Annotated in this window: 59 protein-coding genes, 1 tRNA gene and 1 riboswitch (1 of these 61 only partly in view); of the genes, 24 read left to right on the plus strand and 36 right to left on the minus strand. The window is 46.3% G+C overall.

All coding sequences use genetic code 11. The annotated features are described in order from the left end of the window. Positions 1-271: 271 nt before the first annotated feature. The 4 genes from pssA to rluD form a co-directional block, all read right to left on the minus strand. Positions 272-1,099, minus strand: a complete 828-nt coding sequence (gene pssA / locus ACN0TF_RS12715) for a CDP-diacylglycerol--serine O-phosphatidyltransferase (RefSeq protein ID WP_011234431.1) — start codon at positions 1,097-1,099, stop codon at positions 272-274. An 88-nt stretch (positions 1,100-1,187) separates the two neighbouring features. Beyond that, a complete protein-coding gene (gene clpB / locus ACN0TF_RS12720) occupies positions 1,188-3,761 on the minus strand; it encodes an ATP-dependent chaperone ClpB (protein ID WP_417442233.1) in 2,574 nt (857 codons plus the stop codon). 72 nt (positions 3,762-3,833) lie between these two features. Then, positions 3,834-4,550, minus strand: coding sequence for a peptidoglycan editing factor PgeF (pgeF, locus tag ACN0TF_RS12725; protein WP_417442234.1), 717 nt, complete (start codon positions 4,548-4,550; stop codon positions 3,834-3,836). After that, positions 4,528-5,496 (minus strand): 23S rRNA pseudouridine(1911/1915/1917) synthase RluD, encoded by a 969-nt coding sequence (gene rluD / locus ACN0TF_RS12730; protein WP_417442235.1) that lies wholly within the window; start codon positions 5,494-5,496, stop codon positions 4,528-4,530. Before rluD ends, pgeF begins: the two co-directional genes overlap by 23 nt. A gap of 111 nt (positions 5,497-5,607) precedes the next feature. Here rluD and ACN0TF_RS12735 point away from each other — a divergent pair, with 111 nt between their 5' ends. Then, complete coding sequence (locus ACN0TF_RS12735) at positions 5,608-6,378, plus strand: outer membrane protein assembly factor BamD (RefSeq protein WP_417442236.1); 771 nt, start codon at positions 5,608-5,610, stop codon at positions 6,376-6,378. Positions 6,379-6,404: 26 nt separating this feature from the next. Here the strand turns inward: ACN0TF_RS12735 and glnB are convergent, their stop codons facing one another. From glnB to ACN0TF_RS12845, 22 genes are all read right to left on the minus strand, one after another. Next, positions 6,405-6,743 (minus strand): nitrogen regulatory protein P-II, encoded by a 339-nt coding sequence (glnB, locus tag ACN0TF_RS12740; RefSeq protein WP_011234436.1) that lies wholly within the window; start codon positions 6,741-6,743, stop codon positions 6,405-6,407. An 11-nt stretch (positions 6,744-6,754) separates the two neighbouring features. After that, positions 6,755-8,386: an NAD+ synthase gene (locus tag ACN0TF_RS12745; protein WP_417442237.1), complete on the minus strand. Its 1,632-nt coding sequence runs from the start codon at positions 8,384-8,386 to the stop codon at positions 6,755-6,757. 115 nt (positions 8,387-8,501) lie between these two features. Further along, a complete protein-coding gene (gene flhB / locus ACN0TF_RS12750) occupies positions 8,502-9,629 on the minus strand; it encodes a flagellar biosynthesis protein FlhB (RefSeq protein WP_417442238.1) in 1,128 nt (375 codons plus the stop codon). A gap of 30 nt (positions 9,630-9,659) precedes the next feature. Then, positions 9,660-10,445 carry a flagellar biosynthetic protein FliR gene (fliR, locus tag ACN0TF_RS12755; protein ID WP_011234439.1) on the minus strand — a complete coding sequence of 262 codons (786 nt, stop codon included), beginning with the start codon at positions 10,443-10,445 and terminating at the stop codon, positions 9,660-9,662. Continuing rightward, positions 10,445-10,714: a flagellar biosynthesis protein FliQ gene (gene fliQ / locus ACN0TF_RS12760; protein ID WP_011234440.1), complete on the minus strand. Its 270-nt coding sequence runs from the start codon at positions 10,712-10,714 to the stop codon at positions 10,445-10,447. Before fliQ ends, fliR begins: the two co-directional genes overlap by 1 nt. A gap of 8 nt (positions 10,715-10,722) precedes the next feature. After that, positions 10,723-11,469: a flagellar type III secretion system pore protein FliP gene (gene fliP / locus ACN0TF_RS12765; protein WP_011234441.1), complete on the minus strand. Its 747-nt coding sequence runs from the start codon at positions 11,467-11,469 to the stop codon at positions 10,723-10,725. After that, on the minus strand, positions 11,466-11,816 hold the full coding sequence (gene fliO, locus ACN0TF_RS12770) for a flagellar biosynthetic protein FliO (RefSeq protein WP_417442239.1): 351 nt from the start codon (positions 11,814-11,816) through the stop codon (positions 11,466-11,468). The genes fliP and fliO overlap by 4 nt, the downstream gene beginning before the upstream one ends. Beyond that, entirely contained in the window at positions 11,791-12,246 is a 456-nt protein-coding gene (fliN, locus tag ACN0TF_RS12775; protein ID WP_417442240.1) for a flagellar motor switch protein FliN, read from the minus strand. Before fliN ends, fliO begins: the two co-directional genes overlap by 26 nt. 31 nt (positions 12,247-12,277) lie before the next feature. After that, positions 12,278-13,342, minus strand: a complete 1,065-nt coding sequence (gene fliM / locus ACN0TF_RS12780) for a flagellar motor switch protein FliM (protein ID WP_016341320.1) — start codon at positions 13,340-13,342, stop codon at positions 12,278-12,280. Positions 13,343-13,358: 16 nt separating this feature from the next. Continuing rightward, positions 13,359-13,901, minus strand: coding sequence for a flagellar basal body-associated protein FliL (gene fliL / locus ACN0TF_RS12785; protein ID WP_417442241.1), 543 nt, complete (start codon positions 13,899-13,901; stop codon positions 13,359-13,361). A gap of 68 nt (positions 13,902-13,969) precedes the next feature. Continuing rightward, positions 13,970-15,712, minus strand: coding sequence for a flagellar hook-length control protein FliK (locus ACN0TF_RS12790; RefSeq protein WP_417442242.1), 1,743 nt, complete (start codon positions 15,710-15,712; stop codon positions 13,970-13,972). Between the two features lie 124 nt (positions 15,713-15,836). Then, entirely contained in the window at positions 15,837-16,280 is a 444-nt protein-coding gene (fliJ, locus tag ACN0TF_RS12795) for a flagellar export protein FliJ (protein WP_417442243.1), read from the minus strand. A gap of 3 nt (positions 16,281-16,283) precedes the next feature. Beyond that, complete coding sequence (fliI, locus tag ACN0TF_RS12800; RefSeq protein ID WP_417442244.1) at positions 16,284-17,633, minus strand: flagellar protein export ATPase FliI; 1,350 nt, start codon at positions 17,631-17,633, stop codon at positions 16,284-16,286. Positions 17,634-17,636: 3 nt separating this feature from the next. Then, positions 17,637-18,386: a flagellar assembly protein FliH gene (fliH, locus tag ACN0TF_RS12805; protein ID WP_417442245.1), complete on the minus strand. Its 750-nt coding sequence runs from the start codon at positions 18,384-18,386 to the stop codon at positions 17,637-17,639. A 14-nt stretch (positions 18,387-18,400) separates the two neighbouring features. After that, entirely contained in the window at positions 18,401-19,447 is a 1,047-nt protein-coding gene (fliG, locus tag ACN0TF_RS12810) for a flagellar motor switch protein FliG (protein ID WP_011234450.1), read from the minus strand. Further along, entirely contained in the window at positions 19,440-21,131 is a 1,692-nt protein-coding gene (fliF, locus tag ACN0TF_RS12815) for a flagellar basal-body MS-ring/collar protein FliF (protein ID WP_417442269.1), read from the minus strand. The genes fliG and fliF overlap by 8 nt, the downstream gene beginning before the upstream one ends. Positions 21,132-21,178: 47 nt before the next feature. Beyond that, the gene (gene fliE / locus ACN0TF_RS12820) at positions 21,179-21,511 is read right to left on the minus strand and encodes a flagellar hook-basal body complex protein FliE (protein ID WP_342487952.1); all 333 of its coding nucleotides are present in this window, start codon (positions 21,509-21,511) and stop codon (positions 21,179-21,181) included. Between the two features lie 147 nt (positions 21,512-21,658). Beyond that, entirely contained in the window at positions 21,659-23,020 is a 1,362-nt protein-coding gene (locus ACN0TF_RS12825; RefSeq protein WP_417442246.1) for a sigma-54-dependent transcriptional regulator, read from the minus strand. Beyond that, a complete protein-coding gene (locus ACN0TF_RS12830) occupies positions 23,013-24,020 on the minus strand; it encodes a sensor histidine kinase (RefSeq protein ID WP_417442247.1) in 1,008 nt (335 codons plus the stop codon). The genes ACN0TF_RS12825 and ACN0TF_RS12830 overlap by 8 nt, the downstream gene beginning before the upstream one ends. 120 nt (positions 24,021-24,140) lie before the next feature. After that, positions 24,141-25,577 (minus strand): sigma-54 dependent transcriptional regulator, encoded by a 1,437-nt coding sequence (locus ACN0TF_RS12835; protein ID WP_417442248.1) that lies wholly within the window; start codon positions 25,575-25,577, stop codon positions 24,141-24,143. A gap of 21 nt (positions 25,578-25,598) precedes the next feature. Further along, on the minus strand, positions 25,599-26,126 hold the full coding sequence (locus ACN0TF_RS12840; protein WP_417442249.1) for a DUF1285 domain-containing protein: 528 nt from the start codon (positions 26,124-26,126) through the stop codon (positions 25,599-25,601). A 10-nt stretch (positions 26,127-26,136) separates the two neighbouring features. Next, a complete protein-coding gene (locus ACN0TF_RS12845) occupies positions 26,137-26,760 on the minus strand; it encodes a LuxR C-terminal-related transcriptional regulator (RefSeq protein WP_034818127.1) in 624 nt (207 codons plus the stop codon). Between the two features lie 201 nt (positions 26,761-26,961). On the opposite strand from ACN0TF_RS12845, the gene ACN0TF_RS12850 reads away from it, so the two are divergent. Genes ACN0TF_RS12850 through pdxH form a run of 3 tightly spaced genes read left to right on the plus strand, consistent with a single transcriptional unit; the run spans position 26,962 to position 30,848 of the window. Next, positions 26,962-28,614 (plus strand): amidohydrolase, encoded by a 1,653-nt coding sequence (locus ACN0TF_RS12850; RefSeq protein ID WP_417442250.1) that lies wholly within the window; start codon positions 26,962-26,964, stop codon positions 28,612-28,614. 15 nt (positions 28,615-28,629) lie between these two features. After that, complete coding sequence (locus ACN0TF_RS12855) at positions 28,630-30,192, plus strand: DUF3369 domain-containing protein (protein WP_417442251.1); 1,563 nt, start codon at positions 28,630-28,632, stop codon at positions 30,190-30,192. A gap of 17 nt (positions 30,193-30,209) precedes the next feature. Beyond that, positions 30,210-30,848 (plus strand): pyridoxamine 5'-phosphate oxidase, encoded by a 639-nt coding sequence (pdxH, locus tag ACN0TF_RS12860; RefSeq protein ID WP_417442252.1) that lies wholly within the window; start codon positions 30,210-30,212, stop codon positions 30,846-30,848. On the opposite strand, the gene ACN0TF_RS12865 is transcribed toward pdxH, so the two are convergent. Beyond that, a complete protein-coding gene (locus ACN0TF_RS12865) occupies positions 30,829-31,899 on the minus strand; it encodes an Ldh family oxidoreductase (RefSeq protein ID WP_417442253.1) in 1,071 nt (356 codons plus the stop codon). The two genes, pdxH and ACN0TF_RS12865, sit on opposite strands and share 20 nt — an antisense overlap. Before the next feature lie 71 nt (positions 31,900-31,970). On the opposite strand from ACN0TF_RS12865, the gene ACN0TF_RS12870 reads away from it, so the two are divergent. The 5 genes from ACN0TF_RS12870 (at position 31,971) to ACN0TF_RS12890 (ending at position 37,436) form a co-directional block, all read left to right on the plus strand. Further along, positions 31,971-33,005, plus strand: coding sequence for an ATP-dependent 6-phosphofructokinase (locus ACN0TF_RS12870; RefSeq protein ID WP_417442254.1), 1,035 nt, complete (start codon positions 31,971-31,973; stop codon positions 33,003-33,005). 18 nt (positions 33,006-33,023) lie between these two features. Beyond that, complete coding sequence (gene speB, locus ACN0TF_RS12875; protein WP_417442255.1) at positions 33,024-33,950, plus strand: agmatinase; 927 nt, start codon at positions 33,024-33,026, stop codon at positions 33,948-33,950. 1 nt (position 33,951) lies between these two features. Beyond that, positions 33,952-35,862 carry a biosynthetic arginine decarboxylase gene (gene speA, locus ACN0TF_RS12880; protein ID WP_417442256.1) on the plus strand — a complete coding sequence of 637 codons (1,911 nt, stop codon included), beginning with the start codon at positions 33,952-33,954 and terminating at the stop codon, positions 35,860-35,862. A gap of 103 nt (positions 35,863-35,965) precedes the next feature. Further along, positions 35,966-36,041: transfer RNA gene (locus ACN0TF_RS12885), tRNA-Phe, on the plus strand. A gap of 165 nt (positions 36,042-36,206) precedes the next feature. After that, positions 36,207-37,436, plus strand: a complete 1,230-nt coding sequence (locus tag ACN0TF_RS12890) for an integrase domain-containing protein (protein WP_322407127.1) — start codon at positions 36,207-36,209, stop codon at positions 37,434-37,436. Between the two features lie 46 nt (positions 37,437-37,482). On the opposite strand, the gene ACN0TF_RS12895 is transcribed toward ACN0TF_RS12890, so the two are convergent. Further along, complete coding sequence (locus ACN0TF_RS12895) at positions 37,483-38,727, minus strand: hypothetical protein (protein ID WP_322407126.1); 1,245 nt, start codon at positions 38,725-38,727, stop codon at positions 37,483-37,485. 153 nt (positions 38,728-38,880) lie between these two features. Between ACN0TF_RS12895 and ACN0TF_RS12900 the strand changes: the two genes are divergently transcribed. The 3 genes from ACN0TF_RS12900 to ACN0TF_RS12910 all read left to right on the plus strand — a co-directional run bounded on the left by ACN0TF_RS12900 (position 38,881) and on the right by ACN0TF_RS12910 (position 41,743). Beyond that, positions 38,881-39,108 (plus strand): helix-turn-helix transcriptional regulator, encoded by a 228-nt coding sequence (locus ACN0TF_RS12900; RefSeq protein WP_322407125.1) that lies wholly within the window; start codon positions 38,881-38,883, stop codon positions 39,106-39,108. Further along, entirely contained in the window at positions 39,098-40,588 is a 1,491-nt protein-coding gene (locus tag ACN0TF_RS12905; protein ID WP_322407124.1) for a YfjI family protein, read from the plus strand. Before ACN0TF_RS12900 ends, ACN0TF_RS12905 begins: the two co-directional genes overlap by 11 nt. A gap of 483 nt (positions 40,589-41,071) precedes the next feature. Further along, positions 41,072-41,743, plus strand: a complete 672-nt coding sequence (locus ACN0TF_RS12910; protein ID WP_322407123.1) for a YagK/YfjJ domain-containing protein — start codon at positions 41,072-41,074, stop codon at positions 41,741-41,743. An 88-nt stretch (positions 41,744-41,831) separates the two neighbouring features. Here ACN0TF_RS12910 and radC read toward each other — a convergent pair whose 3' ends face one another. Next, positions 41,832-42,305 (minus strand): RadC family protein, encoded by a 474-nt coding sequence (gene radC / locus ACN0TF_RS12915; RefSeq protein ID WP_286682648.1) that lies wholly within the window; start codon positions 42,303-42,305, stop codon positions 41,832-41,834. Between the two features lie 128 nt (positions 42,306-42,433). Here radC and ACN0TF_RS12920 point away from each other — a divergent pair, with 128 nt between their 5' ends. The 5 genes from ACN0TF_RS12920 (at position 42,434) to ACN0TF_RS12940 (ending at position 45,063) form a co-directional block, all read left to right on the plus strand. After that, on the plus strand, positions 42,434-42,640 hold the full coding sequence (locus ACN0TF_RS12920) for an AlpA family transcriptional regulator (RefSeq protein WP_322407122.1): 207 nt from the start codon (positions 42,434-42,436) through the stop codon (positions 42,638-42,640). A gap of 44 nt (positions 42,641-42,684) precedes the next feature. Then, positions 42,685-43,194 carry a hypothetical protein gene (locus ACN0TF_RS12925; RefSeq protein ID WP_417442257.1) on the plus strand — a complete coding sequence of 170 codons (510 nt, stop codon included), beginning with the start codon at positions 42,685-42,687 and terminating at the stop codon, positions 43,192-43,194. A 119-nt stretch (positions 43,195-43,313) separates the two neighbouring features. After that, positions 43,314-43,475, plus strand: coding sequence for a hypothetical protein (locus ACN0TF_RS12930; RefSeq protein WP_322407120.1), 162 nt, complete (start codon positions 43,314-43,316; stop codon positions 43,473-43,475). 872 nt (positions 43,476-44,347) lie between these two features. Further along, entirely contained in the window at positions 44,348-44,659 is a 312-nt protein-coding gene (locus ACN0TF_RS12935) for a hypothetical protein (RefSeq protein ID WP_322407119.1), read from the plus strand. Beyond that, positions 44,659-45,063 carry a protein-export chaperone SecB gene (locus ACN0TF_RS12940; protein WP_322407118.1) on the plus strand — a complete coding sequence of 135 codons (405 nt, stop codon included), beginning with the start codon at positions 44,659-44,661 and terminating at the stop codon, positions 45,061-45,063. The genes ACN0TF_RS12935 and ACN0TF_RS12940 overlap by 1 nt, the downstream gene beginning before the upstream one ends. A gap of 70 nt (positions 45,064-45,133) precedes the next feature. Here ACN0TF_RS12940 and ACN0TF_RS12945 read toward each other — a convergent pair whose 3' ends face one another. The 6 genes from ACN0TF_RS12945 to ACN0TF_RS12970 all read right to left on the minus strand — a co-directional run bounded on the left by ACN0TF_RS12945 (position 45,134) and on the right by ACN0TF_RS12970 (position 50,898). Then, positions 45,134-45,466, minus strand: coding sequence for a LytTR family DNA-binding domain-containing protein (locus ACN0TF_RS12945; protein ID WP_322407117.1), 333 nt, complete (start codon positions 45,464-45,466; stop codon positions 45,134-45,136). Between the two features lie 11 nt (positions 45,467-45,477). Next, positions 45,478-45,855, minus strand: a complete 378-nt coding sequence (locus tag ACN0TF_RS12950) for a hypothetical protein (RefSeq protein ID WP_034821469.1) — start codon at positions 45,853-45,855, stop codon at positions 45,478-45,480. A 115-nt stretch (positions 45,856-45,970) separates the two neighbouring features. Next, positions 45,971-47,188, minus strand: coding sequence for a hypothetical protein (locus ACN0TF_RS12955; RefSeq protein ID WP_322407116.1), 1,218 nt, complete (start codon positions 47,186-47,188; stop codon positions 45,971-45,973). A gap of 116 nt (positions 47,189-47,304) precedes the next feature. Next, positions 47,305-47,865: a tyrosine-type recombinase/integrase gene (locus tag ACN0TF_RS12960; RefSeq protein WP_414019068.1), complete on the minus strand. Its 561-nt coding sequence runs from the start codon at positions 47,863-47,865 to the stop codon at positions 47,305-47,307. A 475-nt stretch (positions 47,866-48,340) separates the two neighbouring features. After that, a complete protein-coding gene (locus tag ACN0TF_RS12965) occupies positions 48,341-48,841 on the minus strand; it encodes a cytochrome b/b6 domain-containing protein (protein WP_110014385.1) in 501 nt (166 codons plus the stop codon). A gap of 80 nt (positions 48,842-48,921) precedes the next feature. Continuing rightward, complete coding sequence (locus ACN0TF_RS12970; RefSeq protein WP_317498263.1) at positions 48,922-50,898, minus strand: LTA synthase family protein; 1,977 nt, start codon at positions 50,896-50,898, stop codon at positions 48,922-48,924. Between the two features lie 109 nt (positions 50,899-51,007). On the opposite strand from ACN0TF_RS12970, the gene ACN0TF_RS12975 reads away from it, so the two are divergent. From ACN0TF_RS12975 to ACN0TF_RS12995, 5 genes are read left to right on the plus strand one after another with little or no spacing between them, the layout of a single operon-like run. Beyond that, complete coding sequence (locus tag ACN0TF_RS12975; RefSeq protein ID WP_110014387.1) at positions 51,008-51,370, plus strand: diacylglycerol kinase; 363 nt, start codon at positions 51,008-51,010, stop codon at positions 51,368-51,370. Further along, on the plus strand, positions 51,358-52,053 hold the full coding sequence (locus ACN0TF_RS12980; protein WP_110014388.1) for a phosphatase PAP2 family protein: 696 nt from the start codon (positions 51,358-51,360) through the stop codon (positions 52,051-52,053). Before ACN0TF_RS12975 ends, ACN0TF_RS12980 begins: the two co-directional genes overlap by 13 nt. Next, positions 52,034-53,617 (plus strand): phosphoethanolamine transferase, encoded by a 1,584-nt coding sequence (locus ACN0TF_RS12985; protein WP_110014389.1) that lies wholly within the window; start codon positions 52,034-52,036, stop codon positions 53,615-53,617. The genes ACN0TF_RS12980 and ACN0TF_RS12985 overlap by 20 nt, the downstream gene beginning before the upstream one ends. Beyond that, complete coding sequence (locus ACN0TF_RS12990) at positions 53,598-54,263, plus strand: response regulator transcription factor (protein ID WP_110014390.1); 666 nt, start codon at positions 53,598-53,600, stop codon at positions 54,261-54,263. The genes ACN0TF_RS12985 and ACN0TF_RS12990 overlap by 20 nt, the downstream gene beginning before the upstream one ends. Beyond that, complete coding sequence (locus ACN0TF_RS12995; protein WP_417442259.1) at positions 54,260-55,645, plus strand: ATP-binding protein; 1,386 nt, start codon at positions 54,260-54,262, stop codon at positions 55,643-55,645. Before ACN0TF_RS12990 ends, ACN0TF_RS12995 begins: the two co-directional genes overlap by 4 nt. A gap of 38 nt (positions 55,646-55,683) precedes the next feature. Here ACN0TF_RS12995 and ACN0TF_RS13000 read toward each other — a convergent pair whose 3' ends face one another. Continuing rightward, entirely contained in the window at positions 55,684-56,241 is a 558-nt protein-coding gene (locus ACN0TF_RS13000) for a manganese efflux pump MntP family protein (RefSeq protein ID WP_414019070.1), read from the minus strand. 38 nt (positions 56,242-56,279) lie between these two features. Further along, a riboswitch (yybP-ykoY riboswitch) is annotated at positions 56,280-56,417 on the minus strand. 125 nt (positions 56,418-56,542) lie between these two features. On the opposite strand from ACN0TF_RS13000, the gene ACN0TF_RS13005 reads away from it, so the two are divergent. Both ACN0TF_RS13005 and ACN0TF_RS13010 read left to right on the plus strand, forming a co-directional pair. Beyond that, entirely contained in the window at positions 56,543-56,884 is a 342-nt protein-coding gene (locus tag ACN0TF_RS13005; RefSeq protein WP_414019071.1) for a hypothetical protein, read from the plus strand. 72 nt (positions 56,885-56,956) lie between these two features. Beyond that, a protein-coding gene (locus tag ACN0TF_RS13010; RefSeq protein WP_414019072.1) for a TolC family protein crosses the window boundary here: on the plus strand, positions 56,957-57,000 show its 5' portion. Its footprint extends 1,186 nt past the window's final position; the window shows 44 of its 1,230 coding nt (coding positions 1-44); the start codon lies at positions 56,957-56,959; its stop codon lies beyond the right edge, outside the window.

The raw sequence follows: 57,000 nt of genomic DNA on the forward strand, positions 1-57,000 counted from the left end.
ACAGTTTGCTTGGCTTGATATAATTGTTAAAGAGCGTTGCTTCTTTCGAAGCAGGGAGGCGTATTCTACACGTCCCTTTCGTTTCGTCAACCCATTTTTTCTAGCTTTCTCAGCCCGGTTGAAACAAAACGCCGTTGTCAGAATTTGTTGCAAATACGCTTTGCAGATAACTCATGACAACGGCGGCGAATTATAGTGATCTCTGAGTGCCTTGCAAGATCTTTTTAGAACCTTTTTGATCGTTTGCTCAGAACTTCACCAATTTGCTAGTTTAATCTTCTTTCTCCGCTTTTTCTGCTTCTTTTTTAGTCTCTTTATTGTCATTAAAGTCTGCGTCATCTTCGTCATCGTCACCAACAACATGACCCAACTTCAACTTCTTCACATTCTTGATGGTCAATACCGGACCCGATAAGGCATATAAAAAGAATATGGAAAACAGAACTAAAGATGGTTGAGTCGCAACAATAACGAAAACCAAAACAATAACGAGAATAACAAGGAATGAAACTTTGCCTTTCCAGTCTACGTCTTTAAAAGAGTGGTAACGGAAATTCGTAACCATTAGCAGGCCGGCACAAATAGTAATAACAGCAGCAAAGCCACCCATGTCACTACCTTCGACACCGTACTCAGCCCCCACCCAAACTAAGCCTGCAACAATAGCTGCGGCACTGGGTATTGCCAGACCCTGAAAGAAGTTTTTATCGGAGGAGCCAAGGTTAGTATTAAACCGCGCTAGTCGTAATGCGCCACCAGCCACAAAAATAAAGGCCGCTAACCAACCAATTTTTCCGAGATCAGCCAAGGCGTAGTTATACATGACCAAAGCAGGCGCCATACCAAAGGATACAATATCGGCCATACTGTCGAACTCAGCACCGAAGTCGCTCTCCGTATTGGTCATTCTTGCAACCCGGCCGTCCAGCCCATCAAAAACCATTGCAATAAAAATTGCGACTGCCGCTTCAATAAAGCGATCGTTCATTGACGCGACTATGGCATAAAAGCCTGAAAACAAGCCTGCAGTCGTAAACAAGTTTGGCAGTAAATAGATACCGCGGCTCTTACCATTGGTATTTGAGCTGTCATTACTCATGTATAAAACACTCTTTAGTCACTAAATAGAAAGTAGTCAGGTTATCACATTAGGACTTCGAACAGGAAATGCCCGAAGCCCTATGTGGTTATTGCGTGATCACTAACCGCTCATTTTCAACACTTACTTTGATCGGTTTAGCAGGCTCAAGTTCCCCTGACAAGATTTTTTGCGCTAAAGGATTCTCCAGCTCGTGCTGAATAGCACGTTTCAGAGGCCGCGCGCCAAATACCGGATCGAATCCCGTTCTTGCCAGATGAGATAAAGCCTCATCATCCAATTCCAATTGATACTCTTTGTCTTCCAGACGTTTATAAAGAAGCTGCAACTGAAATTCAGCGATAGACCGTATTTCACTCTCACCAAGGGGATGAAAGACAACCGTTTCGTCCACACGGTTAATGAACTCAGGACGGAAGTGATGCGCCAGCACTTCCATAACTTCGGCCTTCATCTGCTCATAAGTATGCTCTTTAGCATGTTCCTGAATTAAATCAGAACCCAGGTTAGAGGTCATAATAATAACGGTATTTTTGAAATCGACCGTACGTCCCTGACCATCAGTTAAACGGCCATCGTCTAATACCTGCAACAAGATATTAAAGACATCCGGATGAGCCTTCTCAATTTCATCAAGCAAAATCACTGAGTACGGTTTACGCCGCACAGCCTCGGTTAAGTAGCCACCTTCTTCGTAACCAACATAGCCAGGAGGCGCACCAACCAGACGGGCAACCGAATGCTTCTCCATAAACTCAGACATATCAATACGCACCATTGCATGGTCGGTATCAAACATGAAGTTCGCCAAGGCTTTAGAGAGCTCAGTTTTACCTACACCGGTTGGACCAAGGAATAAGAATGAGCCAATAGGACGATTCGGATCGCCAAGTCCGGCCCGTGAGCGACGAATAGCATTGGAAACCGCATCTACGGCCTCATTTTGACCGACTACCCGACTGTGGATTTGCTCTTCCATATGTAACAGTTTTTCACGCTCGCCCTCGAGCATTCTATTAACCGGAATACCCGTCCACCGTGACAATACGTCAGCAATTTCTTCTTCAGTAACACGGTTTTTCAGCAAGCTCATATCCTGCATCTCGGCTTGCAAAGCTAAGTCCAGCTGTCGCTCCAGTTCAGGAATACGGCCATACTGAAGTTCAGACATACGATTTAAGTCGCCAGCGCGGCGGGCAATATCCATATCCGTACGAGCCTGTTCTAACTGCGCTTTAATATGCTGGGTGCCTTGTACTGCGGCTTTTTCAGTATTCCAGACCTCTTCCAGTTCTTCATATTTACGTTCTTGCTCATCAAGCTCGTCGTGCAGAATTTCCAAGCGTTTTTTGCTGGCATCATCCTTTTCTTTCTGCAACGCCTGACGCTCAAGCTTCAACTGAATAATGCGGCGCTCCAGACGATCCAAATCCTCCGGCTTAGAGTCAATTTGCATACGAATACTTGATGCCGCCTCGTCAATTAAGTCGATGGCTTTATCCGGCAGTTTCCGATCACTGATATAACGGTGCGATAAAGATGCCGCCGCAACAATTGCCGGATCCGTAATTTCGACCGAGTGGTGCAGTTCGTAGCGCTCTTTCAAACCACGCAAAATAGCAATGGTGTCTTCCACGTTTGGCTCTTCCACCAGAACTTTCTGGAAACGTCGTTCAAGCGCCGCATCTTTTTCAATATACTGACGATATTCATCCAATGTAGTAGCGCCGACACAGTGCAGCTCGCCACGAGCCAAAGCAGGCTTGAGCATATTACCAGCATCCATTGCGCCGTCCGCTTTACCAGCACCAACCATGGTGTGCATCTCGTCTATAAACAAAATGATGCGCCCTTCCTCTTTAGAAAGCTCGGTCAATACGGCTTTGAGTCGCTCTTCAAACTCACCACGGAATTTTGCGCCCGCTAATAACGCGCCCAAGTCCAGAGACAATACCCGTTTATGCTTTAAGCCCTCGGGCACCTCACCGTTAACAATGCGTTGTGCCAGGCCTTCAACAATGGCGGTTTTACCAACACCCGGCTCACCAATAAGAACTGGATTATTTTTCGTGCGGCGCTGCAATACCTGAATAGTCCGGCGAATTTCTTCATCACGACCAATAACAGGGTCAAGCTTGCCCTGCTCTGCACGTTCGGTTAAATCAATGGTGTATTTGTCCAAAGCCTGGCGTTTATCTTCGGCATTAGGGTCATCCACTTTTTCGCCATCGCGAATGTCGTTAATGGCTTTTTCCAGCGCATCACGTTTTATTCCCTGTTGACGGAAAATATCGCCCAACTTACCTTTGTCTTCAGTTGCAGCCAGCAAAAACAGTTCAGACGAAATGTACGAATCATTTCGTTTCTGCGCGTATTTATCGCATAAATTCAGCAACTGAGCTGTGTTCTGCGATAACTGGACGTCACCTCCGGTGCCCTCAACCTGAGGTAAAGCGTCCAGGGCTTTCGACAGGTTTGCTCTGAACTGGGGAATGTCCACCCCCAGCATAGTAAATAAAGGGCGAACTGAGCCACCGTTTTGATCCAACAGTGCCTGCATTAAATGGACGGGTTCTATGAATTGATGGTCACGTCCCAGAGCAATTGACTGAGCATCAGCAATTGCCATCTGAAACTTACTGGTAAATTTATCGTGTCGCATCGGTACTTCCTCACTTAATTCTTTCGTTAAGTTAGATGTGGGTACTTTTTGCGCATTTTCAAGTGACTAAAATTAATTTCGCCAAATAATTGACGCAAATCTTGCTACAGCTTTTTCTTTACGCCACGAATACCAGCTTGTGTTATTGCCGACCGTACATTCGCCGCTTTTGGTAATACCCTTGACTCCCGAACGCAAACATTCGTCCGCTGCAATTGAGGCTAGATCAGCCAGCCATTTATTGCTAGGTTGAGCAAGAAAATATTCTGCATTAGATGAATGACGTGCAACGAACGTATCTCGTACGTCATCACCTACTTCAAAAACCGAAGCGCCGATAGACGGTCCTATCCAAATTCGAATGTTAGCCGCAGGGGTTTTAAAGCTTGCCAGAGCATTTTGTAATACCCCGCTGGCTAAACCCCGCCAACCTGCGTGCACTGCTGCAATTTCCTTTCCGTCATCTGAACAACAAAGAATAGGCAGACAGTCTGCGGTTAAAACTGCACAGACACTCTGAGGTAGGTCGCTGTGGGCAGCATCAGCAACCGCTGACTTAAAAGGCCAGCGCAAAACCCTATTGGTATGTTGCTGCTGCAACCAGGTAACCGCAGTTGGCAATTTGAGTGAGCGCTGCAATTGTCGGCGACGCAGAAGAACAGCAGCAGGATCGTCTCCTACATGCGCCGCCAGGTTTCCAAAAGCTCTGGTGGTCACTGCCGCATGAACATTCGGCGGCAGCTCCCAGTCAGGCACTATAATGCCGTCAGGCTGACTTGAAACGTTCATGATCAACGCGCAGTTCTTCAATCAAATATTGAAAATCGGTTGGGCGCGGAACATTAAACTCCAGCCAGTCGCCGGTACTTGGATGATGTAAACCCAGCGATGCCGCATGTAACGCCTGACGGTTAAACCCTCGCAAGGTTTGCAATAGACGATCTTCAGCCTGTTTGGGCGGACGTGGACGACCACCATAGGTTAAATCACCGACCAACGGGTGGCGAATATGCGCCATATGCACACGAATCTGATGAGTTCTGCCGGACTCTAAACGCAGACGGAGTAATGTATGCGCTCTGTAACGATCCAGCACACGATAATGCGTGACTGCCGCTTTCCCCGACTGTACTACAGCCATATGCGTGCGTTTTGTCGGATGCCGACCGATAGGTTGATCAACCATGCCACCGGCTGTCATTACGCCATTACAGACCGCTTCATATTCGCGGGTAATATCACGATCCTGCATCATTGAGACTAACTGCGTCTGTGCAGGCACGTTACGCGCAACAACCATCAACCCGGTTGTGTCTTTATCTAAGCGGTGAATAATGCCCGCCCGCGGCACTAAATCGAGCTGTGGATCGTAATGTAACAAACCATTCAGCAAGGTTCTGTCAGGTGCCCCTGCACCGGGGTGGACAACTAAGCCCGCAGGCTTATTAATGACCAGAATGTCGTCATCTTCATAAACGATATCCAGTTCCACCGGCTGTGCTTCGTGCCGCTCCTCTCCTTCAATTTCTGCGTCCACAGCAACTAAAGCACCGGCGACCACTTTTTCTCGCGGTTTTTCGATGACTTTTGTGTCAATGGTCACTTTTCCATCAGTTATCCAGCTTTTTAAACGTGACCTTGAGTAGTCAGGGAACAACTCTGCAAGTGCCTGGTCTAATCTTTTTCCAGCCAGAGACTCGGTAACAATGGCTTCTAATTCAATGCTTTTGTTCATATATTGGGTTTCGACTGTCAAAGCCTTTACGGCTGCGTTAGAATGCAAGAATATGCTAGTGTAACGGTTTGCCGGTGCAGCGCCAAAAAAATAAAGGGAATCCTTCATAATATGTTTAGTAATAAGTTAAGCCGAAGCCTCGTTTTATCATCGGTTCTGGGATTAATGTTAGCGGGTTGTTCGAGCCAGTCAGAAGAAGAGCAAGTTGCGAAAACCCAAATTGAAGTCATGTATGACCAGGCTCAGGAGAGTATGGCTAATGGTAATTTGAATTTGGCACAGGAGCAATTGTCCAGCCTGAACAAGCGCTATCCGTTTGGTCCTTATGCTCATCAAATTCAGTTAGACCTTATTTATCTGCATTATAAACTCGATAATACAGATGAAGCTTTAGCCGCAATTGACCGCTTTATCAGCCTGAACCCAAATCATAAAGATGTCGATTATGCACTCTATATGCGCGGGCTGGTTAATCAACGCGCTGAGCACAACGCCATACATAATCTGGCTGGTGTTGACCGCTCTGACCGTGACTCGTCTATGGCGGAAGAAGCGTTTAAAGATTTCGCTGAGTTAGTTCGCAAGTATCCGAAAAGCGAATACGCAGCAGATGCAAAAAAACGTTTAATTGCCTTGAAAAGCCGTTTGGCTAAGAAGGAACTATCTATCGCCCAATACTATATGGAGCGCCAGGCATACTTAGCAGCAGCTAACCGCGGCCGATATGTATTAGAGCACTTTTCAGATACACCTGAAGTAGAGAATGCCTTAGCTATAATGGTAGAAAGTTATGACCAACTGGAACTGCCTGAACTGCGCGAAGACGCAATGAAGGTGCTGAGAGCAAACTTTCCTGAGAATCAGTTAGTCTCAGCCCGCTAGTTTCTTACAACGAATGGCGCGGTAACTTATACCGCGTCCTCGTTTTCCTCTCCGGTACGAATACGAATGACACGTTCAATCTCGGTAATAAAAATTTTCCCATCACCAATTTTCCCGGTTTGAGCTGTTTCCATAATGGCTTCAATACAACGCTCAACTTCGCTATCCGCAACCACAACTTCCAGTTTCACCTTTGGTAGAAAATCGACCATGTACTCCGCGCCACGATAAAGTTCGGTATGGCCTTTCTGACGACCAAAGCCTTTTACCTCTGACACAGTCATACCGGCAATGCCGACTTCAGACAGCGCTTCGCGCACGTCATCTAACTTAAACGGCTTAATAATGGCTTCAACTTTTTTCATCAGTATTTGTCCTATTGACCTTGTCGCTGTAATTCATGGCGATAGTGACTGGTAATAGGGTAACGACGATCTTTACCAAAGTTACGAGGTGTCACTTTAGGCCCGACCGCAGATTGACGACGCTTGTATTCATTTAGATCAACCAGGCGAACAACCCGGCGCACATCTTCCTCTGCAAATCCGGCCGCGATAATATCGGTTACCGACCAGTCTCTCTCTACATACAATGCCAGAATGCGATCTAAATCGCTATAGTCTGGCAGGGAATCAGAATCTACTTGATCTGGTGCTAGTTCAGCAGAAGGCGGTCTGTCTATAACCCTTTGAGGTATGCAGGCGCCCCGCGTATTGCGGAAGTCTGCCAATTGATAAACCAGCAATTTGGGAATGTCTTTAATAGGTGCAAAACCACCGCACATATCACCGTATAAGGTGGCATAACCCACAGCCATTTCGCTTTTATTACCAGTAGCCAGCACCAGCGAACCGGTTTTATTCGATAAGGCCATAAGCAATACACCACGGCAGCGGGACTGCAGGTTTTCTTCAGTGGTATCGGTTTCAGTCTCTCCGAATAACGGTCCCAACTGAGTCATAAACTCATTAAACATGGGCTCAATTGGCACGACGTCGTAGCGAACACCTAAGGTATCAGCTTGTTTCTCTGCGTCTTCCAGACTCATATCTGAAGTATAACGAAACGGCATCATCACCGCGTGAACCTTATCGGCTCCCAGAGCGTCGCTTGCTATTGCCAAAGTTAATGCTGAATCGATTCCACCTGACAAACCTAAAGCTACACCAGAGAAACCATTCTTAGTCACATAGTCACGCACCGCCAGTACCAAAGCGTCGTAAACATGAGCCAGATCATTCTGTTCAGCTTCCGCCTCAAAACCGACACAACTGATACCTTTGTCTTCGTAAGTTACGGTTGCCGTGGTCATTTCACAGTGCGGTAGCTCGGCAACCAACTCACCTTCTGCATCTAAAACCAGTGAATGGCCATCAAACACCAGCTCATCCTGCGCACCACAATTATTCAAATACAAAATGGGTTTACCGGCTTCTGCCACACGCTGTTTCAACACACCTAAACGTTGTTCGTGTTTGTTCAACTCGTACGGAGAAGCATTAATTGAAAGCACCAGATCAATGTCGTCGTCCAGTAATTGTTGTAATGGTTGCGGATGCCACAAGTCTTCACAAATTTGTAAGCCAATGCGCACACCCTGCCATTCAAACACCTGACTCTGATGGCCCGGAATAAAGTAGCGTTGCTCATCAAAAACGCCGTAATTGGGCAGACGCTGTTTAAAGTAGCGATGCAGGCATTCTCCCCGGTGTAGGACGGACATTGCGTTGAAAAGCTCTCCGCCAACGGCCTGCGGATGGCCGACAATAACCACACAATCTGAAGCTGCTGCGCTGATTTGCTCTACCGCATTATCCACCGCCTGATGTAAGTCATCGCGGAATAATAAGTCTTCCGGCGGATAACCGGTAATAGCCAGCTCAGGGAACACAATAATGTCGTGTTGCTCACCCTGCTCTCGCAGCGTCTTCAAAATTAGGGCGGTGTTGTTGTGAATGGCACCAACTGTAAAGTCCAGCTGTGCCAGGCACAAAGAAAGTTTAGCCATAACTGCTTAGTCCAAATTTACCACTGCCGATATCGGCACGAATGGAGGCGAATGATATAGCAGCCCGTCTTAACGCGCAAATTATGCGAGTCTAATGTCGTTGTAATCAGGCTGGTTAGTAGCGCAAATCGTCCGGAATATCTTTATCCATAGGAGGCTTTCTCGGACGTTTCGCCTGTCCTTTCTTAAACATTCGTAATTGATATACGTATGCAAGAATCTGTGCCACGGCCACGAACAGGCCTTTCGGGATTTCTTTTTCCAACTCGGTAGTATGGTAAATTGAGCGGGCAAGCCCCGGCGAAGCAACCAGCGGAATTCCATATTCCAGAGCAATTTCACGAATTTTCGCAGCGGTTTCATCGGTTCCTTTAGCGAGCAGAACCGGCGCCTGTGCGCCACCATCATCGTATTTTAACGCAACAGCATAGTGCGTCGGGTTCGTGACAACAACATCGGCCTTAGGTACTTCCTGCATCATTCGACGGTTTGCCATTTCCATTTGCAAGCGACGAATACGCCCTTTAACTTCCGGGCTCCCTTCAGTGTCTTTATGTTCGTCCTTGACTTCCTGCTTACTCATTTTTAAGTCTTTATTGTGTTTCCATACCTGGAAGGGGGCATCAATAACGACAATAAGGAATATCGATAAACACAACAACAGGAACATCCATAGTAGGGTGTCCAGCGCGTTTTCAATCATGGTCGGCATTTGCCCCATGGACATTTGCAGAATGTCGACAAATTTCCACTTAAGCAGGAAATATGCAGAAACAGCTACCACCAGAAACTTAGCTATTGCTTTTATCAGCTCCACCAACGCCTGAACACCAAACATCCGTTTAAATCCATTAAGCGGATTCATCCGGTTAAATTTAGGTGCCATTGCCTGAGCGGAAAAATTAATTCCCCCCAGCCAACTGTTTCCCAAAAAGGTAAAAACAACAATAAAGGCAAATATAGTCAATATTGGCCAGAGAATTTCACCAAAGGCAATGGCGAAGGCTTCATACATTTTGCTGGTGTCAAAGGCGTGCTGCCGGTCGAGCGTAAACATGATTTCGAAAACATTGCGCACGCCCTGGTACAGCGCACCACCGAACCAGAAAAACGAAACGGCCGCACTCACTAGTACAAAGGCGGTTCCCATTTCCTTGGAGCGAGCAATTTGGCCTTTGTCGCGGGCCTGCTGTTTTCGTCGCTCCGTGGGGTCTTCTGTACGTTCCTGATCAGTCTCGGCCATGCTTACTGCCCTTTGTCAGAGAAAGTCGATTTAAGCACATTGACTACCCAATATCTCGCACATGGTTTGTACAACCCGCGCCCATTGGTTTTCGAAGTGAAAAATAAAGCCGCCCATGGTCAGCCACACGACCACTAATCCACTGACCATGGTAATCGGAAAACCAATAGCAAAAATGTTCAGCTGTGGAGCCGCCCGGGTCATAACCCCAAAACTTAAGTTAATTAACAGCAGCGCAATGACACCCGAAAGCATTGCGGTTAAGGCCGCCGAGAACATGTAAACGCCCCACTCCGCAACCGCAAATAAAGCGTCGGCATCCAACCCGGTCATACCCACAGGTATTGCGTCAAAACTGGCAACAACCATATGAATCATTAATAAATGACCGTCAAACGCGAGAAAAACCAGACTGGCTAACATTAGGAAGAACTGCGCAATAACCGGCACTTGCTGTCCGTTGGTGGGATCAACCATGGAGGCAAAACCCAAACCAATTTGCATGGCAATAATTTGGCCACCCAGAACAAATGTTTGCAGGAACAAAATGGAAAGCAACCCTAAGGCAACCCCAATAACGACTTGCTGTGCTGTAACTAAGAAACCGCCTACCGACATCATTTCAACGCCCGCATTAATTTCCGGCAAAGCAGGTGAAACGGCCATAATAATGGCAAGAGATAAAAAGATTTTGACGCGGGAGTTCACTATGGTGCCGGAAAACAGTGCCATACTCATGATCATTGATGACACCCGTGTTAGCGGCCACAGGTGTTGTTCCAACCACTCGAGCAGAACAGAAGTCACCAGATCCATTAGCCGACCACTTCAGGTATCCGGTTAAACATCTCGATAGTGAAGTCCATTACGGTTTCAGTCAGGAAGTGTCCACCAAGACCAATAACGGCAAGAGTGACAAGTAGGCGGGGCAGAAAGCTTAAGGTTTGCTCGTTGATAGAGGTAGCTGCCTGGAAAACCGCAACGACCAGACCCACTAAAAGTCCTGGAATAATTATAAAAGCCACCATAATCACTATGGTTTTCAAAGCTTCCTGAAAAATGTCGAGAAACATTTCCGGTGACATATTGCCTCCTAAACCCCGAAACTTCCGGCCAGAGTACTCATGGTTAAACTCCAGCCATCAACCAGCACGAACAACATGAGTTTAAACGGCAGCGATACGATCATGGGAGACAGCATCATCATACCCATGGCCATGAGAACGCTGGCGACCACCAAATCAATAATCAAAAACGGAATAAACAGCATGAAGCCTATTTGAAAGGCGGTTTTTAGCTCGGAAGTTATAAAGGACGGAATAAGCACCGACATAGGCACGTCCTCCGGCTCTTGCACGCCCTCGGTTCCTGATATTTCGACAAAGGTTTCTAAATCGGTTAAGCGTGTTTGCGCCAGCATAAAGGCTTTTATCGGCGCTTTTGCTCTGTCGACCGCCTCCATCGACTGTATCTCTTCATTTAAGTAGGGTTGTAACGCTTTGTCATTTATTTCGTTTAAAACCGGCGTCATGATGAAAAAGCTTAAAAACAGCGCAATGCCCAGTAGCACCTGATTAGAAGGCGACTGTTGCAGACCGATAGCCTGGCGCAGAATAGCTAAAACGATAATAATTCGGGTAAATGAGGTCATCATAATGACCATAGCGGGAATGAAGGTCAGCGCCGTCATTATCGCCAAAATTTGCAGCGTTACAGAGTACTCTTCACTACCATCGGGGTTTGTTTTTACCGTAACCGCAGTAAGATCCTGCCAGGCGAAAGCCTGCTCAGGCAGCAAACACAACACGGCTAAAATACAAAGCAGCAACCAGCGGTTCATTGTTCTTGTTTTCCTTCCAGGTTGATATCGCCTGGCAGCTCTTTCAGGCATTCTATGCGTTGCTGAGTGACACCAAGTAACAATTTCTGCCCCCCAACATCAACAATGACCAGCCGCTCTTTGGGCCCTAAAGACACGCTACTCAGCACTTTCAGACCAGATGCGCCCTGAAACTTGAGGTTAAAGCGTTTTAACAGCGAGGCCAAAACCACGATGACCGCTAAAACGGCAAAAAGCGCCAAAACCATGGCGCCTATGTCATTGCCTGAAATAATGCCGGCTTTCTCTTCCGCCTTGGCAGCAGAAGGCAACAGCATCAAACTAGCGAAGCTTACGAATACGTTCAATCTGACTAATAACATCGGTTAAGCGTATCCCAAATTTATCATTAACAACAACCACCTCACCATGTGCTATCAAGGTGCCGTTAACCAGTACATCTAATGGTTCACCGGCCACGCGCTCCAGTTCAACCACAGAACCCTGGTTCAATTGCAGCAAATTACGAATGCTAATTTGGCTACGACCCACTTCCATCGAAATGGTCACCGGAATATCAAGAATAGCGTCCAGCTTGCGCTTTTCTTCCTCAGTTACCGGCTTATCTTCACTCAGCTCTTCCAACTCAGCGGTCTGCACGTTATCCATACCCGAATGGCTGGACGACTTCCCTGCGCCTTCGCCGGCTTCTGATTCGCCACTTTCTTCATCTTCAGCAGCTTCCTGTTCAGCCATTGCTGCTTCCCAGTCATCCATATCTTTATCATCGTTACTCATGTTGCAACCTCACTTTCTCAAGCAGCAATTATTATAAATCAATATCTTCTTCTAACTGTTGTAACTCGGCATCACCACCAATTCGGCGGCCACCACGAGTCAACATATGAATATCCGACTTCACGGTTTCAGGACGCTTAATTTTCTCTGAAATCTTCAGAGCAACATTGTCTCTTGAACGCCCCATTTTCGCATGGAAAGTCGGTAAATCTTCAATTAGTACGGTTAAATCGTCTGGCAACTCAAGCGGAATAACATCGCCTTCACGCAAATCCATCACTTCGCGTAACGACATTTCGGTTTGTGCCAGTTTGGCAATCATTTCCACCGGAACGTCCATAATTTCGTCGCGCAACGCCTTACTCCAGCGCATGTCGGTGTCTTCTTTGTCCGATTGCACACCCGCATCCAACAGCTCGCGAATAGGTTCCAGCATGGAGTAAGGTAAAGCAATGTGGAAGTCCCCCCCACCACCGTCTAACTCAATATGAAACGAACTAATAACGATAACTTCAGTTGGGCTAACAATGTTCGCCATGGCCGGGTTAACTTCCGAGTCTAAATATTCAAAGCCCACGTCCATGACCGGAGCCCAGGCTTCTTTGTAATCTTCAAATACCAGCTTCAGCAACATTTGAATAATGCGGCGCTCGGTCGGCGTAAATTCACGGCCTTCAATTTTTGCATGATAGCGACCATCGCCACCGAAAAAGTTATCGACCAGAATGAAGACTAGACGCGCCTCCATAGTAATGAGTGCCGTTCCTTTAAGCGGGCGGAAACGCACCATATTTAAACTGGTTGGCACGAACAAGGTATGTACGTACTCACCAAATTTAATCATCTGGACACCGTTAATTGACACTTCTGCAGTGCGCCGCATCATGTTAAATAAACTGACCCGCATATGGCGGGCAAAACGCTCATTAACAATTTCCAGCGTTGGCATACGCCCACGAACAATTCTATCTTGCGACGAAAAGTCATAGTCGAGCGCATCCGCAGAGGCGGATTCTTTCTCTGTGTCCTCTTCTTCAACGTCATCAACACCATGTAAAAGGGCGTCAATTTCGTCTTGAGATAGTAAGTCACTCACAGCCATAATAGCTCACTTATTGCATTACCAAGCTGGTAAATAAAACCTGTTCAACAATGGGTTTCCCGGTTACTTCTTCGAGCGAAGAACGAACTTCAGTCAAAGCCAGCTCACGCAATTGTCCTTTACCTTCAGCTGTTTTTAACCTGTCAGCCGTGGTTGAGGAAAACACTTCATGCAGCGTGCCTTCAATTAACGGAATGTGCTTTTTCGCCAGTTCTTCACTTTCTTCGCCGCGCACCATTAACTGCGCTTTAATTTGTACTGTTCGCTCACGTGAGTCGCCAGGCACAATGAAAACAAAAGGCCGGGGCATACCAACATAAAGTGCATTGCCAATTTCCGGGCGTGGCGATGATGACGGCGCGGCCGAGCTGCTTTCGCCATCTGAGACAGCAGCTGATTCACCCTCAGACGAGCCACCGAATAGCCACAACACCAAGACTACGGTAATGATTAAAACAATACCGATACCACCGAAGAGAATCAGTTTTTTCTTCTTACCACCGGCCTGCTCTTCAGTTTGTTCCGCGTCGTTGTCGTCTTTATCTTCTGCCATGCTCAATTTCCTGTATTACCGTCCATCGACAGTTACTATAGCTTGATAGCCGCTTTAGATATACCGTTTCAGACATAGAAATCGACTTGTCCGTCAGCAAGCACCCGGCCTTCTTCTAAAGCTATTTCGCCTTCAACAGCCCAGTCTTCCGCATCATTAGCTCCTCCGGCTTGCCCTCCAGCGGTGCGCCCGCCTTCTTTACTTTGCTCTCCGACCTGGGTATCAGCTAAATTGATACCCTGTTGTTCCAGCATTTCACGTAATCGTGGCATGGTCGTCTCTAATGCATCACGAGCCTGTTGTGTCTGAGCCTGAAACTGCACTGATGCCTGCTCACCGCTCATGTTAACGCGAATGTGGACACTACCAAGTTCCGGCGGATCCAGACGAATATCCGCACGCTGGATATTCCTGCTCATCATAATATTGATGCGTTCCTGCAGTTTCTGCGACGCCTCAGTTTGCTGTAAATCTAATGGTCTTTGCAGTGCCTGCAACGTATTCGCCTGGCTGGATTCATTCGCAGCTACGGTTCCCTGCGTGGTTGAAACCATTTGTCCCTGTATTGCCCGGGCCGCACTGGCATCGGCCAAAGCATCGGTGTTGTTCCGGAATACTTGTCCTTGCTGAACCGCATCAGCTACTTTGGTTTCTGCTTCAACAGCTGCATTCACAGAAGAACCTTTAGCCGCTTGCTTACCCTCATTGCTTTTCACACCAATATCGCCAGAACTGGTTTTTTCTTTTCCGGCTTTAACGTCTGTCGCGGTAATAACCGACTCTGACGCCTTACCCTCTACCGACTTTTCACTCAGCCCTGTACGACCTTTTAATAATTGTCTTACTTCAGCCAATAACTGCTCAGCTTTAGCCGACTGCTCCTGAGTCAAAGCCTGAGGCTTATCAGCGCCGCCATTCTGGCTGGCTAAAATCTTGCGCAATTCGGCGGTGAACTGCTGCAGTTTCTTCTGCTCAGCTAAACTCAACTCACTACTTTCGCCTTTCGCTTGTTGCGCAGAAACTTGCTGCTCCAGTTGCTTAAGCAAGTTTGTTAATTCTTCAGCACTTTGCGACTTGCCTGAATTTTTGTCCGGAGATGCAGACAATTGAGACATTACTCGCTCTGCGGCCTCATTCAAAGCCTGAGTTAACGCTTTTTCATTACCCACTAACAACTTATCAGCGTCGGCTTTGGGTAAAAGGGGGTCAAGCAAATTAACGATGAATTTACCGGCATCCTCAACAGCACTTTCACCCTGTTCTGCGGCCTGTATCAGTTGTTGAAGCTTTGTCTGCAGAGCCTGTTTATCGCTATCGGTCATACCGGCCAGAAGCTCATCGGCAAACTTCTGCCGCTCGGCATCTGTCATAACGGCATCACCCTCGCCTTCACCGGCAGAATCCAGCTTAGCCATTAAAGCTTCCAGCATTTCAGCCAGTTGCTCATCTGTCATTTTTAGTTCGCTATCGCCCGTAGCAAGTTCAATCTCGTCACTCACCACAGTTTCGCCTTCAGAGCTAACCTCAGCGCTTTCCTGCTTCATTTGCTGCAACAGTTCCCATAAATTTCGGGTTACCGGCTCACCGACATTTTTGCCTTCAACCTCTCCTTCGCCGTCATTATCGGCTTTCTGGTAGGCTTCAATTTTAGCGGCCAGTTGTTGCAGCTCTTTATCACCACTATTTTGCTGCAGCATCAGCCGCGAGAACTCACCGCTATCGCCATCGGCGCTCTTCAATGATAGGTCGTTACCTTTACCAACACGTGCAAAGTTGTCGGCAGATTCGGTTAAATTAAGCAGCTGTTGCATAGTTTTATTCCTGAATTAAGTGCTTATTGACGCCTTGCTTAATAATATTCCGCAATGCGCTTGCGCTATTTTCAATAGCTGAGCAAACAATATCTAGTAAGTATCTAAGCAAATTTCGTTCCAACTATTTTCTGGCGCGAATAAAACGCTGACTGCTAAAATCGTCCAGATTATTTTGTTCTTTTCTGGCCTCGGCCACTTGCTCACGCTTGCGCTTTTCTTTTATTAAAAAGTCTACCGACTTGCGTTTGCGGCGCTGCGCCAGCCAGCGATCTTTGCGCTGTTGTAACACTTGCTGCAACTTAATAATATCGTGATGCAACTGTTCAACACCTTCATCTAACTTACCAACAAAGGCGTGATACTGCCCTACCTGCATTGAGGCAATTCCGCTTTGCCCGCGATGCTGCAACTGGTTTAAATAGTCGAGTCGATATTTTGACATGCCATCCAGACGCATCTGCTGTTCCTGAACCTGTTGCTGTACCTGAGAGAAATCCTGTGCGGCTTTATCTTCGCGCCTCTGTTCCAACTCCAGTAACATTTCCAATTGTGCCAACTCAGCCATAAATTACATGCTCGCTGACTGTTTTTGCTTCGGATTAACTAACTGATTAAGCAATAACAAACTTTCATCATAATTCACTACGTCACGCATTTTCTGTTGCAAAAACTGACTCACTCGTGGCTGCATAGCAATAGCCTGATCAATTGCCGGATCACTTCCACGGGTGTATGCGCCAATGGAAATCAGATCGCGATTTCGACGGTAGCTCGAGTACCACTGTCTGACTTTAATCGCCTGTTGCATATGCTCTTCTGAAACAACCTGTGGCATAACCCGGCTGATAGAAGCTTCAATATCTATTGCCGGATAATGACCGCTGTCGGCCAGTTCCCGGTTCAGTACAATGTGTCCGTCAAGTATTGCCCTCGCTGAGTCCGCAATAGGATCCTGCAAGTCGTCACCTTCGGTCAGAACCGTATAAAACGCGGTCACAGAACCTTGTCCATCGCCGCCATTACCGGCTCTTTCGACCAATGCTGGCAACTTTGCAAAAACAGAAGGCGGATAACCTTTGGTTGCCGGTGGTTCACCCACAGCAAGGGCAATTTCCCGTTGCGCCATGGCATAACGAGTCAATGAATCCATTAACAGCAACACATTCAGCCCCTGGTCACGAAAGTATTCAGCAACCTGAGAGGCCGTTTCACAACCGCGTAAACGAATAAGTGGAGACTGGTCGGCAGGCGCCGCAATTACAACCGCTTTTTCACGACCTTCTTCACCGAGAATTTCTTCTATAAATTCTTTTACTTCGCGGCCACGTTCGCCTATCAGGCCAACCACAATTACGTCCGCCGTGGTACCGCGAGTCATCATGCCTAAAAGCACACTTTTACCCACCCCACTACCGGCAAACAGCCCCATTCGCTGCCCCTGCCCCACGGTTAAACAGGCATTAATAGCCGTTACGCCAACATCCAGCGGCTGTTTCACCTGACGTCGGTTCAGTGGGTTCATCGGCTTGCTACGGTAAGTTTTACCGTCAGAAAAAATGGGGCCTTTATCATCAAGGGGTTCACCGCGGGCATCGATAACACGACCCAGCAGCTCCATACCCAATGGCAGTTGGTTCTTGCGGTTTAGTGGACGTACTCTGGCTCCGGGAATAACACCATGAGCATCTTCGGTGGGCATTAAATAACTGATGTTGCCTTCAAATCCCACCACTTCGGCTTCAATGTCACCACTGTCAGCCTCGACCGCCACACTTGAACCCACCGGAGCACGGCAACCAACAGCCTCAAACATTAAACCAACGACGCGGGTGAGATACCCCGACACAGCCACTGATGGCTTTTGGATACGCTCACGTTTTTTGCGTAGTTGTTTCACTAACTGCTCAGAAGCGCTCATGGGTTAACCTTTTAATTTGGAGAACACATCTTCCATACGGCTGGTCAGGGTGTAATCTATGGTGGAGCTTTCTGTGGTAACCCGGCAACCGCCGCGTTCCAGTAAATCGTCTTTATTTAGCAGCCAGCCTTTTTCTTTCAGCTCATCTTCGCTGAATGTGCTTTGCAAAATAGCTAAGTCTTCTTCATTCAGATGAATAATGACTCGCTGATCAGTAACCGGTAAGACCGCAATAGCTTCGCGCACGGCTTTGACGATGAGTTCTTTTGAATTAGCAGCGACATCCAGACAGATGACCCGCGTCAGCTCAGTGACCATATCAATTAGCTCGTCCTGCACCGCTTCGGTGATACGTTCATTCGGATGAGACAAACTCTGCAGCAAAACGTCTAACTGCTGCTGTTGCTCCTGCATGGCCTCTTTACCAGCTTCAACACCCTGTTGCTCACCCGCTTCAAAACCATCTTTTTTGCCAGCTTCGTAGCCTTCGTCATAGCCTTTTTTAAGGCCTTCATTACGGCCTTCGTCAAAACCTTCTTTATGGCCTTCCTCTCGTGCAGCCTGGCGAATTTCTTCCAATTGTTCTGCGGTAAGAGGCTTAAGCTCTTCTTCCTGCTCGTTGTCCGCTTCCGGCGGTTCATATTGCCAGCGCCGGGGCTTGTTTAACGCGTTTACCTGAGAGCCCTGTTTAAGCTCTTCCGAGGTCATGTCAGGTAAATCCCAAAGCTGGGTTGCGTCTTTATCATCCGTCATTATGCGTTAAACCCTTATAGGAATTCGTCACCGCCACCGCCGCCAAGCATAATTTCACCTGCGTCAGCTAAACGGCGCGCCGCTGCCAGAATATCTTTCTGCGCGGCCTCTACATCACTAATACGAATCGGCCCCATAGCTTCAAGGTCATCACGCAGCATATCGCCGGCACGTTTCGACATGTTCTTGAATATTTTCTCCTGAACCGCGTCGTCCGCACCTTTCATCGCTTTTTGCAAAGTTTCACCTTCAACTTCACGCAGCAAGGCCTGAATACCACGGTCGTCGACTTCCACCAAGTTTTCGAACACAAACATCAAGTCCTGAATACTCTGGCTCATCTCTTCGTCCTGCTCGCGAATAGAGTCCATCAACTGACCTTCGATGTTGGTATCCAGGTAGTTCATAATATTGGCTGCCGCTTTCAGGCCGCCCATCTTCGCCGCCTGAGCACCAGCCTGACCGGCAAATTGTTTTTCCATAATTTCGTTCAGTTCCTGCAAGGCTGCTGGCTGAACTTCTTCTAAGTTGGCTATTCGCATCATTAAGTCCAGACGCACTTTGTCCGGGAACTGCGCCATAATTTCGGCACTTTGCTCGGGATCAAGGTAAGACAGGACAATGGTCTGGATCTGCGGGTGTTCGTTACGAATAATAGTGGCTACCTGTTTAGAGTCCATCCACTTCAGTGAATCAAGACCTTTAGAGCCGCCGCCCATAACAATCTGTTCAATCAGGTTACCAGCTTTGTCTTCACCCAGAGCAGAGGTCAGTGCCTTACGCACAAACTCTTCACTCTTGAAGCCAATATTGGTGAACTTCTGAATGTCTTCCAGGAACAAATGATGCACAGCGTTCACTTTGTCCTGGTTAAAGTCTTCCAGGCTCGCCATTGCCATACCCACTTTCTGCACCTGTTTAGGTTCCAGGTGTTTCAGAATCTGAGCCGCATCTTCTTCCGATAAGCTAAGCAGTAAAATAGCCGCTTTTTCAACACCTTCTAAAGTGTCGACATCAAACTCAACCTTACCGCGCTTGGTTCTAGTATCTTGATCAGGCATCTTCGTTCAACCACGCTTTAACCACTTGTGAGGACAGCTCAGGCTCGTTGGCAACCAACGCGCGAACCGCTTTTAACAAGTCTTCATCTTTGTGCAGATCCGGTAATTGCAGGCTACCATCAGCCCCAAACCCAACTGCACTCTCATCAAACTGTGAGGATAACAGATCAATGGTTTCATCGCCCATCGATTCCTCATCGGAAAACGCATCGGCATCATCTTCCACACCCGATTCCGGATTCATCAGTTTCTTCAGCATTGGACGAACCACCGCCAGAATCAATACCATAATAACCAGTGCGCCCATCACCAGACGGAAAGCTCGCCAAAACCATGGCTCTTCCCACACAGGCGTCTCGCCGGCACCTAAGTCAGGCAACTGCGCGAACGGTACTGATACGACTTCGATGCTGTCACCACGATTAATATCAAAGCCTAAACCACCTTGCAGCAAACGGCGAATATTTGCGATTTCTTCAGCGCTACGCGATTGCGTTTCGCCTTCGCCCGCTTCATTGGTTATTGCTTCATGGTTCACCGCTACAGAAACACTCAAGCGCTTAATAGTACCGGTTTGGTTTCGTGTATAGGTGACTGAATTATCAAGCTCATAATTACGGGTTGCTTCACGGTGGCTGCTGCCATTAGAGCCACCACCTGCAGTTCCCGCTCCGGCTTCTTCCGGAATGTCAGACTCTAAAGGTGGTTGATTTGTGAGTGCTCCGGGAATACCACCAATTGCGCTACCAACAGAGCGATTTTCAACCGTCATTTCACTGCGAATAGCCGGCATATCAGGGTTAAATTGACGCTGGGTTTCTTCACGCTGAGTAAAGTCCATAGTCACGTCAACCTGTGCGGTATAGTTGTCGTAGCCCAGCACTGGAATCAAAATACTGTCTATTTTTTCTAAGTAGGCCTCTTCACGTTTTTGTTCAATTTGATACTCACGCGAACTTTTAGCCGCCAGTGCACTTTGCGAACCAGAGTTAAGCAGACGTCCGGCCTGGTCAGTGACCGTTACATGCGCAGTATTGAGTCCGGTCACCGAAGAGGCAACCATGTCAACAATAGAGGCCACTTCTTCTTCGCTCAGCGAGGTTCCGCCGCGCACATTCAGCATAACCGATGCTTTGGGTTGTTTTTCCCGGCGGGCAAAGACATTTTCTTTAGGCACGGCAAGCAGAACGCGGGCGGCAGAAACCTTTTTGATTTCTTCAATAGCACGCGCTAACTGGACTTCACGGGAATGAATAAGACGCTCACGTTCCAGTCTCTGACTAACGCCAAAGCCGGGTTCGCTCATTAGTATTTCTGAGCCATTATTGGTCGAATTACCGTAATCAACACCAGCACGGGTCAACTGCAACTTAATAGCATCGTAGTTTTCTTCCGGTACTGAAACCGTATTGCCTTCCACCTGGTATTCAATGCCGTTTGCATCCATGTAGTCGAGGGTACTGATCAACTCCTGAGTTTCTAACTGACCCAATGGACGATAAGTTGATTCCTGTGCCCACAACATAATAAAAACAGCAATAGCAACACAGATAGCCAGCGCCAGCACGACAATGACCTGACGCAGCATGTCAAAGTTGCCTAGCATTGTCATGATGCCGGTTTTCTCACCGCCGTCATCGTTACCTGAACTGTTGTTATCAGGTAAGTCAGTATCTTGTACCATTAAATCTGTTGATTCAGCCACGACTTATATCTCCAATGATGCAGCGGTTATACCGGCATTGACATTATTTCTTTGTACGCATCAACAACTTTGTTGCGCACCTGAACCGTTGCCTCGAACGCTATGCTCGCTTTCTGGCTGGCAATCATGGTTTGCTCCAGGGTGACATTCGGGTCACCGAGTTCCATGCGAGTTTTTAAATCACCTGAGGTTTGCTGCAGTTCGTTGACGTTATCCATTGCGCTTTTCAGCATATTGGAAAAATCAGCCTGAGAGGTATTGCCTTGCAGGGCGTTCACATTCGTAGGCTGATCACGCTGGGAAGCCTGCGTGGCCATCGATTGTAACTGTTGATAAAGTGCGTTTGCTTCCACTTTCATAATTAACCCCGTCAAAAATTCATCACTGACTTTATTTAAGGTTAGTTATGCAAACAGAATGCCAACTTTTGACCGCATCGGTAAGATACAAAGAAAAGCCCTGAGAAACAGGGCTAATGGTAATGACGGAGGTGTTTAGGTACAGCGTTAAGAGCCAGTTAGAGTCAACCCCTGCTCGCGTATTTTCGCCAGCTTGTAACGCAAAGTACGTGGGCTAATACCAAGCTCATCGGCGACAGGTTGACGTTTTCCCTGATGGCGTTGCAACGCCTCTTTGATAATTTGGTATTCCTGATGGAAAAGTGACTCATCGAGGTTTTCCGACTTATCTTCAGGCGTCTCCACTTGTTCCGGAAACACGCTAGCGGCTTCCACCGCGTCATTCAGTTCCAGCATAAGATCCTGTGGCTGAATTTCTCCATCGCGATGCAACACCAGAGCTCTTTGCACTACATTTTCCAGCTCCCGAACGTTGCCCGGCCAGGAATAGCGCATTAACTGTTGAACTGCTGCGGCGGAGAAATTGACCGGCGTTTTAATACCGGAACGTTGTTTATGTCGCTGCAATAAATTTTCTGCCAGAGGAACGATATCCGCAGGTCGTTCACGTAGAGACTTCCAATGCAGAGGAAACACGTTTAGCCGATACATTAAGTCTTCCCGTAATAGCCCTTCGCGCACCGCCTGTTGTAAATCTCGGTTAGAAGTTGCTATTAATCGGACATCCAACTGTATGGTTTTACGCGAGCCCAGACGCTCCACCTGCCGCTCCTGAATAACCCGTAATAACTTAGCCTGCAAGTGCATAGCCATTTCAGTAACTTCATCGAGCAGCAAAGTACCGCCCTGAGCCAGCTCAAACTTCCCTGGCGATGACTGATTCGCGCCGGTAAAAGCGCCTTTCTCATAACCAAACAACATCGATTCCAGCATGTTTTCGGGTATGGCTGCGCAGTTAATTGCAATAAAAGGCCCGTCTGAACGGTCAGAATGCTGGTGAATGTAACGCGCCAGCACTTCTTTACCAGTACCACTAGGCCCAGTGACCATAACGCTCGCTTCACTACCCGCAACTTTTCGTGCCATAGCCAGCACGGCCTGGCTGGAATCTTCTTCTGCGACCGGCTCAATATCGTTAATTGCACCGTCGGGTAAATAACGCTGCACCAGTGTTTGTAGCTTTTCAATTGAAAACGGCTTAGTCAAATAATCGACAGCGCCTTCACGCATAGCAACGACTGCGTCATCCACCTTTGCAAAGGCCGTCATCATAATAACCGGAATGTCGTATTGCTGATTATTCATGCTACGCAATAACTGTAAACCATCAATTCCCGGCATTTGCACATCGCTGATAACCAGCGCCACTGACTCTTTTTTCAGAATAAGTAAGGCTTCTTCGCCATTAGCTGCTTCCAGGCACTGACAATCAGCCAGTTCCAGCGTATCGATAATTGCTTCACGCAGCGATACGTCATCTTCAACAACCAATACTTGTCGCTCAGCCATAACTTACCTCTTTCATTCTATTCTCTGACCACTCATATACCGGCAGTACTAAGGTAAAACGACTGCCTTCATTTGGCTGGCTTTCCCAGTCAATTAAACCGTTGTGTGCTTTTATCACAGTTTGGACAACCGCCAGACCTAAACCGGTGCCGTTCGATTTTTCAGTAAAAAACGGAGTGAATACACTGTCTTGTTTTTCAGCCGGAATGCCGCAACCAGAGTCAATAACAGAAACTTTCCAGTTGCCATCTTCCACATCGGTTTTTAGTAGAACTTCCTGTCCGGGCGGGCTGGCATCAACAGCGTTGTTAACCAGATTCTGTATTGCCCCGACCAGTGCGGTCTGATTGGCTCGCAACACCACACCAAAGTCAGGATCAATACAATTAATTTTAACCTGATGCTGCTCTGCGTAACTTTCTGTGTTCATCAGAACTTGCTGGATAAGGCTATTAGTACTGAGTTCTTCCAGCATGGGTTGCTCACCGCTTTTGGCAAACAACAACATGTCGTTGACCTGTTGTTCCAGCGAATGCAGACGCGACAATAACTTATCGGAAAAACGCTGTTGTTTGACCGCAGAAATACTCCCCTGCTTGAGGTTTTGCGCATAAAGAATAGCTGCAGACAGTGGTGTTCTTATCTGATGTGCCAGCGAAGCTACCATTTTGCCCATCGAAGACAAACGCTGCAAATGACTGATGCGGTTTTGCAGACGCCGCGTCTCGGTCAAGTCAGTCAAAACAATAAGCTGTCCTGGCTTTTCATTAACAACTGAGGTGTCTAAACGAACCCGGCGCCCGTTACGCAAAGACACTTCGTGCCAGTCATCCGCTTTAGGAGCAAAGAGTTCACTTACCAGCTCACGCCATAAAAACTTTTTCAGAGGGTGTCCTAAAAGGCTCGTGGCATTGTCATTGCAATAATCCACGACTCCATGACTGTCCAGTAAAATAACAGCGTTAGGCATGGCATCAATAATTTGATGGTAGGTGGCCATACTGACATCTCCAATTAACAACTATGGAGAAGTTAATGCAAAATAGATGCCAGTATAATTTTCTTTATATTCAACGAATTACGTTGATTTAGGGTTGTCAAAAGACTGACACAAGGAGGTCTAATCTTTCTGGATACCGTACTTTTTCATTTTCTCAACTAAGGTTGTGCGGCGCATACTGAGTAAATCGGCCGCTTTAGCAACTACCCAGTCAGATTTATCCAGTGCCTGCGCTATCATCCCCGTTTCTATTTCGGTTAGCATATCTTTCAGATTAACGCCGTCATCGGGCAATTCAGAGTCGATAGCACTATGCGTCTCGTCATCAGGTTCTTCGTCTGTCTCGCTGAAAATGGCACTAAGCGCCTCGCGCTCAAGCATTTCTTCGGGATAATCCGGGGTTGGAGCATCATGTTCAACATGCTGATACTTAGGCGGTAAATCGGGCACATCAACCAGGCTGTCGGGGTGCATTATGGTCAAGCGTTCTATCAGGTTAGTCAATTCCCTTACGTTGCCCGGCCAGCGATGATAGGACAGCGACTCCAAAGCTCGTTCGGTAAAACGTACCCCGACGCCCCGCTCCTTTTTAAAACGCTGGGTCAGTTCCTGCAGCAGTAAAGGCACGTCTTCCTGGCGTTCGCGCAGAGCCGGAACCTCAATAGGAAAAACATTCAGGCGGTAATACAAGTCTTCACGAAATTTACCGTCAATAATCATCTGTTCAAGTTCGCGGTGAGTGGCCGCAACCACTCGTACATCGGCAATAATGCTTTTACTGCCGCCCACGCGTTCGAAGGTGCGCTCTTGCAAAACTCGCAACAGCTTTACCTGCATGGGCAACGGCATATCGCCAATTTCATCAAGAAACAAAGTGCCACCCTGAGCCAATTCGAAGCGACCTTTGCGCGCGCCTATAGCTCCGGTAAAAGCTCCTTTTTCATGCCCGAATAATTCACTTTCTAATAAGTCGCCCGGAATTGCACCGCAATTTACCGGCACGAAAGGCCCGTTACTACGTCCGGACAAATCATGAATACCGCGGGCCACGACTTCTTTACCCGTGCCAGATTCCCCCAGAATCAAGACATTCGCATCAGTCACGGCTACCTGCTCGATCAGTTGACGCACATGCTTCATTGTACGCCCGTTACCAACCAGGGTTTGCTCCAGCTTACCTCCGCCCGGATGTCGCTTTCTTGCCGCTTTAACCGGCATTTGCTGATGATAGGCCTGACAGTAATGCAGCATGTTTGACAAGCTGGAGTAATCGAAAGATTTTTCCAGAGGGCCTATGACATTCGCTTTCTGTAACGCGTTATGCGGGTCATCACTGGCACAGATAAAAGGTAGGTGCGGCGCATCGCCGGCTAATTTATGCAGGTTTTCAATGCCATTACCGGCGATCACACAGAGTGCCTCTGCAGCGCAAAGCTTTAGAGTGTCTGAGGGAGATATGACTTCAACGGTTTCACCAATAAAGGTCAACACCGTTTCAAAATGCTGACGACGCTCTGGTTGCTGTTCAATCAGGTAGACTATTCTTGTTTTTGTCATAGACGAGTTTACCGCAACGTCCTATTCCACATTTCCTAACACAAACGTTTCACCAGCACTGGACAAATACCACTGTTCTTGTCCATCGACAGTCCTTGACTCTGCGTGTGAAACCCACTGATAGAATACATTGCGATGTACTCTCGCTGTTAATCCTCGTTGCATCACAATGTAGGGCACGCCGTTTTTCATTGTGAGAGAATGCTCAGAGCTCAATACCAGAGTATCACCGATGTTGGTGGTTAACAGTAATAATTGCTGACCATTCTCTTCTAATTGACGCCAGTCAACGACAACAAAGGGCGTATCTTCAACCGTGATCTTAACTTTTTCGGCAGGTGTTATTAAAAAATACTCACCGTCTTCAACCACTAAAACGGACGCAAAGAGTTTGACCAATGCGGAGCGTTTTATCTGGCTGCCCTGATAAAACCAGTCACCATTAGAGGCAATTCGAATAGGGATCTCACCACAATACGGTGGATCCCACAACTCGGTTGGCGCATGTTGGTGTTTTTCTAGTTCAGCAATTAATTGGTTAAGTGACATAAATCGAAACTTAGTCGACCAACTTTTTCTGTCTCAGTAGATACCAAAGCGTTGCTTCAGTACGATTTGATACTTTAATGGCTTTGAATATTGCCGACAAATGCACACGAATAGTGCCTTCGGTAATACCCAAAATGTTTGCAATCTCTTTATTTGAAAGCCCCTGAGCCAGCAACTGCATTATTTCCAGCTGACGTGGTGATAAAAAGCTCTCTGCTCCACTGGACTTGTCTCTTGGTTCATTCAAATGAGGGTCATCAGGAATGTGACGGTCGCCATTCAGCAAAGCCCGAATAGCCAGTTTAGCCTGCTCAGCTGAACTGTCTTTTGGCAAGTAGCTGCGAACTCCGGCAGCCAGTACCTGACGAACTTCCGAAATCGAGCGCGGGCGCGTAAACAACACAATATGCGTACGTGGAGCCACTTTTTTCAGGCGTTGCAGCGCAGGTCGAATTTCGGCGTCTGGTAAATCCATTTCCAAAAAAATCAAATCATAATCATCGGCCGATAAATAACTCTCAGCAACTTCAAACGACTCAGCTTCATATATCGAAGGCTGATTCGCGTAGTTTGTGAGAATTTGTATAAGACCAGCGCGCATAAAAAACTGCGGGTCAATAATTAGAACTTTCATCTTGAGATCCAAAATAACGCTTATTCAATTAACTTTTAGCATACCGAAAATATAACAGACAGCAAGTTTTTTACGGACAATACCGATTTTGAAAAAGCTAATGTTAACTTAGTTAACAAAAAATTCAGCCAACGCCTAGTCGCTTGTACAGTAAAAACGCTATAGTGTTGCCTAAGTTATTTTCTACGGAGTTTTATTGTTATGCGACGTATTACCTGCCTGTTTATCGGCCTCAGCTTATCGGCTTCAGCCATTGCCGACACCTTGTATACCAACATGAAAGGCTACACGCTTACCAGCCCTGCCGGCGAACAAGCGGTGTTGCAGCAGTTTTCGACCATGCTGGTTGAACATGGAAAGATTCAGGCCATTGGTGGTAACGCACTTGCTGAGCGATTCACCGAAACTGAACAAACCGTTGATATGCAGGGAAAAACCGTTCTTCCGGGGTTAACTGATGCCCACGGGCATATCCAGAGCCTGGGCACCAGCTTATTACAGGTGGACTTGCGCGACACCGAATCGGTTGCCTCCGCAGTTAAAAAAGTTCATACCTATGCTGGCGAGCAGCCAGAAATGGAATGGATAACCGGCCGTGGCTGGAATCAGGAGCAATGGCAACAGAAAACGTTCCCCAGCGCGGCACATCTTGACGAAGTGGTCACTGATCGTCCGGTTTGGTTAATACGCGTCGATGCGCACGCTGGCTGGGCCAACAGCGAAGCTTTGCGCCGTGCAGGAATAGATAAGGACACAGTAGCACCGGAAGGCGGTGAAATTGTTCGTGACGAGCAAGGCAACCCGACCGGGGTACTGGTCGACAATGCAATGCAATTGGTTGAAGATATTATTCCCGAACCATCGCTTCAGCAACAACGTGCCGCTTACGAGCTCGCTTTTGAGCATTTAATTAAATTGGGCATTACCAGTGTCCATGACGCCGGTATTAATGCTGACGAAATTTCCGTTTACAAAGGGTTGCACAATCAGGGCCGTATGCCTCTCAGAGTCTATGGCATGATAGCTGCTACGGAACCTAAACTGGCGCAACTTTTGGCAGAAGGCCCATACGAAAGTGCTGACCAGAAACTGACAATTCGTAGCGTTAAAATATACGCTGACGGCGCTTTAGGCAGTCGCGGAGCGGCTTTGCTGGAAGACTACAGTGACGACCATGGGAACCATGGCCTGATGGTCACTTCAGAAGAGAAAATTCGCGACCTGTACGAACTCATCATTCCTCATGGCTTCCAGATAAACACTCACGCTATTGGTGACCGGGCAAATCGTGTTGTACTGGATAATCTGGCAGAAGTTTATAATGAACTTGGTGGTCGCAATTTACGTAACCGCATAGAGCATGCGCAAATTGTGCATCCGGACGATCTAAAGCGTTTTAACAAACTCAATTTAGTTGCTTCCATGCAGCCTACGCATGCCACCAGTGACAAAAATATGGCAGAAGACCGTCTTGGCGCGGCGCGTATGGAAGGAGCTTATGCCTGGCAAACACTGCTGGATCAGGGCACGGTCATTGCTGCCGGCTCGGACTTCCCGGTAGAACTGGCTAACCCGTTTTACGGACTGCACGCAGCGGTAACCCGACAAGATCGTGATGATATGCCAGCCGGAGGTTGGTATGCTGAAGAGAAAATGAGTCTGCAGCAAGCGCTGCGCTCATTTACCATAGATGCCGCTTACAGTGCCTGGCAGGAAAAATCTCTGGGCTCGCTGGAACCCGGTAAATGGGCCGACTTTATTGTCGTAGAGCAAGACCCATTTGCCGTCGATTCAAGTAATATCTGGCAAACTCAGGTTGAACAAACTTACGTTGCGGGCGAGCGAGTTTATTAATAGGGACGCATAAGTATGAACGATGACTTTCTATTTTCTGATGACGAGCCTGATATAGCGGAAGAAGAAGTATCGGAACCGTATAATATTCTCATTGTCGATGACGACGAAGAGATACACACCATTACCAAAATGGCGTTAGGTGAATTTAAACTCGATGGTCGTCCGCTGAAGTTTCACTCGGTTTATTCCGGTGCAGACGCTATTGCGTTTTTACAGGACAACAGCGATATCGCCATGATGTTGCTGGACGTAGTAATGGAAACCGATCACGCCGGACTCGATGTTGCCCAGTGGGTGCGCGAAACCCGGAAAAACAGGTTGATACGCATTGTTCTGCGAACAGGCCAGCCGGGCCAGGCTCCCGAAGAAGATGTCATTGCCCGTTATGATATTGATGACTATAAAGAAAAAACCGAACTGACGTACCGCAAGCTGGTTACTCTGATGTATTCCTGCTTGCGTGCTTATCGTGACTTAAACGCTATTGAGCGCAACAAGCGTGGGCTGGAGAAAGTCATTAACGCGTCGGCAGAAGTGTTTTCTGCCCGCTCAATGCAAGCCTTATGTCAGGGCATACTGGAGCAACTCGTCGCGTTAATTACTCTGTCTGACGACGCCATGTATTGCCGCATTGACGCGCTGACCGCCAGCTCGGACACTGACGACCCGTTTGAAATTATTGGCGGCACTGGCGAATATGAAGGGGCTGTAGGCCAACCCGTACATGGCGAAATTGACTGGGATATTGTCCGCCCCATGCAGCAAAGCCCGCAGAATGTTGATTTTCGTATTGTTGACGGTAATTACTACGGTCTTTACAAAACCAGCAGCTCGCGCCAGTACTTACTTTTTATTCGTGGTGTCAGGGACTTATCTGAGCTGGATCAAAATCTGCTCGGGCTTTTTGTGAATAATAGCTCCATTGCTATAGATAACCTGCAAGCCACAGAAAACGAGCGGGAAGCACAACGGGAGCTGCTTTATAGTGTTGGTGAAGCCATTGAGAAACATTCTATTGATGAGATTAGCCACCATGTTAAACGTTCTGCCGAAATGGCTGGCCAGCTGGCGATATTCTCAGGCGCAACGCAAGAACAGGCCGAAGCGTTAAAACAAGCTGCATCCGTTTATGATATCGGTAAAGTCTCGGTGCAAATGGAGTTAGCTCAACGTGCCGACGTATTGAGTATCCACGAATATGAAGAAATTATGCAGAAAGTCATTCAGGGCCACGACTATTTACGCCAAACGGACTCAGCAGTAGCTAAAGTCGCGGCTCTTATTGCGCAGGATATTCATGAACGTTGGAATGGTTCCGGCTTTCCCAGTCAGAAATCGGCAAAGGCAATTGACCTTAACGCCCGAATTCTGAGTATTACCAGTCACTTTGATGCACTGCGAACGCAGCGCAATTATCGTGATGCAAAAGAATCTGAGGATGCCGCAGATTATCTATTACAGCACAGCGGTAAGTTCTTTGATCCAGAGCTGGTGGGACTTATGCTGGATAATCTGGATGCGATGGAAAAAATACGTCAGCGCTTCCTGGACAAAAAACAGGATACGCACCTTTAGTCCATTAAGGAGAGGTCATGGATTTACAAGCAATGCGCCGGGAATATGGCTTAGGTAGCCTGCACCGTGAGCAACTGGAAGCCGACCCGGTAAAGCAATTTGAAAAGTGGATGCAGCAGGCAATAGACAGCAACTTATTAAGTGACCCTACCGCCATGACACTGGCAACGGTGGATGCTGAACACATGCCCAGCCAGCGTATCGTGCTGCTTAAAGGTTACGACCATACCGGCTTTCGGTTCTATACCAACAAAAATAGCCACAAAGGCCAGGACATAAGCGAGAACCCTCAAGTTGCTCTGCACTTTGCCTGGCTACCCTTAGAGCGGCAAATTAGTATTATTGGCAGCGCAGTGCCACTTGATGATGAAGACAACGACCGATACTTTCACTCACGTCCGAAAGAGAGTCAGGTTGCGGCGCTCGCGTCACAACAAAGCCGCCCGGTAGAAAGCCGCGACGTGCTGGAAAGCCACTATCAGTCACTACTGAAAGACTATGAGAACACCGAAGTTCCGCGTCCTCAAAGCTGGGGCGGCTACTGTGTTCATCCTAAGCAATTTGAATTCTGGCAAGGCGGTCAACACCGTTTGCATGACCGCTACCAGTACAGCAAAGACCGCGAAAACTGGCGTATTACCCGTTTACAGCCTTAGGCAAATCGACACCACAGAATTCGGCGCAGCGCTGCAAAACTTTTAAAGTAGCGCTGCTGTAGGAAACCCCCTGTTGCAGCTGCTCGCGTTTGCGCTGCTGTGCCGCTTCTCCCGGAATACGCACCGGTTGCTCAGGGACCGCAGGGGCACTTTTACGGCTGTCGGCTAATAAGTCATCCACCTGCTGTAAAAATTTCTGCTTTTCACCAAAGGCTTCGGGATCAATCACTTGTACCCATATCGAGTTAGCATCACCATCGTCACTGCCCTGTCTGCGACCATACTGACTTAGTGCCATGGACCAAATTTCACTGAACAACGTCAGCCCGTAGCCTTTATAACCCAATTGTTCGCCGCCCAGAGGAGCTATTGAACTGCCCGGTGACTCAAAGAAGGTTAATGGATCATCCGTCCACTCGCCGTCGGGCTTTATTAAAGCTTTATAAGGCAAACGGGTACCGTTAGCTTTAGCCTGACGCACCTTGCCGGCCGCCGTCATAGAGAAGCTGATATCAAAGAGTAAAGGTTCCTTCGAGCTTGGCACCCCAACCGCAAAGGGGTTAGGTGAAAATACCGCTTCTTTACCACCAAAAGGCGCAACCGCACGTTGTCCGGGAGTCGAGCACATTAAGCTCACCACCAGCCCCTGGTCTGTAGCAATGCTTAAATAAGCCGCGAGCGCCGCAACATGTTGGCTCCGGCGTACAACAACGGTACCCGTACCAGCTTGCTCAGCCATCTTACAGGCTGCATCAATAGCCTGCGGCACCACGTAAGGTCCGGGCAAAAACTGCGCGTCCCAGTTAGCTACCGCAGCACGCTCACTTAATACCACAGGCTGCCCTTTTGCCAGGCTCTTGCCGTCACGCAGCCATTGGCAATTGTTCAACAGGCGAATTAAACCATGGGTACTAAAACCCAGTAAATCACCTTCCAACAGGTAATAACTTACATTGCGCGCGACCTCCCCCGAAGCCCCCGCCTCGGTCAGACAAGTTCGCGCCCAGTCCGATAATTCTGAATAATCAAAACGTACAACATCAGTGCTCATGAAATTTCCTCTTGGTCACGGCCTGCAGGTCGTTTAAGCTACGCATACGACATTATCAAGGAGTAGAGATTGTGTCATCAGCTAACACAATAAACCGCATTGCCGTTATAACCAGTGGTGGCGATGCCCCGGGCATGAATGCCGCTATCCGAGCCGTTGTTCTGGCCGCGGAGAACTATGGTATCGAGGTCATGGGCTTTCGTCATGGCTATGAAGGACTCTTAAATAACGACTTTGTAAAGTTAGATCGCAAAGACGTTGAACACATATTGCAGTATTCGGGTACTATTATTAAAAGTGCCCGCAGCGAGCGCTTTAAAAGCGAAGAAGGCGGACGGGAAGCCGCAACAAATTTAGACGCTCACCAAATTGACGCCTTTATCGTTATTGGCGGCGACGGTTCATTCCGTGGCGCTGAGCATCTGGCTGACTTCTGGAAAGGTCCCATTGTCGGCATTCCGGGAACCATAGATAATGATCTCTTTGGCACGGATAACACTATTGGCTATGACACGGCAGTAGAAACCGCCATGGACGCGTTGGATAAAATCCGCGATACCGCCGAAGCCATGGATCGTGTCTTTATTGTCGAAGTTATGGGGCGCAACGCCGGTTATATCGGTATTAGCAGCGCTATGGCCTGTGGTGCGGAGCGAATGATTCTGCCCGAGCTGCAGAAGGACAAACCATTAACGGTTGATGCGCTGGTTAAGCACATTGAATCAGTACAGCGTGTTCGCGGTGACTCGAGCTACGTAATGGTATTATGTGAAAACCAATGGCCCGGTGGTGCAGTTCGACTTGCGGAACAGTTAGAAGATCGTCTTAACTTACCTTGCCGTCCCTGTTTACTTGGGCACGTTCAGCGAGGTGGTCGGCCTACTGCAATGGATCGTATTTTAGGAACGCGGCTGGGTGTGCATGCGGTTGAACTCGTTCGCCAGGGGAAAACAGCGGTTATGGCCGGTGTTACAGCGAATGAGCTAAGCGAAACACCATTAACTGACACCTGGACAAAACGTAAAAAGCTCAGTGAAGAGCTCATCAACATTCAACAAAGTCTGTTTAACCCGATCAAAAAAGATCGCAATAAATCGACTCAGTAAGAGAGGTCTGTAACGATAATGCCCCTAACGCCACTGACGGTGCCACTGCCCGTACCATTAAACGACCCGAGCCGCCCTTTTTTCGGTTCGCAACACAGCACCGATATACACCCGGGACATACCCATATTCTGGGGTTTGGTTTTGATGGTACCGCCTGTTTTCGTAAAGGCACCCGCGAAGGACCTGACGGTTTGCGTGCCGTTTCTGAGGACATCGAGTCATACTCGCCGTATCTTGATGCTGACTTAGAAGACCAAACCTTCTACGACTTAGGCAACCTGCGGCTGGGTTTTGATGACGACGAAGAAAAGCAGTGGCACCATGCGGTTCACGACTTTAATGCTATTTTTGACTCGCTTGATTTAGCACAGGAAAAAATCAAACTGCTGACCTTAGGTGGCGAGCATTCTATTTCCTATGCGCCTATCGTTAAGTACTTGAAACAATATCCTGATATGGTTTTGCTGCATCTGGATGCGCACGCTGATTTACGTGACGGTTTCCTCGGCTACCATTATTCGCACGCTTCTATTATTCGTCGTTCAGTTGATCACTTTGGTCCGGGTCATGAGTTGATACAGTACGGTATCCGCTCGGGCACGCGCGATGAATATCAGTGGATGAAAGAACACAAAACCATTCGCAGTTCACGCAAAGACTTTCTCGACAGTGTAGAAGCCATTGCCAAAGACCGTCCAGTTTACCTGACACTGGATCTCGATTATTTTGATCCTTCTTTTTTACCGGGCACAGGAACCCCTGAGCCGGGCGGCGAGGATTTCCATTCCTTTGTCAGCTTGATGAAACTATTGCGCCAAAAGAACCTGGTCGGTGCCGACGTCGTTGAGTTGTCTCCACAAATAGACCCAACCGGCAATTCCGACGTATTCGCCGCTAAAATTGTGCGCGAATTATTACTCGTTTTACAACAGTCGGGAGCCTGAGATGTCAGACTGGAATATTGATCAAGCAGAAGAGCTCTACGGCGTTAACCGCTGGGGCGCGGGATACTTTTCTATTGGCGAAAACGGCAACATTCAAATTCGCCCGAACCACCGCTTACCCGACGTGACCATTGATATGAAAGAAGTGGTGGATGAGATTATTTCGGAAGGCATTCAATTCCCGGCCGTTATTCGTTTTCACGACATTCTGCGCTCACAGGTTGAGATTATAAACGAGACCTTTGGTAAACAGATAGATGAAGCCAACTACCAGGGTCAGTATTGCGGCGTATTCCCGATAAAAGTTAACCAGATGAGGGAAGTGGTTGAAGAAATTATGGACGCCGGCGAACCCTACAATTATGGTCTGGAAGCTGGTTCTAAACCGGAATTAATGGCGGTAATGGCGTACAACGACAACCCCGAAGCTCTGACCATTCTTAATGGCTACAAAGACAAAGACTATCTGACTCTGGCGCTACTTGGCCGTCAACTTAAACGTAAGATGATCATTGTTATTGAGAAGTTCAGCGAACTGGAAATGCTAATTCCGCTAGCCAAACAAATGGGTGTTGAACCCATGATAGGCCTGCGCTCAAAAATGATGGTGAAAAGTTCCGGAAAATGGGCTGGCTCCAGCGGTGACCGGGCTAAGTTTGGCCTGAGCATTGCTGAAATTCTTAACGTGATTGAGCGCCTGCGTGAAGAAGATATGCTGCATTGCGCCAAGTTGCTACATTTTCATATAGGCAGCCAACTGTCCGATATTCGTAAAATTAAAGAAGCCGTCAACGAAGGCGCTCGGCTGTATGCCAAGTTAGTACTGGAGGGCGTGCCTTTAGAGTACCTCGATATTGGTGGTGGTTTAGGCATTGATTACGACGGCACCAGTACCACCAGCGACTCTTCGCGTAACTATTCAACTGAAGAGTACGTTGCTGACGTCGTCTGGGGTGTGAAGCAAATTTGTGACCTGGAAAAGGTCCCCCACCCTAACTTAGTTAGCGAAAGTGGCCGCGCTATGACCGCGCATCATAGCTGTGTGGTCACTAACATTGTCGGCGAAATGAAACCTGCGGGCACACAGTTCGATATTTCCGCCAGCGATGACGAACACATTTTGGTTAAAAATATGCGCGAACTGCACAGCTCGGGTGACCAGTTCCACCCGCAGGAGCGTTACAACGACGCCGCCGGTTACAAACAAAATGCCTATGAAGCTTTTAAACTGGGTATTTTATCGCTGAATGAAATGGCCAAACTGGATACCATGTACTGGCAGATACTGGCAGATATCCACCATTCGCTGGATAAAGACACTTATGTAATGCAGGAACTGGAAGAGCTGGAAGACATGCTCGCCAGCCAATACCTATGTAACTTTTCGGTGTTCCAGTCAGCGGCAGATACCTGGGCCATTGGGCAAGTGCTTCCAGTCGTGCCTATTTCGCGGCTGAACGAACAGCCGGAAGTACGCTGCTCAATTGTCGATATTACCTGCGATAGTGACGGTAAACTCAGTAAGTACATTGAAGGTACCGAAATTAGCGACCATATTCCCATGCACAACCTGCGCAAAGGCGAAGACTACCATGTTGGTTTATTCCTGACCGGCGCATATCAGGACGTTATGGGCGACATGCACAACCTGTTTGGCCGCCTAACCGAAGTGCATGTGTACTGCCACGATGACGAACCCGGCGACTTCTATATTGAAGAAGTGGTACCGGGCACATCGGCCGAAAAAGTGCTACAAACCATGCAGTACAATACCGAATACATGGCCAAAACGGTGAAAAAACAAATTGACCGTCAGGTACGTAAAGGCTCACTGGCGCCACGTGAAGGTGTCCGCTGGACAAACTTTTACGAACATTGTTTAGCCGGCAGCACCTACCTGCGTGTCGAATAATCCACCAAAACAACCGCTTAATGTGCAATTACTGAGCAAACAGTAGAAAAGGTACAAAAAGCGGTTGACTCGAAACTGAAAAAAACGTTTAATACGCCTCGTTGCCCGGATAGCTCAGTCGGTAGAGCAGAGGATTGAAAATCCTCGTGTCGGTGGTTCGATTCCGCCTCCGGGCACCACCATCCCTTCCAATGCCGTCCATACTTGTACTTTAAGCCTTTATTAATCAAGTACTTGGACGGGGTTGGAGTCTTTTTTAGTCCTTTCTGGTTCAGTAACATCCACACTTTTTAGTACACTGTTTAGTAACACAGAACAAAATGTACTAAAGGCGTGTTACTAAAATGGCTCGTATAACTAAACCGTTAAGTGCTCGAGAAGTCAGTGAAGCTAAGCCTAAAGACAAAGAATACAATCTTTATGATGGGCAAGGACTTCAACTAAGAGTTAAACCTTCTGGTAAGAAGGTTTGGGTCTTTAATTATTTTGAGCCTTTCACTAAACGCCGCAGAAATTTAACGCTTGGTACTTTCCCTGATTTGTCTCTAGCGCTAGCACGTGAAAAGCGCCAGCAAAATAGGGAGCTACTCGCCCAGGATATCGATCCCATATCTCATCGTGACGAGCAATTCGAGGCAAAGCGGGCTGCCGCTGGCAATACATTCAAAGCAGTAGCTGAGCGTTGGTTCGAGATACACAGCAAGGACTTAAAGCCTGGCACAGCTCAAAAGCTCTGGCGCTCGCTAGAGAATGACGTGTTCCCACGAATCGGATCAATCCCCATTAAGCAGTTAACGGCACCGAAAGCCATAGAAGCCATTGAGGCACTTACCAAACGCAATAGCTTTGAAATGGCACGTAAGGTCGCTCGCCGGATGAATAACGTAATGTCTTTCGCCTGTAACGTCGGTTACATCAAACATAACCCTCTTACAGGGATTAAAAAGGTGATCCCATCATCAGATGTTAAGAACATGCCAACACTGGCTCCTGATGAGTTACCGGAGCTCATGCGAGCTTTAAACTTTGCCAATATTAAATACGTGACACGTTGCTTGATTGAATGGCAACTGCATACCATGGTCCGTCCAGGTGAGGCCGTGCAAGCCCGCTGGGAAGAAATCGATTTCGATAAAGCCATATGGGCTATCCCCGCTGAACGAATGAAAATGGCACGCCCTCACGAAGTACCATTAACTAAGCAGTCACTAGCATTGCTGGAGTTCATGCAGCCATTGAGTGGCCATAGAGAGTTCATATTCCCTTCCGATAGGGCTCCCCTAAGGCATGCTAATAAAGAAACCGCTAACAGGGCACTCAAGCGCATGGGCTTCGAGGGACGCCTGGTTGCTCACGGACTAAGAGCACTAGCCAGCACAACTCTTAACGAGCAGGGCTTTGACAGAGACGTGATTGAAGTTGCGCTGGCGCATAAGGACAAAGACAAAATTCGAGCGGCATATAACCGCGCCACTTACATGAAGCAGCGCCGGGAAATGATGGAATGGTGGTCTGGGCATATTGAGAAGGCTTCTACGGGCTCTTTAAGTCTGGCAACGTTAATAACTCGCTAGCTTATTTTTTGTAGCTCAAACAGTTAAGCACTTTCGTGTACTTCCTTTACGGTTTTGTTTTTCCTGCTTGTTTAGCGTTATAAGCTCTGTAGTAGTCTACCTTTTGAATACAGTATTCTGTTAGGTCGTAATCGGCCTCCATCTCTCTAATAACCGTTTCTTGAACCTCAAGCGTATCACCATATTTGAGAGCTTTATATTCTACGTTACGGGAGTTCTCCTCAATTTGCTTCCGTTTTTCCAAGCTATTCGCGTCTAATGCGCTCAAATCTTCAACTACCAGCTCATCAAACTTACTGAAATAATGTGTCAACTTCTTTGGCGCTTCTTTTCTCATGACCTGGATTATCGAACGAATTAAAGACCGCCTAGAATCCCATTCTAGGTCTGCAATATTCATCTTGTCCCATAGCCTAAGGCCCACAGCTCTTCTACAATTATCCTTCTCTACAGTCCAACCCTGCCTACTCATTCTGGTTGAGCGTGATTCCAAGTTATCAACTTTAGTGCCTTTGGCTCCATGATTACTATCATCATAAATTGACTTGAATTTTTTTAGAGCCACCGAAGCTCTCTTGCTTATTCTTCTATCAACATAGACCCTGACCGAATCAATAGTCCTTTCACCAACGTATTGTTTACCCGGTTCATCCCAAAGCTCCTTAACTTCTCTCTCAATCTGATAGAAAGAATCTCCGACGTTGTAATTAATAACCATGTCCCACTCAATATCAACACTGCCCGGAATATCAGAAGCCAAAACCTTAATACCCGAATCGTCTTTCCCCATACGCGGGTGTGCCAGGAAACTTAAAAACTCGATATCAACTTCATCCTCGCTACCATCGTTGACGTACACGTCCCAACTGATGGATGAGTCTGGCACTGAATAGAATAGAGTTGGTAAGAAGCCGAGTATGTGAGTCCAATCATTTAATCTTTCTATTAGCGACAATTCATCCTCGTCAAGCTCACTTATCGAGTAGCCATGCCTACCTATCAAAAGGTCATACGTATCGTGCGAGAAAATATCTTGATGATTTGCCTTCCGATAAAGATATACCAGGCAGTTACAAAATTGATGAAACGATTTTTGGCCTAAAATGTTTTTACTCACTGAGCCTTTCAGTTTCAACTGAACATCTTTGAAAAGGTCGATCAGCCGGGTTAGATTCAGCTCAAACTCGCTTGCTATTTCTTGGTTTGACTTAAGTAGGCTGTAGAAATGTCGGTGAGCATACTGAAACCTCCACCACTCTTCTTGCTCAACCGCTGACTTTGAATTATCCAAAACACCCCCTAAAAGCATAAACCTTTGATTATTAAATGTTTTTATTTTTACTTTTTTTCACATTTTCCCTCCCATACTGAACAGCTTTCTTTCTTTCTTAGCTTGCGTTCTACTCATTTACGCATTGAGCCATTTTTTGAAAAGGGAGGCAGTATGCAACAACAAACTAAATTACCAAGTCGCATTTTACGACTACAGGAGGTCCTTGATTTATTGTCGATTTCAAAATCGTATCACTTTGCGAAGTTAGATAAAAACTCAAAAAGCTACGACCCTACCTACCCAAAACCAATTAATGTTGGTGAACGGTCGGTTCGTTACATCGAGCAAGAAGTCATTGACTGGATCAACGCACGTAAGGAGAAAAGAAATGTTAACTAAAGGTGTACCAAACTTATCAAAACCAAACAGAGATCTTAGTAATGGGTTATTCCATAGTCCAATTACACAAGGTGTAGTGAACTCGCTGACCTCTACTGTACAAGCTCCAAGCGAGCTAATTTTACAGGCGGTATTAGGCGCTATTTCCACAGCAGCACAAGGGCAGGTTGATGTTGAGAGAATATATGGAGGCTCAGGACCAACGTCGCTATTTTTATGCGTCATCGCTGAATCTGGAGAGAGAAAAACAGGTGTAGCGACTAAAGTGTTCAAACCCATTATTGACTTTGAAAGAAAAGAGGCAAAGAAATACGCAGAAAAGCAGGAAGTTTATGAACTTGAACTAGAGATTTTTAATGACAAAAAGAAGCTGATAAAGAAAAAACTTAGTCAGGCTATGAAGACAGGCAAAAAGGAGGCAATAGAAAGCGCAGAAGCAGAACTCTTGGCTTTACAACGTAAAAAGCCTAAAGAACCAATCAAATCACAGTTTATTTTCGAAGACGGTACGCCAGAATCAGTTCAGTCTGACATGAGTAAAGGCAATGGTAACGCGGCGATGGTCTCTAACGAAGGAGGTACAGTCTTTGGCGGCCCGATAGCCAGAGATCTCGCTTTTTTAAACAGCCAATGGTCAGGAGAGTCGTTTACAGTTAACCGTAAAACATCGGAGAGCTTTATTCTCGACAATACGAGACTGACACTCTCCATTTTAATTCAGCCAAGCGCGATTGAGACGTTTCTTCACAAGAAGGGAGTCGAAGCAATAGGTATTGGTTTCTTGGGGCGATTCCTTTTTTGCAACCCACTAACGACTCAAGGAACGCGATTTTTAGACCCATTTAGGGTCGAATCTAAGGAGGGTTACGAACGTTACGTTGAGAGAATGGAAGAAATACTGGCTGAGAATTTCACGACCAACCAAACTCGGCATGTTATCGAGTTTTCTGACGAAGCAAAAGCCTATGCTCAAGACCTTTACAACGAAATTGAGCTTGGCTTGCAAGTCAACGGACGTTTTCAATATGCAAAAGATCACGGTAATAAGCTGCTTGAAAACATCAGCCGCATTGCCGCATTGCTATCCTATTTTGAGCATGGGAAAGACGAAAAAATAAGCTTAGGGATTCTCCAAGATGCGGAAAGGATTGCGTTTCACTTTTCCGACACTTATCTGAGGTGTTTCCAGACTTATCCTAATTACTTGAAAGATGCATTTGCTCTTCAAGAATATTGCCAAACCAAGCGAGAAAATGGTGAACGGTACATATCAAAAGCGGCAATTAGACGCAGTGGCCCAAGCCGTCTCAGAAATCTAAGAGCGCTCACGCAGGCTGTGGAGTTACTACAAGTATGGGGAGAGCTGAGAGTATGTAATGACCCAACTACTGGATTAGTATATCTCGATTTACAGCCTACCTTTGCTCACGACCCGCATATGTGGAACCGATTCTACAACAAGTATAAAGGCAGTCTTTGACCGTCGAAAGCTTGAATAGCTATGGAGGAAAAATAAACGACATCATAAAACTGAGTACTTTTCAGCGCTGAAACTCTTAAAAAACCGATATTTCTGATACGGATATCAGAAGTATCAGGATTTTCGACCATTTCGATTTGAAATCGGCTCGATAACGGCACTCACTGCGAGGAATTGATCAGCCTCGTAGCATTGCCCAACCGGCAATTTTTTTGCCATTCAAATGCTAACTTCCGAACAACGAGAGTTAGTCAAAATCGTCGAGAAGGCTGTAACTTAAGATCCAAAAGTGCAGCGAATGCCGACAGGTGTTTTCTCGGTAATAGTAATACTTATAACTACCACTGTTTACATCATTCATTGGTACGTCTAGTAACCAATGCTTAGCCAGTGATAGGTAAGCCCCAAGCTTACCGTCTGACTCATGGTTAAAGATTACAGGATCAGATCAGTTATGAGTATTCAATGATCATGGAGCTAATTATGAATTTGCCAACACGTAATCCAATGAATCACAACCAAACACTCTACTACGACAGTTCGTACAGAGGCCTGCCTCTCTGGCCTCAGCATGTGCCTTATATTCAGGAGCCCTTAGATGGTCTGCATGACACAATGACAAGAGCGCTTGATGAACATCCACGTACGCTAGCTGTTCGCTTTGATTTGAAAGTGCCTGTAGCCGGTATTCCTTTACACCTTGAACCGCCAATGGAGCATTTCATCAGAGCTGTGAACCGGAAAGTTAAGGCGAAATATGACAGAGAAAGGTTACTTAAAGGCTCTGCGCATCATTGCACTGTCCGATATGCCCGTAAAGCTGAGCAAAACATACAATCACCATACGAGCATTACCATGTTGTTCTTTTCGTCAACAACGATGTCTTCAGGCAGGTAGGCAACTTGGGACCTGGTGATAACTCAGAGCTGGGGAAAATCATTAGAGATGCCTGGTATAGCACGGGAGGCGTTAACGCTGGCCCTACTGAGTATTTAATTCATGGGTCAACGCCGTCATACCGTCGCTTAAAAGGCCCGTTTAATTCATTCAGTCAGGAAACTCGAGAGGCTTTTAGGCATTACAGCTACTTATGCAAGGAGAGTACAACGCTTTATCAACGTGGACGCCCTGCGTTCACCACTAGCCGCAAATAGGACAAAAAATAAAGCGCCAGCATAAAGCACCAAGCAGCGTAGCAGAGGCCCAGGGATAACCTCTGCTACGTACCTAGCGACAGTACAACTACAACAATCCCCTTTCAGCAAACGAAACCGTATCTTGGCCTACTACGATGTGGTCAAGCACGGGGACGTCTATGTGGTTGAGCGCGTCCTTGATACGCGTGGTCACACGCTTGTCAGCTTCCGATGGCTCAGTCACACCCGATGGATGGTTGTGCGCCAGGATGATGGCAGCGGCGTTTTGCTGAAGCACTTCCTTCATCACTTCACGGGGGTACACCGGGGCAGCGTTAATGGTCCCGAAGAACAGCTCTTTATACTCAATCAGGCGATGCTGTGAGTCCATCAGCATTACAGCGAACACTTCACGTTTTTGATGCGCCAGCTTGTACCTAAGGAAGTCTTTTGCTGCAGATGGGCTGGTGAAGCCCTCGCCCTTTAAAAACTTCGTCTCCAAGATTTCAGACGCTTTATTCAGCACATCAACCTCAGTCATCGGCCCATTCGTTACATACTCAGCGTTTTGCTCGTGCATTTTGTGTCTCCATCTTTTCGATTCTTGAATGCACGTGCGTGATATAGGCCTGAAATTCGGTAGGTTCTCTATTCGCCTTAATTCATCTCAATTCTTACTAATCCTATGACACAAAAAAGGAGAAGCTCATGCGGTTTCTAAGATTAAGCGAGGTTCAAGAACGCGTCGGGCTGGGGCGCACCTCAATTTATAAAATGATGGGGGAAGGCAACTTCCCCAAACCTGTTAACACACTGGGAAGAAATGTCGCCTGGTTAGACTCAGAAATTGATGAGTGGATGATGGACCGTATTGACGAAAAGCGCGGTTTGTCAGTCCCAAGAATTAAGTATTGAGTCTGCCAGGGCTATTTAAACGTCTTAACAACGAGGAAGTCACTATGGAGCTCTCGTTCCTCAACGCAAGTGATATCGTCAAAGCGCACTTAGCGCTACACGGCAAGGTAGAGCCTACGGTGAATACTTCAGCCTTGATAAAAATTACTATCGTTATCGGCAGAAAGTACGATGGTTTCGACGTCAGTCTTGAAACCATCTTTCAGATTGCAGCTGAATACGGCATTCAGCTGGCGCATAACAACTGGCACCCGAATCCAGACAAAGCCGCCGAAACAGCATACTTAACCTGTGTGCTGCATTTGAATCTCTACGGCATCGATATGGACTGCTCTCACCGCGATTTACTTCTTATGATTCGAGACAGCTGGACCCAACCAAATAAACTTGCGGTTCACATGCTCAAAAAATACCTAAACAGCATCGCTGCCAAGTACAATCAGCATTGCCGTACAAACCTGAATTTTCAAGTTGCCGACAGTTCGGTTAGAGAGCCAATGCACTGTCATGAGTTAGCGAATGTTGCATCCCGGCTCGCTGAGAGTTTCAAGTGAGGAGATAGTAACGAACAGAACGTAAGTTTTTAATGAGGACCTATCAATGGGGTTTTAGGATTCGGTATTTGATATTGGCAAGCAAGTCTTTGTCGGAAGGGTCGAAGCAAATTAAGGATGTGAGCAACCGATTAAGTAAGCTCAAGCGAAAAAGCGACAAAGACTTGCTTCGTATGGTAACCGACAAGTCTTGGTCATCGACGGTTTACTCAAAAGACAGAACCATCGCACGCCAAATTCTCAAGTCTCGCGGTTATAACGACGAGCAACTTCGAAAATAATATGCACAAAACTGTATGCTCTAAAAGCATCAAATACCAAAGTAAACTAATTTGGGGCGCGAATGTTAACCTTCGAGGTTACGCTACAAGGGTTGTGTAAACAATTTTACAGTTTGCTACAGAAAGCTTTTGATTGGGTATTGTGATTGATAAAAATATATCCCAATATGAGAACATAAATTACTTGGCATCAATCGTTCTAGCCAGTGGTGGCTGCTCAGTGGCAACAATAAAGCAAATGGTGTAAACTTCGCTACCATTTTGACAAGGCACCAGCGATATCGAAACTGTGGGGGATTCTTTGGACAAGGACTTGTATCATACATGTGAAGCGAATGGAGGCCCTGACATTGTAGCAAAACAAGCTCCTTTTCTTAGTGTAAACAATGAGAGGCAATGGCTCACACAGGGGTACTACTTTTGGATAGAAGACATTCGCTTTGCCCACTTTTGGGGGAAGAATTCAGTAAAGGGTGATTACGCGATCATTCGTTCAAAAGTAAAGCTAGATGACGGGGAGTATTTAGATCTAATTGGTAGCCCGTTGCATATAAGTTACTTTAAGGCTTTAATTAGTAAGTACTTAGAAAAAGTTAGAAAAGAGCTCGATAGTAGGTATGACCCTACAGTCCATGAAGTTATAGCTCATTATAGAAAGTGGGCTGAGAAGCAACCTAGCTTGTTTCCATTCAAAGCTATAAGTTGCTGCGACGACTCTGAAAACTTAAAGCGAAAGTTTATTAAACCTGGTGGTCGAGAGAGGTTAGCTCTCAACGAGAGACAACAACTATGCCTTTTCAAAGGAAATGAAGATTCAATCCACGAGAAGGAGCTAGTACACCCAGAAGACTGGTGTGCGTAAGGAGAGAACAATGGATTTTTTACAGCGAAGTCTGGCATTAGCCGACGAAATTTTAAATGAAAAATCAGCACAAGAATTTGAACAAGAATATCTGAGTTTGAAATGCGGGATAGGTCCCACAGTGTCTAGTTTATTGGTAGAAAACTGTGAGCACAGCGTTTCAAGCTCTTTCGATATATCTACATTGGCATTCGTTAGCGAGCAATTCAAAGTTGCTGGAAACTCTAACCCCAAAACAGTGAAGAGTTTTCGTGTTGTAGGTAAGCACCGCCAGTTTACTGTAGATCTCAACGATGGAACCAACCTTCCTGAGGCTGCTTAATGAAAATTCAGTTTAATGATGGAAAGGTTAGTAGTCTGCATATATCAAGAACAGGATCATCTGATAAAGCAGAAAGTGATATCGAAAACTTTGAAATACAGTCTGGTTTTCCAAGTGAATATCCGAAGGTATACTTAATACTCTTCAAGCTATCTTTAAGAACTCCTTGTGGAGCACTAGTAGACCTAGAATATGAAGCCACCTTCGAAACTGACGAAGAAATAAATGATGATTTTAAGAACTCTCAGTTCATCTTAGTTAATTCGCCTGCCATTGCGTATCCATACCTGCGGGCTTATGTCAGTGCCTTGCTTACTTTGTCTGGTTACGACAATGTCATATTGCCGACAATGAATTTTCAAGCTATGTATAATCAATCTCAAGCTGATAAAGATAGTGAATAGTTACTCCAGCTTTGAAAAAATTTTCATGAGAAAAAATAAGCCCAGGGTGACTTTACCCTGAGCCTATCCCTTAAAATCCAAGCTCAAGCATTAGCTGGCGCTTATAGTTGCCGCCAAGTGGAAGCACTGTTTCGTCAGCCAGTTCGACTTCCTGGTACCGACCCAGCTCTGACAGCAGCTTTCGCAAATGATCACGTTTTACAATATGGCTTCTGTGGATGCGAATGAATCTATCATCCAGTATTTCTTCCATATCCGATAGCGTTGCTCGATGCAGAACTCGCTCGTTGCCAAAGTAAATCTTCACATAATTACCAAACGCCTCCACACGCTCTATTGATGCAACAGCAACAAAACGAACCTCACCAGGACGCGTTTTAACAGCGATAATGTTTCGCTTCATGCTACCCATACCTAGTCCCTTTCCATAACCAGGTCAGCATCGATGCTATTACCACCAGCCAGTCGAATCGACGTTCGCCCCTTTATCGAGTAGTCGTTGTAAATAGCAAACAGCAACGTTGTGCTGAGCCCTATCGCCACAATGGCCGTGATCAGTGAGCCAGTAGATAAGGTTCCGATAATACCTGAGCCCCACCCCAGCGGATTCCAGAAGTTGGTAGCAAAAACCCCAGCTGAACCAACAGCCAACGCAAAGGCACCGGACGATGCTGATTTCAATGTTTTCACGTCATCAGCCAGTGACGCGCTTTTTACAGCTATGGTTTTGTCTTGCCTTTCAATAGCACGCTCTAGCTCTGACTTGGTGTATACGACCGTTACGTTCGACATACATGTTCTCCTAATTGACAGTTAATTAACTGCAGCCGTAACTGCCATTAGGTGATATAGGTTTGATTTATTTTGCTCTCACTTATTAACCAGATAGACATAAAAATCTTAAGTACTAACTCAATGTAACCTGACTCAATTTCGTCTGTTCTCGATCGTTAAAGTGCTTTTTTGCTAAGGCCGAAAAGTTTACGCTGGCTAGGTTTTGTCGAGTTACCTGCGCTGCATCGACACTTATTGCACTCTTGGCTAAGTCACTCGAAAAAGCATCGAAGCTCACGTCTTTTAAAAGCCCAAGGGCATCTTGTTGAAAAATGCGTCCAAGCAAATTAAACCTGAAGGGCATCTCAAATCGGCCTCTTTTTTTCCAAGAGTCAAACAGCTTACTTGCCTCTGATTGAATATCGTCCAAAACTCTATAGCTAACAGCCTCACTGTCCAGACGGAACTCTGCATCATCAAAAAGCTCCCACAGTTGGTTGCTGGAATAGCTTAACTCTGCTCTTAACTCTTTTATTTTGGCTGGAATTTCACTTCTAGCGCCACTTCTATCAAGTACAATCGCCAATAAGGGAGGAACTGGTATATCGATAACTCGCTCCATTTTCGTAGCCCAGTCCACCCACGAATCGTCTATGGTTTTGAAAAACTGATCACCATTATAATTCTTCAGCCGATCAAATGACGAAGCAAGAGCCCTATTCCCTAAGTAAGCGGTTCTCCCACTTGCAGATAAAGGAACTAAATAGCTATTTATTTGTTTATCTGTTGTAAGTGCAACATCTTCGAAATACTCGTCCGAATGCTCGGCTACCTTGATAAGAGGAAGTCTTTGAAAATCGAGTTCAAAAACGGGTTCATTATGCCCCAACTCTCGCAATTTCCTGGCAAACTCACTTTCCTCTTGGCTTTTTTCATTCTGTCGTCGTACAAAGCGCTCCTCCAGGCTTTCGTTTTCGAAAGCAATTAATTGATCAATTGGCGCTATATGCACATGAAATCCGCATTCATCAAGAATGCTTTGAAGGCAATGACGGTTGAGTGTACTGGGATAGATACTTTGCTCAAATGAATTGCCATTTTCGAAAATAGTTTTAAGAGACGCGCAAGGAGCAATCTCATGAGTCGTTTGGTGAAAACAAAAAGCCCTGATTGCTCGCTCAGCTGCTAGCAAATCATCAAATGATTGAATATCACCCTCGACGACTCGCGCTAAGCTATTTAAAGCGGTTCGGTCAACAAAGGATTGCTCTAAGCGGTTAGCCATATTTTCAACCATTGAATGCGAGAGCGTTAAATTATCAAATGCTCCTCCCCACCTATAAATTGCCATTCTCAATTCCTTAGTCGTAGTTACCAACCTAAACACTTAAGCGTACTTATCGTTTTAGTTGAGGTTACAGTACAGTTAGTTTTAGATCACACAAAAATAATAAGGGCCGTTAGGCCCTATAGTTCAAGCTCAGCAAAGTCTCGGTCAACATCTTCCTGAGTGATTCCAATATAACGCAGCGTCACAGCCTCCGAACTATGACGAAGCATCTTCATTACCCTGGCGATGTCGTTCGTGTTTTTATAAAGGTGATAACCGCGGGTCTTCCGCATAGAGTGAGTACCCAGTTTAATACCAACTTCCTCCCCTATCGCCGCGAACGCCCGCGAAACGTAACGGCGGCTAATCGGGGCCTCGTCCAAACCTATGGACCATTGATTTCGGTAGGACTGAAACAGGTAAATATGATCAGGGTGCTCTTCCTTTATCCGACCAATAATAGATCGAGCTTTGTCGTTCAATTTAATGGTTGCTTGTTTCGACGTCTTCCCCTCAACCAGGGTCAGACGCTCGTCGTGTATGTTTTCAAACTTGATGGATAGCAGATCCGAGATCCGTAATGCCAGGTTCAAGCCAACATCCCAAACGTCAGCAATTTGCTGACCATAAGTTCGTTTGAGAAGGTAGCTAATCAGCTTTACGGTATCCAGATCTTTAACCGCTTGCACTTCGGCCATGATCGAGTTCCTTTTTTGCTCTAAAACGTGATTTTGAGTACTTAAGAGGGTATAAAGGGGGAAATAACACGTCTTTAGTGGGTTTGCTTGTTCCCATTATTGCATTTTGGGAACATCGTCTTTCCTTGTGCTTTACGCCCAACGAGATGATGTATGTTTCAAATATTTAGAGGCTGATTCGAGAAGGACTCCTAACGTTACTAATTCTAGCTAAACGAATAAGGAGCTTTAATTGGCTGACTACATAAACAAAAATATTCTAAGCCAAGCATTCATTCACGTTGAACCGACTTCTCTTTACTCAAATGAAGCTATAGTGGCCTAATTAATTAGGTAGCCAAATCAACTATGCCACTACAAACCAATTAATTTCAAAAACTTCTGCATCAATGGTACGGAAGTGTTAGCCAATTGATTGACCAGTCAAACTCGATGACTGTGGGCATGCCTAACGACATGCTCCTTTTTTAAATTATTATTGCTCAGAATTTACCAGATATTCAAAAGTAGCTGCCAAGATGTGTATCGCCAGTAAAACAGGCAGTAGATACAAGCCAAACAGTTTGTGTACTTCTTCCGCAGGTTCATGAATAACTTTTAGTGCCGTTAAGTCAAACTGAACGCTAAACCAGTTAAACACGACTACCGCTTCATTTTCAGTAAAAAGATAAAGCGGACCAGTTATAACTAATACCACCAAACTCAACAGAATAAGATAATGAACACCGCGCGCAATAATTCCTTTTACATCCATCGAATGTGTTTTCGGAAAACCCTGTTTTAGGCGGTAAGTTGTTCGCCACAACAAAAACCAGAACGCAAAAAAACCGATGCTAATATGGACTGCTTTTAAAAAACCTTCGGTACTTTCTTCAGCAGCAAAAAGCATCATATAGCCGAGCGTGAGCATAACGGTCACAAGAATAACCGTGAACCAGTGATTAATCTTTGATAAGCCAGAGTAGTGGGTATTCATAAAGCCCCCTTTTGATTGTCAGGAATCATTATGAATACCCTTTATTAAGAAAATCTTAAGCGACCAGACTAATAAGCACTCTAGTTGAGACCTTCCGGCACAAAGTAAGCCCGATTTTGATACAGCCAGGATGGCAACAACGCATGTGCCAGTGCCTCTTCGTGTAATTGGCTATTCGTCTTATCATCTGCGACAAAGCGGTTTTTCTGAACGTCGTAATGACCCGTCATATCCTCGCCCGGCGTTAATATGGCCACGCCCTCGTTAGTCATCCACGCATAATTACTACCAAACTGCATCATCGCACGATTAGCGGGTGGTACATCTTTTGCTGATAGATCCTGCCCTATTGCCGGGGTCCAGGCAGAAATACCCGCAAGCGATATAACGGTCGGTAATAAATCAATTTGACTGGCTATTGAGTCGATTTCCCTGGGTTGAATCGACCCACCCAAAATAAGTCCGGGTATACGGAATTTATTAATGGGCACTAATTCGTTGCCGTAGACACGCGTATCATGGTCAGCAACAATCAGAAAAATTGTATCCTCCCAATAGTCACTATTTTTAGCCTTTTCAATGAACTGACTCAAAGCAAAATCAGCGTATTTCACGGCATTCTCAACCGTATTTTTTGGCTTTGAATAAAGCTCAATTGCATTGTCAGGAAACTCAAACGGCTCGTGGTTTGAAGAAGTGAAAACTAAACTAAAGAAGGGTTGTCCGGCTTTTCCCAGTTCTTCCAAGCGCTGATGCGCGGTATTAAATAAATCGCCGTCACTTACTCCCCAACTACCCAAAAATTGTGGATTAGTGATGTCACTTTGCCCCAGTGTTGACTGAAAGCCGTTGCCGATGAAAAAGGTTCCCATATTGTCAAAATGTGTTTCACCACCGTAAATAAACTCGGTGAAATAGCCTTTACGCGACAGCAAATCAGCCGCTGTGTAAAAGTTTTGCTGCGACAAGGAGAGTTTTACCGTGCTGCGTGCAGGTGTCGGTAAAAAGCTTGAAATGACCGCTTCAATGCCACGAACCGAACGCGTTCCCGTCGCGTATAGTTGCTTAAACCACCAACCTTCCTGCCGCAACTGTTCAAGGTTTGGCGTCACACCAATGCCACCTAAATCTTTAACAAAAGTAGCCCCCAGACTTTCTTCCAGAATAACAACAATATTCTTCGGTTTATCGTAGTTACGGGAAGCGGTATTAAAATGCACCGTTGGGTATTGCTCTGACGGAAAGGTCTTCGCGACTAAGTGAGGTTGTTTTTTCGCGGTATTGAGTATTTGCTCGATTGAGGCACTACCATAAACACGGGCAGCACTCCCCTCGTGGCGTATATTATAAATTGCGTATTCCACCGAATAAGCTGAACTAATAATTAAACTATTCACCAATGCATCAGAGGTCACCGCGAAAAAGGCCGGGTTAGCCGGCCGATGCGCCAGGGTTGAACGAACCCCCGCAAAAACAAGAATCACCAATACCGGCCAGACAATCAGCGAACTGACAATGTGTTTGTGCCCAACGCCGGTTGATCTATTCAAGCACTTTGCTAATTTAGTTAACCCATATAAAAAGCCAATCACAACCACACCGCTTAAAAATAACCAGGGTTTAAAACCGCCCCAGAGCGTACTAAACACTTCTTTGGGGTATGCTAAATATTCAATAAACAAACGGTTAGGCCGCAAATCGTACTGCATAATAAAGGCAGGCGTTGATATCTCCATAAACGCAATATAGGTAATAGCAACAATCAGCCAGATGCCCTGAATTTTCTGCCAAAGCCCGACACCCCAGCGGTTTAGAAATAGCGGCGCCAATAACAATAATGGCAGTGTCAGATACCCCATCTGAACAACGTCAGCCCTCAATCCCATCATCATCAGATAGCCAATATTTCCGGCCTCTGTTACGCGCTCATGCTGCCAGATAAAGAGCAGTAGACGGCTGACACTCAAAATAATTAACCCAAGCCCAAACCCGGTAATCAGCGTGCGATAGTGCGCTAACGACCTTCCCCCTCTCTTTAGCAAATAAACATTATGCATTAACAATCCAACCCAGTTTTGATGATGGTTTGGATAGTAAACGGGGAACCTTAAGCTGAACTTAATATTGGTTGCTTAGGATGCAGTTTTTATCGTGACAGGAATCATCATGAAACCAGGTAAAATCGGAATAATCCGAATACTTCATGCAACTCGGTATTCCATAAAAGGGCTTAAGGCTGCATGGCTTTTTGAAGCGGCGTTCCGTCAAGAAGTGGTACTGGTCATTTTATTAGCGCCTATTTTAATTCTGGCACCGCTGGCGCTAATAGAGCGACTAATAATGTTTTTGTCTCTGTCCGGCTTGCTCATTACTGAATTGCTTAATTCCGCTGTCGAAGCTGTGGTCGATCGCATCGGTGAGGACTTTCACGAACTTAGCGGGCGCGCGAAGGATATTGCGTCGGCTGCCGTATTCCTTGCCATCCTTCAGTTCATCATCGTTTGGGCAGCGCTATTATGGCCGTTTTGAAAATGACAACGATCTGGCAACGTTGGCTGTTTACGCTACTAATTTTTATTGCTGTATTAACAACGGCAGAATTATTTGATCTCAAGTTTTTAGTTGCCAATAAACTCTATCAACTCGAGGGTTTTCAGTGGTCACTTAAACACCACTTTGTTACTGAAACTATTTTTCATGAAGGTGTGCGCAACCTCAATCTAATCGCAGTCATTTCGCTATTAGCCTTGACCTTAGTCCAGTTTTTTCCGGGAAAAAATCACTCTCAGCGGCGTCGCTATGTGCTGCTGCTCTTATCCCTTTTACTGTCTTTTGGCTTGGTTAATTACCTCAAGGCCACTCTGGGTATGGACTGCCCCTGGGATCTGCGTCTATACGGCGGCACTAAACCCTACGTTAATTTGTGGTCGTTAAGTGACAGTCACTTTAGCTCTGGACGATGCTTTCCGTCGGGGCATTCGAGTATCGGTTTTGCGTGGATCGGACTTTATTTTTTCTGGCGTAAAAACCGCCCCGACCTTGCTAAGACATCGGCCGTTTTGTCACTTCTTGTCGGCTTCATCCTCGGCTTTGCACAACAACTGCGTGGCGCCCACTTCTTCGTCGACGATATCGCCACAGCCTTTATTTGCTGGAGCATCGCGTTATTCATTTTTCATATAGGTGAACAGCATGAAACGACTAACCCTTAATTTTTCACTACTGTTAACGGTCGTTGCGACCTGGTTAACCTTTGCCTACTCCGGCCCATTGTTAAGCGCTTTGGAGGCTTACGGTGTAAAACCATTCACACAGTTTAAGTTAATGGCATTCACACTCTGTTTTTATGCCTTTGTGCTAGCGTTAAGCCGGTTCGTTAATGCGTTCAAGCCACTGGCGATTATTTTAATGATTGTGGCTGCACCAGCCTCATTTTATATGTTGCAATACGGCATTGTTATTGACCCCGACATGCTTATCAACACCATAGAAACCGATCCGGCAGAGGCAGGAGACCAACTTTCTACCGGTTTTTTTATCACATTAATAGCACTGGGTATCGTCCCTTCTTTATTGCTGGTGTACATAAAAATCCCCAAAGCAAGACCGCTAACACAGATTAAACAGAGTCTTGTTGCAACAGCCTGCTTCTGCTTTTTAGCGGTTGGTATTGCTTATACAAGTTATGACGACTTTGCCTCCTTATTTCGTAACCATCGGGATATAAAATATCGGATCGCACCCTTCAATGTCGTCTCTGCGAGCGTCTCAGTTGTAAGACAAAAGCTCGAGAAGCCGGCTCAGTTTACCGCTTTGGGGCAGGACGCAGTGCAAACTAAAGCCTCGGAAAAACCAAGAATCATGGTGGTCGTATTGGGCGAAACGGCACGTGCCGATCACTTCTCACTCAATGGCTATGATCGGCCGACAACCCCCATGCTCTCGGAACTGGCAACATCAGAGCAACTCTTGAGCTACAAAGATGCTATGTCATGCGGCACAGCCACGGCTGTCTCTGTTCCCTGTATGTTCAGTTTTTTAACGGCTGATAATTATTCCAACGCCGCCAGAAGTTCGAGTAATGTATTAGATGTTTTAGAAACCGCCGGTATCAATGCGACCTGGATTGAAAATAACTCCGGGTGCAAAGACGTCTGTAACCGTATTAATACCATTGTAATGAATGAAAATAGGTGTGGAGAAACGGGCTGCTACGACTTTGATATGCTTGATGAATTGAAATCCTGGTTACAAAACATCACTCAGGATTCAATCATTGTACTTCACCAAATGGGCAGCCACGGACCAGCATACTACGAGCGTTCACCAGAAAAACTCAAACGATTTTTTCCGGAATGCAAAAGCCGGGAATTAACGAACTGCACAAAAGACGAAATTATAAATGCCTACGACAACAGCTTATTGATAACGGACCGGCTCGTCAGTCAGGTCATTAGGTTGTTGAGGAGCCACAACGAGCTGGACAGCAGCATGATGTATGTATCCGACCACGGTGAGTCCCTAGGTGATAACGGTATCTACCTGCATGGTTTACCGAACTGGTTAGCCCCTAAAGAACAGCGTCATATTCCATGGATAACCTGGCCTACAAAGACATTTGAAATGACGAAAAATAATTCAGATGCCGATATTAGCCATGATAATTTCTCGCATACTGTATTGGGTTACTTTAATGTAGAAACGTCACTTTATAATGCAAACCTTGATTTAACGCAGATTAACGAGAGATATGCGAATGCGTCTACTACTCCTTGAAGATGACAAAACCTTGGCAGAAGGTATCATTAAAGGCCTGAACCGTATGGGTTATGTTGTCGAACTAGCTATGAATCTGTCACAAGCGGAAAGTGCTCTCAAAACCGACCAATTCGAACTCGCAATCTTTGATCTCGGCCTACCCGATGGTAATGCGGTATCCCTCATCAAAAAGCTCCGCAAGGCAGGCCAACAAGTTCCTATTGTCGTGCTCACCGCTTGGGATGACATTGATACGAAGGTGCTGGCACTGAATGAGGGAGCCAATGACTACGTTGTAAAGCCATTTGAACTGCGTGAGTTAGAAGCCCGTATTCGGGTTCAGGTACGAAAAGCAAACCAGCAATTAAACGATGTTATAATCTGCGGTGAGCTCAGTGTTGATATCGCATCACAACAATGTCGTTTCCGCAATAAAGTCATCAATTTGACCCGGTTAGAATGGTTGTTAGTTAAACAATTAGCATTACATATGGGCAGAATAGTGAGTAAAGAGCAACTAGAGAGCGCATGTTATGGTTGGAATGGTGATAACGAAAGCAATTCGTTAGAGGTTCACATTCACCATTTGCGCAAGAAACTGGATCCTAGCCTGATAACCACCATCCGGGGTTTAGGCTATCGATTAAAAGACGAATCATTATGAAACTTTGGTCGCTTCGCCGCTCATTGGTTATTGGCATTAACTTAGCTGTAATTGCGGTATTAGCGATTACAGCCTGGACCAGTTATCGGGATATCCTGCACGAATTGGATGAAGTTTTTGATGCGCAACTCGCACAAACCGCAAAGTCGCTAGCAACATTTTATACACCGTCCCCGGAAACTCACTCAGTACCCAAAAGAATCCCGATATCAAACTATGATGATACCGGTGAAGACGAGCCCGCTAATGAGAGGGGCCCTAGCGGCCATAAGTACGAGTCAAAAATCGGCTATCATATATACAGTAACAATGGTGAATTGTTGGCTTTCACCAATCAACTCCAGATACTCCCACTTAAAAATTTAGATGCTGGCTACCATACGTTAGCGAATGATGCGCAAACATGGTTTATTTACAGTTATTTCTCAGAATCTAAAGGCATCTGGGTGCGCACTTTTCAACGACAGGATGTACGCAGTGAGCTCAGTAGCTACCTGGCTTCAGAACAACTATATCCGCTATTATTGATGTGGGTTCCTATCAGCCTAATTATACTCTTCATTATTTATCTTGTACTGAAACCCGTTAACAGATTTGCCTTAGACTTAAGAGCCAGAGCGTTAAATAACCTGTCTCCAATTGAGTCCGACCTGCCCAAAGAGTTGATCCCGATAAAACAGGCAATTAATAAACTATTACATCAAATTAAGATGTTTTCAGAGCGGGAAAAGCGCTTTATTGCTGATGCGTCACATGAATTGCGCACACCGTTAAGCGCCATTCAGGTACATGCGGAAAATATTATTTATGCTGAATCTCTGGAGGATTCTAAACAGTCCGGTAAAGCTATTTTTCATGCCGTAGAGCGGATGTCGCATTTAGTTAATCAACTCTTGCGTTTAAATCGACTGGATAGTTTGGATAATTCTGCCGACTTTGATGAAATTGAAATTAAAACCTTGGTTTCCTTAGCGATTGATAGCCTACCCATCAATCAAGTCGAGGACTACCAATGGCAAATCGATGTTCCCACAATAAAAATAACGTGCAATAACGCGTTAATAGTCAGTGCATTGACCAACCTCTTATCCAACGCAATGAAATTTTCACCGGCAGACTCCACTATACAAATAGAAGCGGTTGATACATCGGCAAGCATTATTATCAAGATAAGAGATCAAGGCAGCGGTGTGCCCGCCGAAATAACTGAACAAATGGGAGAGCGTTTTTATCGATTCCGCGAACACACTAATATCGCCGGCTCTGGTCTGGGGCTGTCCATCACCTCGAAAATAATACAATTGCACCATGGCAAGATATCATTTAACAATATCCAGCCATCTGGGTTTGAAGTGCAGATAGAGCTACCAAATTCAGATTAGACAGTGAAATTATAGCGTTATCCTAATAAACTCTTTTCTTATATGTGGCTTAACAAGATCCAAAAACCCACTCCAATTAAAGTAATCCCGCCGAACATTTCTGCCCAATGACCTATTACCGCTCCAACAAAGCGCCCTAACATCACTCCCAAAGTAACCATAAGGGTTGTAGCTAAACCGATAAGCACCGCGGCAAGCCAAATATTCACATCAATAAAGGCCAGGCCTACACCAACTGCCATGGCATCAATGCTGGTGCCTAACGCCGTAAGAGAAACTTTAAAAAACGATTGTCTGGAGGGTTTGTCTACCTCTTCTCCGCGGGGTCTAAAGCCTTCATAAACCATATGCAAACCAAGGGCCAGCAATAAAAAGAAGGCTACCCAATGATCCCAGGCTTCAACATAAGAGGCTGCTGACTTACCGATTAGCCAACCAATAACAGGGGTTATTGCTTCAATCGTCCCGAAAATCACGCCCATTCTTAGTGCTTCGAAAAAGCGAGGGCGGTTAAGACTTGCTCCTTTACCGACAGCCGCAGCAAAAGCATCCGTTGACATAGAAAAGGCAAGTAAAAGGAGAGCGATGGGGTTCATTGAGTTATCTCCGGCCGGGCATTCTGAGTCCACGATATACCCACACGCCCGACCTTCAGCATGGATATATCGATGGTCTCGCCAACCGAGAGGTGTTCGCACCATGGCATGTGGCCAATTATGTTGACACGAACGCTTCCAACTTTGGAAACAGGCTACTCCCCAACGAGGCGCTATATTATCAATCAACCTAAGATTTCACAAACTTTGCTAAGCCTCCAACATTGGGAACTCAAGTAGATTCTTGTAAACCCATATTAATTACGTTATCGTTTAATAGCTTTACAAACCAAGGGCTATAATGTTCAGACTGGGGTTTATCATAGTGATTTTGTTTGCGGTTCTGACTCAAATCAGTCAGGCAGTAGCGGACGTGCACCAGTCTCACCAGTCTTCCTCCGAACAGCACATTAGCTTTGAGCACGACGAATCTCACATTGATAAACAAGAACTTCCTCTTAATGGCGATATCAGTTTTGATTGTCATCATTGCTGTCACTGCCACGGTTCATTCCATCTTTATGCAATGAAATCAGAAAAAACTATGGCGCTCCCGCGTTTCAAAACGTCTCGCTCTGGTTATAATGAAATTTATTCTAACCCTCTATCTTTACCGCTGTTTCGGCCTCCAATCTCCTCATAACTGCTTTAAACGCTGCAACGCAGCTGATCAACTTGAATTATTAACGCAGTAAAATGACCGAGGAGTCTCTCTATGCGTCCGTTATCGATATGCGGCAAACGTGTGTTTGTTGCTGT

The organism is Idiomarina sp. (assembly GCF_048265525.1).
In the GTDB taxonomy this organism is placed as follows: domain Bacteria; phylum Pseudomonadota; class Gammaproteobacteria; order Enterobacterales; family Alteromonadaceae; genus Idiomarina.

What these genes read in the sequence shown, in the direction of transcription:
- ACN0TF_RS12855 (WP_417442251.1), top strand. Translation starts at nt 28,630, where the DNA reads ATGAACGATGACTTTCTATTTTCTGATGACGAGCCTGATATAGCGGAA.
- ACN0TF_RS12890 (WP_322407127.1), top strand. Translation starts at nt 36,207, where the DNA reads ATGGCTCGTATAACTAAACCGTTAAGTGCTCGAGAAGTCAGTGAAGCT.
- ACN0TF_RS12960 (WP_414019068.1), bottom strand. Translation starts at nt 47,865, where the DNA reads ATGGCCGAAGTGCAAGCGGTTAAAGATCTGGATACCGTAAAGCTGATT.
- ACN0TF_RS12985 (WP_110014389.1), top strand. Translation starts at nt 52,034, where the DNA reads ATGAAACGACTAACCCTTAATTTTTCACTACTGTTAACGGTCGTTGCG.
- ACN0TF_RS12970 (WP_317498263.1), bottom strand. Translation starts at nt 50,898, where the DNA reads ATGCATAATGTTTATTTGCTAAAGAGAGGGGGAAGGTCGTTAGCGCAC.
- fliF (WP_417442269.1), bottom strand. Translation starts at nt 21,131, where the DNA reads ATGGTACAAGATACTGACTTACCTGATAACAACAGTTCAGGTAACGAT.
- ACN0TF_RS12830 (WP_417442247.1), bottom strand. Translation starts at nt 24,020, where the DNA reads ATGGCCACCTACCATCAAATTATTGATGCCATGCCTAACGCTGTTATT.
- ACN0TF_RS13000 (WP_414019070.1), bottom strand. Translation starts at nt 56,241, where the DNA reads ATGAACCCCATCGCTCTCCTTTTACTTGCCTTTTCTATGTCAACGGAT.
- ACN0TF_RS12995 (WP_417442259.1), top strand. Translation starts at nt 54,260, where the DNA reads ATGAAACTTTGGTCGCTTCGCCGCTCATTGGTTATTGGCATTAACTTA.
- ACN0TF_RS12840 (WP_417442249.1), bottom strand. Translation starts at nt 26,126, where the DNA reads ATGTCACTTAACCAATTAATTGCTGAACTAGAAAAACACCAACATGCG.
- ACN0TF_RS12865 (WP_417442253.1), bottom strand. Translation starts at nt 31,899, where the DNA reads ATGAGCACTGATGTTGTACGTTTTGATTATTCAGAATTATCGGACTGG.
- ACN0TF_RS12935 (WP_322407119.1), top strand. Translation starts at nt 44,348, where the DNA reads ATGGATTTTTTACAGCGAAGTCTGGCATTAGCCGACGAAATTTTAAAT.
- ACN0TF_RS12950 (WP_034821469.1), bottom strand. Translation starts at nt 45,855, where the DNA reads ATGTCGAACGTAACGGTCGTATACACCAAGTCAGAGCTAGAGCGTGCT.
- pdxH (WP_417442252.1), top strand. Translation starts at nt 30,210, where the DNA reads ATGGATTTACAAGCAATGCGCCGGGAATATGGCTTAGGTAGCCTGCAC.
- ACN0TF_RS12980 (WP_110014388.1), top strand. Translation starts at nt 51,358, where the DNA reads ATGGCCGTTTTGAAAATGACAACGATCTGGCAACGTTGGCTGTTTACG.
- ACN0TF_RS12790 (WP_417442242.1), bottom strand. Translation starts at nt 15,712, where the DNA reads ATGCAACAGCTGCTTAATTTAACCGAATCTGCCGACAACTTTGCACGT.
- ACN0TF_RS12835 (WP_417442248.1), bottom strand. Translation starts at nt 25,577, where the DNA reads ATGACAAAAACAAGAATAGTCTACCTGATTGAACAGCAACCAGAGCGT.
- fliR (WP_011234439.1), bottom strand. Translation starts at nt 10,445, where the DNA reads ATGGATCTGGTGACTTCTGTTCTGCTCGAGTGGTTGGAACAACACCTG.
- ACN0TF_RS12920 (WP_322407122.1), top strand. Translation starts at nt 42,434, where the DNA reads ATGCGGTTTCTAAGATTAAGCGAGGTTCAAGAACGCGTCGGGCTGGGG.
- ACN0TF_RS13005 (WP_414019071.1), top strand. Translation starts at nt 56,543, where the DNA reads ATGTTCAGACTGGGGTTTATCATAGTGATTTTGTTTGCGGTTCTGACT.
- ACN0TF_RS12940 (WP_322407118.1), top strand. Translation starts at nt 44,659, where the DNA reads ATGAAAATTCAGTTTAATGATGGAAAGGTTAGTAGTCTGCATATATCA.
- ACN0TF_RS12900 (WP_322407125.1), top strand. Translation starts at nt 38,881, where the DNA reads ATGCAACAACAAACTAAATTACCAAGTCGCATTTTACGACTACAGGAG.
- fliN (WP_417442240.1), bottom strand. Translation starts at nt 12,246, where the DNA reads ATGAGTAACGATGATAAAGATATGGATGACTGGGAAGCAGCAATGGCT.
- ACN0TF_RS12845 (WP_034818127.1), bottom strand. Translation starts at nt 26,760, where the DNA reads ATGAAAGTTCTAATTATTGACCCGCAGTTTTTTATGCGCGCTGGTCTT.
- fliL (WP_417442241.1), bottom strand. Translation starts at nt 13,901, where the DNA reads ATGGCAGAAGATAAAGACGACAACGACGCGGAACAAACTGAAGAGCAG.
- clpB (WP_417442233.1), bottom strand. Translation starts at nt 3,761, where the DNA reads ATGCGACACGATAAATTTACCAGTAAGTTTCAGATGGCAATTGCTGAT.
- ACN0TF_RS12905 (WP_322407124.1), top strand. Translation starts at nt 39,098, where the DNA reads ATGTTAACTAAAGGTGTACCAAACTTATCAAAACCAAACAGAGATCTT.
- ACN0TF_RS12955 (WP_322407116.1), bottom strand. Translation starts at nt 47,188, where the DNA reads ATGGCAATTTATAGGTGGGGAGGAGCATTTGATAATTTAACGCTCTCG.
- ACN0TF_RS12735 (WP_417442236.1), top strand. Translation starts at nt 5,608, where the DNA reads ATGTTTAGTAATAAGTTAAGCCGAAGCCTCGTTTTATCATCGGTTCTG.
- ACN0TF_RS12910 (WP_322407123.1), top strand. Translation starts at nt 41,072, where the DNA reads ATGAATTTGCCAACACGTAATCCAATGAATCACAACCAAACACTCTAC.
- ACN0TF_RS12945 (WP_322407117.1), bottom strand. Translation starts at nt 45,466, where the DNA reads ATGAAGCGAAACATTATCGCTGTTAAAACGCGTCCTGGTGAGGTTCGT.
- speA (WP_417442256.1), top strand. Translation starts at nt 33,952, where the DNA reads ATGTCAGACTGGAATATTGATCAAGCAGAAGAGCTCTACGGCGTTAAC.
- flhB (WP_417442238.1), bottom strand. Translation starts at nt 9,629, where the DNA reads ATGGCCGAGACTGATCAGGAACGTACAGAAGACCCCACGGAGCGACGA.
- fliH (WP_417442245.1), bottom strand. Translation starts at nt 18,386, where the DNA reads ATGACGGATGATAAAGACGCAACCCAGCTTTGGGATTTACCTGACATG.
- fliG (WP_011234450.1), bottom strand. Translation starts at nt 19,447, where the DNA reads ATGCCTGATCAAGATACTAGAACCAAGCGCGGTAAGGTTGAGTTTGAT.
- fliP (WP_011234441.1), bottom strand. Translation starts at nt 11,469, where the DNA reads ATGAACCGCTGGTTGCTGCTTTGTATTTTAGCCGTGTTGTGTTTGCTG.
- ACN0TF_RS12850 (WP_417442250.1), top strand. Translation starts at nt 26,962, where the DNA reads ATGCGACGTATTACCTGCCTGTTTATCGGCCTCAGCTTATCGGCTTCA.
- glnB (WP_011234436.1), bottom strand. Translation starts at nt 6,743, where the DNA reads ATGAAAAAAGTTGAAGCCATTATTAAGCCGTTTAAGTTAGATGACGTG.
- pssA (WP_011234431.1), bottom strand. Translation starts at nt 1,099, where the DNA reads ATGAGTAATGACAGCTCAAATACCAATGGTAAGAGCCGCGGTATCTAT.
- pgeF (WP_417442234.1), bottom strand. Translation starts at nt 4,550, where the DNA reads ATGAACGTTTCAAGTCAGCCTGACGGCATTATAGTGCCTGACTGGGAG.
- radC (WP_286682648.1), bottom strand. Translation starts at nt 42,305, where the DNA reads ATGCACGAGCAAAACGCTGAGTATGTAACGAATGGGCCGATGACTGAG.
- ACN0TF_RS12990 (WP_110014390.1), top strand. Translation starts at nt 53,598, where the DNA reads ATGCGTCTACTACTCCTTGAAGATGACAAAACCTTGGCAGAAGGTATC.
- speB (WP_417442255.1), top strand. Translation starts at nt 33,024, where the DNA reads ATGCCCCTAACGCCACTGACGGTGCCACTGCCCGTACCATTAAACGAC.
- fliI (WP_417442244.1), bottom strand. Translation starts at nt 17,633, where the DNA reads ATGAGCGCTTCTGAGCAGTTAGTGAAACAACTACGCAAAAAACGTGAG.
- ACN0TF_RS12965 (WP_110014385.1), bottom strand. Translation starts at nt 48,841, where the DNA reads ATGAATACCCACTACTCTGGCTTATCAAAGATTAATCACTGGTTCACG.
- ACN0TF_RS12925 (WP_417442257.1), top strand. Translation starts at nt 42,685, where the DNA reads ATGGAGCTCTCGTTCCTCAACGCAAGTGATATCGTCAAAGCGCACTTA.
- ACN0TF_RS12975 (WP_110014387.1), top strand. Translation starts at nt 51,008, where the DNA reads ATGAAACCAGGTAAAATCGGAATAATCCGAATACTTCATGCAACTCGG.
- fliQ (WP_011234440.1), bottom strand. Translation starts at nt 10,714, where the DNA reads ATGTCACCGGAAATGTTTCTCGACATTTTTCAGGAAGCTTTGAAAACC.
- ACN0TF_RS12745 (WP_417442237.1), bottom strand. Translation starts at nt 8,386, where the DNA reads ATGGCTAAACTTTCTTTGTGCCTGGCACAGCTGGACTTTACAGTTGGT.
- fliE (WP_342487952.1), bottom strand. Translation starts at nt 21,511, where the DNA reads ATGAAAGTGGAAGCAAACGCACTTTATCAACAGTTACAATCGATGGCC.
- rluD (WP_417442235.1), bottom strand. Translation starts at nt 5,496, where the DNA reads ATGAACAAAAGCATTGAATTAGAAGCCATTGTTACCGAGTCTCTGGCT.
- fliJ (WP_417442243.1), bottom strand. Translation starts at nt 16,280, where the DNA reads ATGGCTGAGTTGGCACAATTGGAAATGTTACTGGAGTTGGAACAGAGG.
- ACN0TF_RS12825 (WP_417442246.1), bottom strand. Translation starts at nt 23,020, where the DNA reads ATGGCTGAGCGACAAGTATTGGTTGTTGAAGATGACGTATCGCTGCGT.